The 57478-nt window shown below is 34.8% G+C and carries 63 protein-coding genes and 1 pseudogene (2 of these 64 cut by a window edge); 11 read left to right on the forward strand and 53 right to left on the reverse strand.

Annotation, left to right across the window (positions count from 1 at the left end; all coding sequences use genetic code 11):
- Positions 1–192, reverse strand: partial view of a glycoside hydrolase family 31 protein gene (locus BQ7474_RS08960; RefSeq protein ID WP_073998508.1) — the 5' portion only. 1893 nt of this gene lie to the left of the window's left edge; the window shows 192 of its 2085 coding nt (coding positions 1–192); its start codon is at positions 190–192; its stop codon lies off the left edge, out of view.
- 196 nt (positions 193–388) lie between these two features.
- Between BQ7474_RS08960 and BQ7474_RS08965 the strand changes: the two genes are divergently transcribed.
- A complete protein-coding gene (locus BQ7474_RS08965) occupies positions 389–1501 on the forward strand; it encodes an ROK family protein (RefSeq protein WP_073998509.1) in 1113 nt (370 codons plus the stop codon).
- Positions 1502–1559: 58 nt separating this feature from the next.
- Here the strand turns inward: BQ7474_RS08965 and BQ7474_RS08970 are convergent, their stop codons facing one another.
- From BQ7474_RS08970 to BQ7474_RS09030, 14 genes and pseudogenes are all read right to left on the reverse strand, one after another.
- Positions 1560–2546, reverse strand: a complete 987-nt coding sequence (locus BQ7474_RS08970; RefSeq protein ID WP_073998510.1) for a tagatose 1,6-diphosphate aldolase — start codon at positions 2544–2546, stop codon at positions 1560–1562.
- On the reverse strand, positions 2546–3472 hold the full coding sequence (locus BQ7474_RS08975; protein ID WP_073998511.1) for a hexose kinase: 927 nt from the start codon (positions 3470–3472) through the stop codon (positions 2546–2548). The genes BQ7474_RS08970 and BQ7474_RS08975 overlap by 1 nt, the downstream gene beginning before the upstream one ends.
- Positions 3469–4596 (reverse strand): N-acetylglucosamine-6-phosphate deacetylase, encoded by a 1128-nt coding sequence (nagA, locus tag BQ7474_RS08980; RefSeq protein WP_073998512.1) that lies wholly within the window; start codon positions 4594–4596, stop codon positions 3469–3471. The genes BQ7474_RS08975 and nagA overlap by 4 nt, the downstream gene beginning before the upstream one ends.
- 20 nt (positions 4597–4616) lie before the next feature.
- Complete coding sequence (agaS, locus tag BQ7474_RS08985) at positions 4617–5750, reverse strand: AgaS family sugar isomerase (protein ID WP_073998515.1); 1134 nt, start codon at positions 5748–5750, stop codon at positions 4617–4619.
- Positions 5751–5850: 100 nt separating this feature from the next.
- On the reverse strand, positions 5851–6735 hold the full coding sequence (locus BQ7474_RS08990; RefSeq protein ID WP_268873871.1) for a Gfo/Idh/MocA family oxidoreductase: 885 nt from the start codon (positions 6733–6735) through the stop codon (positions 5851–5853).
- A gap of 6 nt (positions 6736–6741) precedes the next feature.
- A pseudogene (locus BQ7474_RS11020) lies at positions 6742–6981 on the reverse strand (Gfo/Idh/MocA family oxidoreductase); the annotation flags it as partial.
- 154 nt (positions 6982–7135) lie between these two features.
- Positions 7136–7885, reverse strand: a complete 750-nt coding sequence (locus tag BQ7474_RS08995; RefSeq protein WP_073998516.1) for a DeoR/GlpR family DNA-binding transcription regulator — start codon at positions 7883–7885, stop codon at positions 7136–7138.
- A gap of 67 nt (positions 7886–7952) precedes the next feature.
- Complete coding sequence (gene lacB, locus BQ7474_RS09000) at positions 7953–8483, reverse strand: galactose-6-phosphate isomerase subunit LacB (protein WP_073998517.1); 531 nt, start codon at positions 8481–8483, stop codon at positions 7953–7955.
- A gap of 11 nt (positions 8484–8494) precedes the next feature.
- Positions 8495–8947 carry a galactose-6-phosphate isomerase subunit LacA gene (gene lacA / locus BQ7474_RS09005; RefSeq protein WP_073998519.1) on the reverse strand — a complete coding sequence of 151 codons (453 nt, stop codon included), beginning with the start codon at positions 8945–8947 and terminating at the stop codon, positions 8495–8497.
- A 157-nt stretch (positions 8948–9104) separates the two neighbouring features.
- On the reverse strand, positions 9105–10028 hold the full coding sequence (locus BQ7474_RS09010; RefSeq protein ID WP_073998521.1) for an N-acetylglucosamine kinase: 924 nt from the start codon (positions 10026–10028) through the stop codon (positions 9105–9107).
- A 16-nt stretch (positions 10029–10044) separates the two neighbouring features.
- Positions 10045–11367 (reverse strand): alpha-L-fucosidase, encoded by a 1323-nt coding sequence (locus tag BQ7474_RS09015; protein WP_073998523.1) that lies wholly within the window; start codon positions 11365–11367, stop codon positions 10045–10047.
- A 71-nt stretch (positions 11368–11438) separates the two neighbouring features.
- Positions 11439–12470 (reverse strand): galactose/methyl galactoside ABC transporter permease MglC, encoded by a 1032-nt coding sequence (gene mglC / locus BQ7474_RS09020; protein ID WP_073998524.1) that lies wholly within the window; start codon positions 12468–12470, stop codon positions 11439–11441.
- Positions 12471–12478: 8 nt separating this feature from the next.
- Positions 12479–13975 carry a sugar ABC transporter ATP-binding protein gene (locus tag BQ7474_RS09025; protein WP_073998525.1) on the reverse strand — a complete coding sequence of 499 codons (1497 nt, stop codon included), beginning with the start codon at positions 13973–13975 and terminating at the stop codon, positions 12479–12481.
- Between the two features lie 63 nt (positions 13976–14038).
- Positions 14039–15175, reverse strand: coding sequence for a galactose ABC transporter substrate-binding protein (locus tag BQ7474_RS09030; RefSeq protein ID WP_073998526.1), 1137 nt, complete (start codon positions 15173–15175; stop codon positions 14039–14041).
- A 189-nt stretch (positions 15176–15364) separates the two neighbouring features.
- Here BQ7474_RS09030 and BQ7474_RS09035 point away from each other — a divergent pair, with 189 nt between their 5' ends.
- Genes BQ7474_RS09035 through BQ7474_RS09045 form a run of 3 tightly spaced genes read left to right on the forward strand, consistent with a single transcriptional unit; the run spans position 15365 to position 16609 of the window.
- On the forward strand, positions 15365–15844 hold the full coding sequence (locus BQ7474_RS09035) for a dihydrofolate reductase (RefSeq protein ID WP_073998527.1): 480 nt from the start codon (positions 15365–15367) through the stop codon (positions 15842–15844).
- Entirely contained in the window at positions 15844–16329 is a 486-nt protein-coding gene (locus BQ7474_RS09040; RefSeq protein WP_073998528.1) for a prolyl-tRNA synthetase associated domain-containing protein, read from the forward strand. The genes BQ7474_RS09035 and BQ7474_RS09040 overlap by 1 nt, the downstream gene beginning before the upstream one ends.
- A gap of 10 nt (positions 16330–16339) precedes the next feature.
- Positions 16340–16609 carry a hypothetical protein gene (locus BQ7474_RS09045; protein ID WP_073998529.1) on the forward strand — a complete coding sequence of 90 codons (270 nt, stop codon included), beginning with the start codon at positions 16340–16342 and terminating at the stop codon, positions 16607–16609.
- Between the two features lie 592 nt (positions 16610–17201).
- Here BQ7474_RS09045 and BQ7474_RS09050 read toward each other — a convergent pair.
- From BQ7474_RS09050 to BQ7474_RS09090, 9 genes are all read right to left on the reverse strand, one after another.
- Positions 17202–17387 carry a hypothetical protein gene (locus BQ7474_RS09050; RefSeq protein WP_073998530.1) on the reverse strand — a complete coding sequence of 62 codons (186 nt, stop codon included), beginning with the start codon at positions 17385–17387 and terminating at the stop codon, positions 17202–17204.
- A 1-nt stretch (position 17388) separates the two neighbouring features.
- Complete coding sequence (sufU, locus tag BQ7474_RS09055; RefSeq protein ID WP_073998532.1) at positions 17389–17808, reverse strand: Fe-S cluster assembly sulfur transfer protein SufU; 420 nt, start codon at positions 17806–17808, stop codon at positions 17389–17391.
- 1 nt (position 17809) lies between these two features.
- Positions 17810–19030 carry an aminotransferase class V-fold PLP-dependent enzyme gene (locus BQ7474_RS09060; RefSeq protein WP_073998533.1) on the reverse strand — a complete coding sequence of 407 codons (1221 nt, stop codon included), beginning with the start codon at positions 19028–19030 and terminating at the stop codon, positions 17810–17812.
- A 1-nt stretch (position 19031) separates the two neighbouring features.
- Entirely contained in the window at positions 19032–20072 is a 1041-nt protein-coding gene (locus BQ7474_RS09065) for a SufD family Fe-S cluster assembly protein (protein WP_073998534.1), read from the reverse strand.
- Entirely contained in the window at positions 20072–21484 is a 1413-nt protein-coding gene (gene sufB / locus BQ7474_RS09070) for a Fe-S cluster assembly protein SufB (protein WP_073998535.1), read from the reverse strand. Before sufB ends, BQ7474_RS09065 begins: the two co-directional genes overlap by 1 nt.
- Before the next feature lie 3 nt (positions 21485–21487).
- Positions 21488–22219, reverse strand: a complete 732-nt coding sequence (gene sufC, locus BQ7474_RS09075; RefSeq protein WP_073998536.1) for a Fe-S cluster assembly ATPase SufC — start codon at positions 22217–22219, stop codon at positions 21488–21490.
- A 139-nt stretch (positions 22220–22358) separates the two neighbouring features.
- Entirely contained in the window at positions 22359–22628 is a 270-nt protein-coding gene (locus tag BQ7474_RS09080; RefSeq protein WP_073998537.1) for an HPr family phosphocarrier protein, read from the reverse strand.
- A 121-nt stretch (positions 22629–22749) separates the two neighbouring features.
- A complete protein-coding gene (locus tag BQ7474_RS09085) occupies positions 22750–24162 on the reverse strand; it encodes an aminoacyl-histidine dipeptidase (RefSeq protein ID WP_073998538.1) in 1413 nt (470 codons plus the stop codon).
- A 33-nt stretch (positions 24163–24195) separates the two neighbouring features.
- Positions 24196–25119, reverse strand: coding sequence for a glycosyltransferase family 2 protein (locus BQ7474_RS09090; RefSeq protein WP_073998540.1), 924 nt, complete (start codon positions 25117–25119; stop codon positions 24196–24198).
- Between the two features lie 172 nt (positions 25120–25291).
- Here BQ7474_RS09090 and BQ7474_RS09095 point away from each other — a divergent pair, with 172 nt between their 5' ends.
- Entirely contained in the window at positions 25292–26155 is an 864-nt protein-coding gene (locus BQ7474_RS09095) for a C39 family peptidase (protein WP_073998541.1), read from the forward strand.
- Between the two features lie 30 nt (positions 26156–26185).
- Here the strand turns inward: BQ7474_RS09095 and hemZ are convergent, their stop codons facing one another.
- The gene (gene hemZ, locus BQ7474_RS09100; protein WP_073998542.1) at positions 26186–27490 is read right to left on the reverse strand and encodes a coproporphyrinogen dehydrogenase HemZ; all 1305 of its coding nucleotides are present in this window, start codon (positions 27488–27490) and stop codon (positions 26186–26188) included.
- A gap of 98 nt (positions 27491–27588) precedes the next feature.
- Between hemZ and BQ7474_RS09105 the strand changes: the two genes are divergently transcribed.
- Together BQ7474_RS09105 and BQ7474_RS09110 are read left to right on the forward strand one after the other, a co-directional pair.
- A complete protein-coding gene (locus tag BQ7474_RS09105) occupies positions 27589–28029 on the forward strand; it encodes a LytTR family DNA-binding domain-containing protein (RefSeq protein ID WP_073998543.1) in 441 nt (146 codons plus the stop codon).
- An 8-nt stretch (positions 28030–28037) separates the two neighbouring features.
- A complete protein-coding gene (locus BQ7474_RS09110) occupies positions 28038–28541 on the forward strand; it encodes a hypothetical protein (protein WP_073998545.1) in 504 nt (167 codons plus the stop codon).
- A 134-nt stretch (positions 28542–28675) separates the two neighbouring features.
- On the opposite strand, the gene BQ7474_RS09115 is transcribed toward BQ7474_RS09110, so the two are convergent.
- Genes BQ7474_RS09115 through BQ7474_RS09125 form a run of 3 tightly spaced genes read right to left on the reverse strand, consistent with a single transcriptional unit; the run spans position 28676 to position 30328 of the window.
- The gene (locus BQ7474_RS09115; RefSeq protein ID WP_073998546.1) at positions 28676–29311 is read right to left on the reverse strand and encodes a CpXC domain-containing protein; all 636 of its coding nucleotides are present in this window, start codon (positions 29309–29311) and stop codon (positions 28676–28678) included.
- A 10-nt stretch (positions 29312–29321) separates the two neighbouring features.
- Positions 29322–29741 carry a PPC domain-containing DNA-binding protein gene (locus tag BQ7474_RS09120; protein WP_073998547.1) on the reverse strand — a complete coding sequence of 140 codons (420 nt, stop codon included), beginning with the start codon at positions 29739–29741 and terminating at the stop codon, positions 29322–29324.
- 41 nt (positions 29742–29782) lie between these two features.
- The gene (locus tag BQ7474_RS09125; protein WP_073998548.1) at positions 29783–30328 is read right to left on the reverse strand and encodes an ECF transporter S component; all 546 of its coding nucleotides are present in this window, start codon (positions 30326–30328) and stop codon (positions 29783–29785) included.
- A 67-nt stretch (positions 30329–30395) separates the two neighbouring features.
- On the opposite strand from BQ7474_RS09125, the gene BQ7474_RS09130 reads away from it, so the two are divergent.
- Positions 30396–31067: a hypothetical protein gene (locus tag BQ7474_RS09130; RefSeq protein ID WP_073998549.1), complete on the forward strand. Its 672-nt coding sequence runs from the start codon at positions 30396–30398 to the stop codon at positions 31065–31067.
- A gap of 203 nt (positions 31068–31270) precedes the next feature.
- Here the strand turns inward: BQ7474_RS09130 and BQ7474_RS09135 are convergent, their stop codons facing one another.
- The 4 genes from BQ7474_RS09135 to BQ7474_RS09150 all read right to left on the reverse strand — a co-directional run bounded on the left by BQ7474_RS09135 (position 31271) and on the right by BQ7474_RS09150 (position 35534).
- Positions 31271–31924: a hypothetical protein gene (locus tag BQ7474_RS09135; protein ID WP_073998551.1), complete on the reverse strand. Its 654-nt coding sequence runs from the start codon at positions 31922–31924 to the stop codon at positions 31271–31273.
- A gap of 172 nt (positions 31925–32096) precedes the next feature.
- Positions 32097–33092, reverse strand: a complete 996-nt coding sequence (locus tag BQ7474_RS09140) for a hypothetical protein (protein WP_073998552.1) — start codon at positions 33090–33092, stop codon at positions 32097–32099.
- A gap of 80 nt (positions 33093–33172) precedes the next feature.
- Positions 33173–34819, reverse strand: a complete 1647-nt coding sequence (locus tag BQ7474_RS09145; RefSeq protein WP_073998553.1) for a hypothetical protein — start codon at positions 34817–34819, stop codon at positions 33173–33175.
- On the reverse strand, positions 34812–35534 hold the full coding sequence (locus BQ7474_RS09150; RefSeq protein WP_073998555.1) for an ABC transporter ATP-binding protein: 723 nt from the start codon (positions 35532–35534) through the stop codon (positions 34812–34814). Before BQ7474_RS09150 ends, BQ7474_RS09145 begins: the two co-directional genes overlap by 8 nt.
- Before the next feature lie 131 nt (positions 35535–35665).
- Between BQ7474_RS09150 and BQ7474_RS09155 the strand changes: the two genes are divergently transcribed.
- A complete protein-coding gene (locus BQ7474_RS09155) occupies positions 35666–37192 on the forward strand; it encodes a chloride channel protein (protein WP_073998556.1) in 1527 nt (508 codons plus the stop codon).
- A 55-nt stretch (positions 37193–37247) separates the two neighbouring features.
- Here the strand turns inward: BQ7474_RS09155 and BQ7474_RS09160 are convergent, their stop codons facing one another.
- From BQ7474_RS09160 to pepF, 13 genes are all read right to left on the reverse strand, one after another.
- A complete protein-coding gene (locus BQ7474_RS09160) occupies positions 37248–37751 on the reverse strand; it encodes an FUSC family protein (protein ID WP_073998557.1) in 504 nt (167 codons plus the stop codon).
- A complete protein-coding gene (locus BQ7474_RS09165; RefSeq protein ID WP_073998559.1) occupies positions 37748–38578 on the reverse strand; it encodes a nucleoside hydrolase in 831 nt (276 codons plus the stop codon). The genes BQ7474_RS09160 and BQ7474_RS09165 overlap by 4 nt, the downstream gene beginning before the upstream one ends.
- 93 nt (positions 38579–38671) lie before the next feature.
- The gene (locus tag BQ7474_RS09170) at positions 38672–38935 is read right to left on the reverse strand and encodes a type II toxin-antitoxin system RelE family toxin (protein ID WP_218188987.1); all 264 of its coding nucleotides are present in this window, start codon (positions 38933–38935) and stop codon (positions 38672–38674) included.
- On the reverse strand, positions 38928–39155 hold the full coding sequence (relB, locus tag BQ7474_RS09175) for a type II toxin-antitoxin system RelB family antitoxin (protein ID WP_073998562.1): 228 nt from the start codon (positions 39153–39155) through the stop codon (positions 38928–38930). The genes BQ7474_RS09170 and relB overlap by 8 nt, the downstream gene beginning before the upstream one ends.
- Before the next feature lie 72 nt (positions 39156–39227).
- The gene (locus tag BQ7474_RS09180; RefSeq protein ID WP_073998563.1) at positions 39228–39857 is read right to left on the reverse strand and encodes an ABC-2 transporter permease; all 630 of its coding nucleotides are present in this window, start codon (positions 39855–39857) and stop codon (positions 39228–39230) included.
- On the reverse strand, positions 39838–40704 hold the full coding sequence (locus BQ7474_RS09185; protein WP_082187916.1) for an ABC transporter ATP-binding protein: 867 nt from the start codon (positions 40702–40704) through the stop codon (positions 39838–39840). The genes BQ7474_RS09180 and BQ7474_RS09185 overlap by 20 nt, the downstream gene beginning before the upstream one ends.
- A complete protein-coding gene (locus BQ7474_RS09190; protein ID WP_073998565.1) occupies positions 40697–41074 on the reverse strand; it encodes a GntR family transcriptional regulator in 378 nt (125 codons plus the stop codon). The genes BQ7474_RS09185 and BQ7474_RS09190 overlap by 8 nt, the downstream gene beginning before the upstream one ends.
- Before the next feature lie 97 nt (positions 41075–41171).
- Positions 41172–42245: a sigma-70 family RNA polymerase sigma factor gene (locus tag BQ7474_RS09195; RefSeq protein ID WP_073998566.1), complete on the reverse strand. Its 1074-nt coding sequence runs from the start codon at positions 42243–42245 to the stop codon at positions 41172–41174.
- Positions 42246–42282: 37 nt separating this feature from the next.
- Positions 42283–42810: an NYN domain-containing protein gene (locus BQ7474_RS09200; RefSeq protein ID WP_073998567.1), complete on the reverse strand. Its 528-nt coding sequence runs from the start codon at positions 42808–42810 to the stop codon at positions 42283–42285.
- Entirely contained in the window at positions 42797–43501 is a 705-nt protein-coding gene (rlmB, locus tag BQ7474_RS09205) for a 23S rRNA (guanosine(2251)-2'-O)-methyltransferase RlmB (protein WP_073998568.1), read from the reverse strand. Before rlmB ends, BQ7474_RS09200 begins: the two co-directional genes overlap by 14 nt.
- A complete protein-coding gene (gene cysS / locus BQ7474_RS09210) occupies positions 43501–44922 on the reverse strand; it encodes a cysteine--tRNA ligase (RefSeq protein ID WP_073998569.1) in 1422 nt (473 codons plus the stop codon). Before cysS ends, rlmB begins: the two co-directional genes overlap by 1 nt.
- A gap of 2 nt (positions 44923–44924) precedes the next feature.
- A complete protein-coding gene (gene gltX, locus BQ7474_RS09215; RefSeq protein ID WP_073998570.1) occupies positions 44925–46406 on the reverse strand; it encodes a glutamate--tRNA ligase in 1482 nt (493 codons plus the stop codon).
- Between the two features lie 244 nt (positions 46407–46650).
- Positions 46651–48450 carry an oligoendopeptidase F gene (gene pepF, locus BQ7474_RS09220; RefSeq protein WP_073998571.1) on the reverse strand — a complete coding sequence of 600 codons (1800 nt, stop codon included), beginning with the start codon at positions 48448–48450 and terminating at the stop codon, positions 46651–46653.
- 195 nt (positions 48451–48645) lie between these two features.
- On the opposite strand from pepF, the gene BQ7474_RS09225 reads away from it, so the two are divergent.
- Positions 48646–49878, forward strand: coding sequence for an aminopeptidase (locus tag BQ7474_RS09225; RefSeq protein ID WP_073998572.1), 1233 nt, complete (start codon positions 48646–48648; stop codon positions 49876–49878).
- Positions 49879–49986: 108 nt separating this feature from the next.
- Here the strand turns inward: BQ7474_RS09225 and BQ7474_RS09230 are convergent, their stop codons facing one another.
- From BQ7474_RS09230 to BQ7474_RS09240, 3 genes are all read right to left on the reverse strand, one after another.
- Entirely contained in the window at positions 49987–50685 is a 699-nt protein-coding gene (locus BQ7474_RS09230; protein ID WP_073998573.1) for a DUF3169 family protein, read from the reverse strand.
- The gene (locus BQ7474_RS09235; RefSeq protein WP_073998574.1) at positions 50678–50887 is read right to left on the reverse strand and encodes a helix-turn-helix transcriptional regulator; all 210 of its coding nucleotides are present in this window, start codon (positions 50885–50887) and stop codon (positions 50678–50680) included. Before BQ7474_RS09235 ends, BQ7474_RS09230 begins: the two co-directional genes overlap by 8 nt.
- A gap of 117 nt (positions 50888–51004) precedes the next feature.
- Complete coding sequence (locus tag BQ7474_RS09240; RefSeq protein WP_073998575.1) at positions 51005–51727, reverse strand: glucosamine-6-phosphate deaminase; 723 nt, start codon at positions 51725–51727, stop codon at positions 51005–51007.
- Between the two features lie 363 nt (positions 51728–52090).
- Between BQ7474_RS09240 and BQ7474_RS11145 the strand changes: the two genes are divergently transcribed.
- Positions 52091–52354 (forward strand): helix-turn-helix domain-containing protein, encoded by a 264-nt coding sequence (locus tag BQ7474_RS11145; RefSeq protein ID WP_456236385.1) that lies wholly within the window; start codon positions 52091–52093, stop codon positions 52352–52354.
- On the opposite strand, the gene rbr is transcribed toward BQ7474_RS11145, so the two are convergent.
- The 5 genes from rbr to BQ7474_RS09270 form a co-directional block, all read right to left on the reverse strand.
- On the reverse strand, positions 52268–52858 hold the full coding sequence (gene rbr / locus BQ7474_RS09250; protein WP_073998576.1) for a rubrerythrin: 591 nt from the start codon (positions 52856–52858) through the stop codon (positions 52268–52270). The genes BQ7474_RS11145 and rbr overlap by 87 nt on opposite strands.
- Positions 52859–53074: 216 nt before the next feature.
- Positions 53075–54445 carry an AbgT family transporter gene (locus BQ7474_RS09255; RefSeq protein WP_073998577.1) on the reverse strand — a complete coding sequence of 457 codons (1371 nt, stop codon included), beginning with the start codon at positions 54443–54445 and terminating at the stop codon, positions 53075–53077.
- A gap of 51 nt (positions 54446–54496) precedes the next feature.
- Positions 54497–55690: an amidohydrolase gene (locus BQ7474_RS09260; protein WP_073998578.1), complete on the reverse strand. Its 1194-nt coding sequence runs from the start codon at positions 55688–55690 to the stop codon at positions 54497–54499.
- A gap of 32 nt (positions 55691–55722) precedes the next feature.
- Positions 55723–56952, reverse strand: coding sequence for a MalY/PatB family protein (locus BQ7474_RS09265; RefSeq protein WP_073998579.1), 1230 nt, complete (start codon positions 56950–56952; stop codon positions 55723–55725).
- A gap of 128 nt (positions 56953–57080) precedes the next feature.
- Positions 57081–57478: the 3' portion of a MarR family transcriptional regulator gene (locus BQ7474_RS09270; protein ID WP_073998580.1), read on the reverse strand. It continues 136 nt past the right edge of the window; the window shows 398 of its 534 coding nt (coding positions 137–534); the start codon falls outside the window, past its right edge; the stop codon is at positions 57081–57083.

Genomic DNA, 57478 nt, shown 5'->3' on the forward strand with positions numbered 1-57478 from the left:
GGATCCATTTTTTAAATCCTTAACCTCTACATCTAAAATGTCATTAGATTTTTCTAATAAAGCATAATTTTCGTTATTGCATTTTCTATCTGGAAATGCTCTAACTCTAATTGAATCTTTTGACCATGCTTCTATTATTAGAAGCTCTTTGTCAAACTTCTTCTCTATCCTATCCTTGTATAATCCAATCATTTTTGCTCCTATAAATATATCAATTTCTAAAATAATATAACTTATTAAAAATAACCACTAAAAAACATACATCTCGGTTGTTTGTTAGTAAATTTATTTACTAACTAAACTATATCATATATAATAGTATCTGTAAAGTGTTTTTTGCTTTATTTTGAAAAATTTGTTTAATATAATTATAAGAAACGGAGACATTATGAGAAATGAATATCAAGTTCTAATATTAAATGAACTATTAAATAATATAAAAAAATCAAGAGTTGATCTATCTAAAGATTTAAAAATAAATAAAACCTCTATTTCATCAAGTGTCAGTAGTCTTATTAATGAGAATTTGATTACTGAGGTTAGTGTTGGTGAGGCTTCTTCTAAAGGTGGTAGGAGGCCTATAGAGTTAACTTTAAATCATGAGTACGCCTATTTCATCGCTATTGATTTATCTAGAGATTATATATCATATTGCATTTGTAATATGAATTTTGATATTAAAAGTTACGATATTAAGAGAATTAATATTAGTAGTGAAAATGTCACTGATGAAATTGGAGAAATCATTAGCCAGACTCAAGAAGATTATATAATTGCTGGGGACAATAAGTTAAAGGGAGTTTCTATAGCTATTCATGGAATAGTCAGGGATAATAGAGTAATATTTACTCCTAACTATGATATAGATCAAATAGATTTGGTTGCTGAACTGAAAGAGGTCTTCCCTGATATTGATTTTAATTTAATTAATGAGTCCAATGCTGCTGCCCTATGCGAATATTATATTACGCAAATTGATAATTTGACTACTATAAATGTTGGTAGTGGTGTTGGCTCTGGCATTATAATAGATGGAAAGCTTCACAAGGGCAATAGAGGTTATGGTGGTGAGATTGGTCATATGATTATCGTACCAGATGGCGAAAGTTGCCATTGTGGTAATAATGGGTGTTTTGAAAGATATTGTTCGACTTCTGCAGATATTGATTATTATAATACTTTGTCAGATGATAAAATTTCAACATCTAGTGAACTTATAGATAGATATTTTGCTAATGATGAATTTGCCATAAATACTGTTGAAAGAAATATAAAGTATATGAGTATAGGCATTAATAACATTGTTAAAACTATCGATCCTGCCTGTGTATATATTAATAGTGACTTGGCTTATAATATTCCTTTTTACCTAAAGAAGGTATCAGAGAATGTAATATCAACTTTTGGCCAACCTATAGCTATTGAAGTATCAAAGTTTAATGATAAATCCACTCTCATTGGTTGTATTTATCATTCTATAATTAATTTTTTTGAAAAATAGGGTTATAAATGCTGCAGCATGTAAGATTATCTTACATCTGCAGCTTTTTTCTTTAGTCTTATTCTTCTTCAATCTTATCAAATACTGATGTTGCGGTTTCTTTTATTACTTCGTTTAGGGTTACTATGTTGTCTTTGCCTTCTGTGTTTAGCCATTCTTTTGCGTCTTCTGCTGATTTGCCGAATACGTCTACTGCGCCTCTCCATGTTGCTCTGCCGCATAGGACGCCGTTGAATGTTGATCCGGCTTCTTTGGCGAATTTTAGGGTTTCTTTGAATAAGTCTGCGCTTACTCCACCGCTTAGGAAGATGAATGGGATGTTTGTTGCGTCTGATTGGTCTTTGAAATATTTAAGGGCTTCATCTCTTGTGTGGAGGATTTCGCCTTCTCCGTAGCCTTCTACAAAGTTCATATTTACTGGTGCTTCTACTTTTAGTACGTCTACCTTGTATCTTGGATCATCGAATACTTTCATTGATTCGATTACCTTTTTTGGACGTAATTTTGAGTATTCAATTCCTTTGGCATCGTCGATATTGGCATCGTAGTTTACGATTTCTAGGAAGTATGGAAGTCCAAGCGCTTCGCATTCATAACCTACTCTTTCTACCCAAGCTTTTTTGATGTCGTTGATTTCTTCACTTTCGTCTATGTCGTAGTATAGTAGGACTTTTACTGCGTTTGCGCCCATTTCTTTGATTCTTAGTCCTGATACGAAGTTTATTAGTCTTGGTAGTCTGCCTTCTTCATATTCGTCATAGCCTGTTTGTTCATATGACATGATTAGGCCAGCATTTTTATCTTTTGCTTCTACTCCCTTCATGCCATAGATTGGGTCTAGCAATATTGATGATGAGTACTTTGTAAGTTCGCTTGATACTAATTCTTTGAATTTGCCGATTCCTTCGACATTGTTTAATTCTGGGTTTGCTTTTCCCATCATTTTTTCCATTGATCCACGTTGGTCAATGGCAAGGGCAGCTATTGCTCCTTCTTCGTTTACTAGTTGTTTGAGATTTTCGTATTTTTCGTGAGATACTTTCATTATATTTCCTCCACTTTTATTTGATCAAAGTACTTTACAAAGTCGTCCATATTTATTGTTGCTGTTTGTGGATTTAGGACATTTAGCAGACCACAAGTCATGCTTGTTTTTATGACATCTACATCAGACATTTGTTTTTCAATAGCATACAAAGCCCCAGCTACAGATGAGTCCCCACTTCCTACTGGGTTAATGGCTTCTACTACTGGAACTGATGCTTTGTAAAGTTTATCTTTAATTTTTACAACAGCCCCATCTTTGCCAAGGGAAACTATTATAGTGTTGATTGATTTAAAAGGTTCATCAAACAATACTTCATTTAGATTATCTTTGTTGACTTCAAATCCAAGTACATCACTTAATTCTGTTTCATTAGGCTTGATCAAATCAGGTTTTATGTCAGATTTGATTACTGATTCAAGAGTCTTGCCAGATGTATCAACGGATATAAATTTATTATTATCTTTTGCGTATTTTATAATTGTTTGATAAAAATCTACATCAAGACCCTTTGGAAGTGATCCCGAAATATTTAAAATGTCACATCCATCTGTAATTTTATCAAGGCTTGCTATAAATTTATCTTTTTCTTCTTGTGTAATCTCTGGCCCTTTTTCTAGGATTTCTGTTTGCTTTCCTTCATGTAGGATTGCAATACAATTTCTTGTGGCACCTTCAATTTCAACAAATCTAGCTTCTTGGCCTTTTTCTGCAAGAGTTTCTTTGATAAACTCTCCTAAAGCACCACCGATAAAGCCAGAATGAGCTACATCTGCTCCAAGAGTTTGTAAGACATTTCCGACATTTAAACCTTTGCCACCTGCAGTTTTTAAAACTTTTTCAGTCCTGCTAACTCCATCGATATTCAGTTGATCTAGTTGGTAAGAAATATCTACCGATGGATTTGCTGTGATTGTTAAAATCATGCCCACGCCTTATTTCCGTCGATGTATGTTGCTTTTAGTTCCAAATCTTCGTCTAAAACTATAAAGTCAGCAGTATATCCTATTTTTAGTTTGCCACAAACATCATCTATGCCAACAGATTTGGCAGGGATCAGGCTTGCCATTTGGATGGCTTCAAATACATCGGCAATGTCCCAATCAACAACATTTTTAACTGCATCTTTAAGTTTTAGAATTGATCCAGCAAGAGATCCGCCCTCTTTTAGTCTTGCAGTACCATCTTTAACAATTACATCGTATTCGCCAAGTTTGTAGTCGCCTTCAGCCATACCACCTGCTGCCATACAATCTGTGATAAGGGCAATGTGATCACGACCTTTGACATTCATCAATATATTGGCAGAAACTGGATTTACGTGGTGGCCATCGCAAATAAGCTCGCTTATGGCTTCTGAATTCATAGCAGCTCCAACCATTCCAGGATTTCTGTGGTGAAGACCACTCATGCCATTATAGGTGTGGACAAAAATATTTGCTCCAGCATCAACCGCATCAATAGCCACATCATAGGAAGCATCAGAGTGGCCAAGGGCAACGTATACGCCCATAGCATTTGCCTTTTTGATGAAGTCAGTTACTCCTTCTCTTTCTGGAGCAATGGCGATTTTATTAACCAAACCATTTGATAAATCTTTCCATTTTTTAAGTTTTTCTATATCTGGATCTGACATATATTTGTCATTTTGGGCACCCTTATATTTCTCTGTGAAAAATGGGCCTTCAAGGAAGACTCCTCTTATTTTGGCACCCTCGGCTTCTTTGTATTCCTCGCCAATTACCCTACAAGCTTCATTAAGTCTATCTGTAGAATCTGTAAGGGTAGTTGGTAAAAAGCTTGTAACTCCAGTTTCAAGTAGACCCTTAGAAATAATATTTAAGGCACCAGGCTTAGCATTCATAATATCTTCGCCATGGTAGCCATGAATGTGAGTATCTACAAGACCAGGAGCAATGATTTCTCCCAGGTCTTCGTACTCTTCTGGTTCATTTTTAGAAAATGACTTAATAACGCCATCTTCAACTTCCATAAAATAGTCTTTCAAGACTTCATCTTCTAAAATAATATATTTAGCTTTATAAAACATATTTCCTCCAAAGCTTTTTCTTAAGCATTATAAGGGTGGATTATTACGCCCTTTACAACCCTGTTAACTGTTCCAGATTTTGATGGATTGTCTGGTGTGTTTCCAATTCTGAGACTAGTAATAAGACTTATAAGTTGGCCAACAATAATATATGGTAAAGCAAGGTATGCATCATTATAAACATTATTTTCGTAAACTAATTTTTCAAAATCACCTTCTATATCTGTATTGGCAAGTGCAATAATCTTTTTAGCTATTTTATCAGCAGCTGTTTCATTTAATATATCAAGGTCATAATCTTTTGTATAATCATTTGATGAAATAAATGAAACTATTAATGTTTTATCATTTACAAATGATTTTGGACCATGTCTAAAGCCCATTGATGATTCATATAAACTTGCAACTTCTCCAGCTGTAAGTTCTAAGACCTTTAGTCTTGCTTCATTTGTTAGTTTGTAAAGAGGACCAGAACCTAAATAGATTATTCTATCAAAATCAAAATCTATCAATTCTTCAATTTTACCTGCATCATCCAAGATTTCTCTTGCTGTATTAGAAAGTTCTCCTACAAGTTCCTTCTTATCATTTCTATCGTCAAAGATTAAAAGAGCAGATAAAAGCATGCATGTAAATGAACTTGTCATAGCAAATCCCTTGTCATTTGTGCCTTCTGGTTCTATAAATACAAATGATTTTTCATCATCGGCAAGCTTTAGTGCAAGTTTTCCATCAGGAGCACAAGTTAGGGCAAGATTATAAAAATCATCTACAAGCTGATCTCCAAGTTCAACTGCTGCAAGGGATTCTGGAGAGTTTCCACTTCTTGCAAAAGAAACTAAAAGAGTCTTTTGGTTTTTATTAAAGTGTAGGTATGGAGCGGAAACAAGATCAGTTGTTGCTATACTTTCAAACTGGTATTTGCCGTTATTTTTCAAATATTCACTAGCAACATTGCCCACATATTCACTTGTACCGGCACCTGTAAAAATAACTCTTACATCATCACCTAGTTTAGCTAAAAACTCATCTATTTTCGCTTTTCTTTCTTCATATAAATCATAAACTTTGAGCCATTTTTCCCCTTGAGAGAAAATTTCGCTATAAGTATTAATCGCATCGTTAGCTTTTATATATTCTGAATCTAAATACATTATTCCTCCTCATAAATTAGAAAGATTTATTTTACCTCTATTTTAATCTTACCAATTTTCATAAATCATTAAAGATTACTTTTGCATCAACTAATCAAATTCAATTATCCAAGCCACTTATAAATTCATCCATATTTATAAGTTTCTTCTTTTTTCTGCTTTGTTCAGCAGCAAAGCACATCAAATGGCTCATAACTGATTCGCTGGCACCTGTTTTTATCTTGTCCTTATCCCCTGATATGTCTTCCATGAAAGCTTTGATTATTGCTGCATCGCCTCCACCATGGCCACCATTCATCTCTTGAACTTTGATAACTCTTTCTTCGCTTGATCCGAATGTTTTGATGATAATTTCTTTTTCATGGTCATCTGCAATTATTTCGCCTTTAGTACCTTGAATTTTGATATTTCTATGAACGTTTTTAGCAAAGGCAGAAAGGTTAAATACAGCAGTCACATCATCTTCAAATTCGATTGTAGTTGCTTGGTGGTCGCAAACAGTATTATCACATACCCATACACATCTACCATAAGGACCATTTTCTAAGGCTTCTATTAGACCCTCTTCTGTAAGACTTGGATCTACAAGGTTTCTCCAGCCATAGCCTCTATAACCCTGTCTATAGAAGTTTTTAGTTGAATAGATACATTCATCTTGGTATTTACAAGATAGGCATCTATCACTTGCTCCTTCTGGTTGGTTTTCGTGAACAAAATATGTTAAATTTCCAACAGATGATATACTCTTTGGCTTAAGTCCTAAGAAATAAAGTAAAATATCCATGTCATGACATGATTTTTGAAGAATTAAAGGAGAAGATTCTTCTTCATTTCTCCAATTACCTCTTACAAAGGAATGAGCAAAGTGGAAATATCCAATATTTTCATTGTGGTTGATATTTATAACTTTGCCGATTGCTCCACTGTCAAGGACTTCTTTTATCTTAGTATAAAATGGTGCATATCTAAGCACGTGGCAGATCATAAATACATTGTCTTTTGCCTCAGCTTTTTTGGCTATATTAAATACCTCATCAGCATTTGGACTTATAGGTTTTTCTAGCAATATATCAACATCATAATCCAATGCTTTCATAGTAATGTCATAGTGTTGTCTATCATATGTAGCTATAACCAAGGCATCCACAAATTTTTCTTGATCCATTTTCTTGAAGAAATCATCTGCATTATCAAAAAGATACTCTGGATCAATTCCAAATTCTTCGCCAGTAAGTTCTAGTTTCTTTTGATTCCACTATACTGCAGCTACTATCTCAACTTCTGCGTATTTATCAAGTTCTCTAGCGTATGCGATCCTTCCTCTCTCGCCCGCTCCTATAATTCCAACTTTCATGATTAGTGTCCTCTGCTAAATATGGTTTTACTCATTTTATGACCCTAGTATATTTGGAAAGAAATTTGAAATCATTTTTAGAAATCCTATCATCAGTGATGACGCTTACATCTTCTAGCTTGTAAAATGCATAGAAGTCCTCGATGCCGATTTTGCTTGAGTCTGCTACTATGAATTTTTCTGATGCATTGTCCAAAATTATTTTTTGCAAGAAACCCTCGTCTTCGTTGTAGGCAAAGGCGTTGTTTTGGCTTATGCCGTTAACACCTATGAAGGCTTTTTGGAAGCGCAAATCTTTTATCATATCTATGGCAAGGGGACCTACGAAGGCTCCTGTGATTTTTCGATACTTTCCTCCTATTAGCCTAACATTCAGGGAGTCTATCTTGATGAGCTCATTGAATAAGTATAGGGAGTTGGTAAATATGGTTAGGTGTTTGCTTATGATATATTCTGAGACATATTCCATGGTTGTCCCAGGTCCCATAAAAATTATTTCGTCATCTTCTAGAATTTCTGAAATTTTTTTGGAGATGTATTTTTTTTGATTGATATTTTTTTGTTTCTTTTCAGTGTTTGAGTACTCGATATTTGATAGGTTTCTAACTTTCTTTGCCCCTCCATGAATACGTTTTAATAGACCTTTTTCTTCAAGCTCCTTAAGATCTCTACGTATGGTCATTTCAGTAACATTTAATGCTTTAGTAAGTCCTGAAACTTCTATTATATTTTCATCATTTACAAGCTCAATAATTAGATCTTGTCTTTCATCTTTTAACATTTGTCATCCTAAGAGTATATTGTTTTTTATATTTTTAAATAGCGCCAATATTTATTGACGCTATCTTTTAATCGTGGTATTCGCCTCTATCCCATTTTTCTATGAATTCGTCAAAGAATTCCTTGTTACAGAATTGAGTTTCTTTGTCTTCGCCTTGCTCTTCTTCTATGGCCATTAGCTTTTCGATTAGCTTTTTGTTTGTTTCTGTTTGTTTGTATTCAGCTGCTATAAATCTATCCACTATTTCGCAAGCTAAGTCTCTTCCTACTATCATGCCACCTATGCCTATGACATTGGCGTTTAGTTCTTCTTTGGCATAGACTGCTGTTGCGCAATCTCTTACTAGGGCACATCTTGTTCCAAAGGCCTTGTTTACTGCTGTTGTGATTCCTACGCCTGTACCGCAAAGTACTACTCCTAGGTCACATTCGCCGCTTGCTACTAATTCTCCAACTCTTTTGCCGAAAATTGGATAGTGGGTTCTAGTGTTATCGTATGTTCCTACATCTACCACCTCATGACCATTTGCTTTTAGGTGGTCTGATATTTGCATTTTTAAGTGTGTTACTATGTGGTCACATCCTAAGGCTATTTTCATATTTTCCCCTCCTATAGCATTTTGTTAAGCATGTCTATTCTGATTTGGTGGCGTCCACCATCATAGCCATGGCTTAAGAAATCTCTGATACATGATTTTGCAAGCTCTTCACCTACGATTCCTGATCCTAGGCATAATACTCTTGCTCCATTGTGGCGTTTGGTCATAAGTGAGCTTCTCTCGTCGCTTACTTCTGCGGCAATCATTCCCTTGTGTTTGGTTGCCGCCATATATGAGCCTGCACCGTATTTGTCGATTAGGATTCCTACTGATGCATCATCTGATCCGCTTGTTAGCATGCCATCTACTTCTAGGAGTTTTTGGCAAACAGCCTTGGCGCTGTCAACAAAATCAAAGCCTTCTTGGGTTAAATCTTCGATTTCATATCCAAGATTTTTTACTTCTTCGATTAAGCTTTCTTTTAGCATTAATCCATCTTTGTCTGAAGAAATATATACTTTCAAATTTTCCTCCCTTTTGTTTATAAATGTTTGTTTATTTTCTTATTTGTTTATATTGTATTAGCCTACCTTCCTAAAGTCAATCGATTTTGCTAAAGATATTAAAAAAACTAGCTGAGAAGGTATTAGCTTCTAAGCTAGTTAATTTTTTGATAAAATATTATTCAAATTTCAAGTTTCCAGCATAAATTTCTTTTGCCAAAATCACAGATCCGTCTACTGGACTTGTGTATGGTTTTACTATACTTACATTGGATTTAATCTTTGTCTTTATCTCTTCGTAGAGTGGATCGCCTATGTTTGTGACTCCTCCAGAAAATGATACGTCAACCACTCCATCAAAGTTTAGATTCTTTGTTATGGCGTCTATGACCATAGCAATTTCATCTGTTACTTGGTCTAGGATATCGAGGGCGTATGGATCATTTTCATTTAATGCTTGGTGGAGGATGCGAGCAAGTGCTGCTATCTCATCACGTCTCATATTGTCTGTGATATCAAATATTTCAAAGTCATCTTCCATGGATAGTTTTTCTTTTACCATGTCGTAGATTTTAGTTTTTTCTATTCTGCCATCGCTCATTTTTGTAAACAAGTTTAGTAATTTTAGGCCAATCCAATATCCGCTTGCTTCATCTCCTAGGAATGGTCCCCAGCCAGAGCATCTCATTGAGTTGCCTTCTTGGTCACGACCATATCCTATTGCTCCTGTACCTATTACTATGTTTATGCCAGGCTTAGCATCAAGTGATCCTGCCCAACCATTGACGCAATCATTTTCTACTGTGAACTTGTCGTTGCCAAGGACTCTTCTGATTCCCTCGTGGATGTACTCTTCTGTGTCTGGGTATTGGCCATAGCCTGGAGCTGCCACAAAGGTATAGTCAATCTCTGATGGATTGATGCCTGCTTGCTTACAAACGTCACCTATACCAAGTTCTATTATGTCAAAATATTCTTGTTTGCTTACTTGTTTTGGGTGGATGGTTATTTGTTTGTCTTCGAACTTTTCTCCATTTACATCTAGTAAAAAGGCTGTTTTTGTTCCACCACCATCTATACCTAAAAATATTCCTTCAGTCATAATTTTCCTTTCTATATCAATTATTATTTTTTAAGACTATCTTAATTACTGTGTCTGTATCATCAGGCAATTGGCATGTGCTGGAGCCTGGATATATTTGGGCAAAGGTCAGTTTGTCATATGCTTTTATTACCCAAGAATCTGAAACAGTCACTTCAGACCCATCGTAAAGGTAGGTCATATAATCTATTTCATCCTTATCTAGGCCAATTAGTGGCAAAGGTCCAATTGGCGCCTCAAAGATATGGGCATAGATCACATTATCTTTTTTGGTGTAATAGCCCCAGTCAGGTTTTGGCAAGTCTTTTGCCCTGCCACAGCCGTAAATCGATTCAGAGTTCTTGTCAAACCACCTGCCAAAGTCTTCCAAAGTTTCTAAGCTTTGTCTAGGCATATAGCCTCTTGCAGTTGGTCCAACATTTACAAGCATATTGCCATTTTTGCTGACACATTCTACAAGTTTTCTGATTAGTAGTTTGGATGATTTAAATTCTTTGTCATTGGCATTGTAGCCCCAATTGTTGTTCATAGTTAGGCAAAGTTCCCAAGGAACGTCCTCGCCATTGACGTTTTTGATGCCCTCATAAGGAAGTATTTGCTCAGGGCTTACAAAATCTCCAGAATATGGACTAGGATTTTTTGTCACTATAGAGCCAAAACCTTCACCAGAAGTTTCTAGCCTATTATCCATTATCACGTCTGGCTGATATTTTCTAACCATTTCCACAATTTCCTTAGCACCCCACTTGTCTCCGTACATATCTTCGTAGGAGAAGTCAAACCAGAGTATATCTAGCTTGCCATAGTTTGTGACTATCTCTTTGATTTGATTATGGAGAAATTTCTTATAGTTGTCCCAATCAATTTTCTCATCCTTGAATCTTTCGTCCTTGTAGTGGGGACTGTGGATGTCATTATATTTGGGAAAGTCCTTGTGGCTCCAGTCAATCAAGGAAAAGTATAGGCCGACCCCAAGACCTTCAGCTCTTACTGCCTCTACATATTCTTTTACTAGATCTCTACAAGCTTTTGTATTTGTAGCCTTGTAGTCTGTGTACCTGCTGTCAAAAAGACAAAATCCATCGTGGTGTTTGGCTGTAAGAACCATATATTTCATACCAGCCTTTTTGGCAGCCTTGGCCCAAGCCTTCGGATCATAGTCTATTGGATCAAATTGGTCCATATATTTTAGGTAATCATCTAATTCTATTTTTTCAAAACTTCTAACCCATTCTCCCCTGGCTGGGATGGCATAGATCCCCCAATGAATAAACATACCAAAACGGGCATCTCTAAACCATTGAGTTCTCTTGTTTATTTGTTCAAGTGAATTGGTCATATCTCCTCCTTTTAAGAATTTACCCTTATTTCCAAGAAAAAAGGCAGCCTGTGCACTGCCATTTTCTACTTTTATTTTTTCTTGATTCTCTTTCTTGTATCAAGTGCTACTGTTAGTATAATCAAAATTCCTTTGATGATGATTTGTACATAGGAGTTTAGGCCGATGTATAGCAAACCGTAGTTTATAACCTGAAGGATTATAGAGCCTAAGACTATACCAGGTATTGTTCCTATACCCCCGGAGAATGATACTCCACCTATTAGGCAGGCTTCGATGGCATCTAGGTCATAGCCCTCACCTGTAGTTGTTGTAACAGATCCTAGTCTAGGACCTTCCAAGAATCCTGATAAGCCATACATAATACCAGATATTATGAAGACTATCATGATTGTTTTTGTAACGTTGATACCAGAAACTTCTGCAGCTTCTGGGTTGCCACCTACAGCAAACATATTTTTACCTAAGACTGTCTTGTTCCAAATAAACCACATGATGATAGATGCTATTGCAGCATAGATTATCAAATATGGGAACATGAGGTCAGTTCCTGGAATCTTAAATCCACCTCTTACAAGGTTGGCATATTTTTCGTCAAAACCACCAATTGGTTGTGGTCCATAAGGGTTGGCTGCTATAAATAATTGCAAAATACCAAAGATTGCAAGTTGGACACCAAGGGATGCTATAAAGGCGTGTAGTTTAAGATAAGCTACACCAAAACCGTTTAGGGCACCACATATAGCGCCGATAACTATAGCTGCAAGCAAGCCAAAGATTATATTAGCCCCTTGGATATTTGGGAAAAACTTTTGTGGGAAGTCAGATGATTGTAGCAAGGCTCCTGCAATAGCTGCTGTGAAACCTACTATTCTACCAGCTGAAAGGTCAGTTCCCGCAAGGATTAATAGACCACCAGTACCAAGGGCTATAAATAACCTTGTAGCTGTCTGTGATAAGATATTTATTATATTTCTTGGATTTGTTATAAAGGTTGGGTCTACTATGATTATTCCAATAATCAAGGCCAGGATTATGATAATCAAGGCGTTGTTTAAAATAAATTCTTTAAAATCAAATTTTTTCTTTTCTGTAGTTTCCATTTTACCACCTATACATACATGGCTTGTAGGGCCATGATCTTCTCTTGATTCAAGTCTTTGTTGTTTTCTTCAATTCCTGCAACTTTTCCATTGCTCATTACCATGATTCTATTACAAATCATCTGCAATTCTGCCATCTCTGATGATATGAAGATTACTGATTTGCCAGTTGTTGCAAGATCTTGGATTAGCTTATAAATCTCATACTTTGCGCCGACATCTATACCACGTGTTGGCTCATCTAGTAAGAGTATATCAGGATCTGTCAAAAGCCAGCGACCAATGATTACTTTTTGTTGGTTACCACCAGATAAGTTCATGATTTTGGTATGTTGACTTGGAGTTTTTACACTCATTGAGTCTATAACTTTGGTAGTACTGTCCTTTAAGGCTTTTTCATTTACAAAGCCTTTTTTGGCATATTCGCGCAAGTTTGCAATAGTTGAGTTAAATCTTATGCTGGCATATGGGAAGATTCCTGTAGCCCTACGCTCTTCTGTAACTAGGGCAAAACCATTTTTGATAGCTTCTTCAGGATTTCTATTTTCTACCTTCTTGCCAGAAACATAGATTTCTCCAGATTCTTTTTGTCTAAGACCAAAAATAGTCTCAACAAGTTCAGTACGCCTAGATCCAACAAGGCCAGCTATACCCAAGACTTCACCTTTTTTTAGGTCAAATGATACATCAGTTACAGTTGGTTTGTATTTACCAGTAAGGTTTTTAACTTCTAATAAGACTTCATCTCTCTCGTATGATTCTGGGTTTAGGTCCTTGGCATCAAGCTTTCTTCCTACCATTAGCCTTATTATCTCGTCTTTGGTCAAATCACTCGCCTTATTTTCCGCTATGAATTGGCCATCACGCATGACTGTAACATAATCTGAAATCGCAAGGATTTCTTCCATCTTGTGGGATATGTAAATAATCCCTACACCCTCTGATCTCAATCTGTTAATAATTTCAAATAATTTTTCAACTTCAGATTCTGTCAGAGAACTTGTAGGCTCATCCAATACTAAAATCTTGGCATCGTAGGAAACAGCCTTGGCTATTTCTATCAATTGCCTTTCTGCAACTGAGTATTTGCCTATGATTTTCTTAGGATCAAAATCTAGGCCAAGCTTATCAAATAGTGCCTTGGTCTCATCGTTCATCTTTTTGCTATCAATAATACCACGCTTGTTTGGAAATCTTCCTAGCATAATATTTTCTGCTACAGAACGCATAGATACTTGGTTTAGCTCCTGGTGAACCATAGCAACACCAGAGTCTAGAGCATCTTTTGGGCCCTTGTAAGAAACTTTTTTTCCATCTATGTAAATATCCCCACTATCTGGAGTATAGATTCCAAACAAACATTTCATAAGGGTAGATTTGCCAGCTCCATTTTCGCCCATAAGGGCATGAACTGTGCCTTTCTGTAAGGTCAGTTGTGCATTATCTAAGGCCTTTACCCCGGGAAATGTTTTGTTTATTGATTTCATTTCTAATAAATTGGTCATAAACACCTCTATACAATATAAGGGGCTGGCGCTAATAAGCCACCGCCCCTTAATACCAGTTAACTATTTAGTATATTTTTGATATTTAATTCTGAAAGATTTGCCATCTTCACCTAGATCGTATCCTTCAGTATCTTTGAAGTTTCCACCATTAAATTTATTTTTAATAGTATCTACTAGAGCTTTTGCCATACCTTCAGCGTCTTGTTTAACAGTACCTGTCATTGTTCCTTTATCGATTTCTGCTACTGCTGGGTCTGTTGCATCAACACCTACTACTACGACGTTATCATCAGAAGAACCTGTGTTCATACCTACAGCTTGTAGAGCTGATATAGCACCTATAGCCATTCCATCGTTATTTGCTATAACTGCATCTATGTCGTCTTTGCTTGTTTGTAGCCATGTATCCATAGCTGTTTTTGCTTGGTTTGTATCCCATTTTGCATCCTGGAAAGCAACTTCGTTTACTTCAACGCCGTTTTCTTCAAGAGTTTTTACAGAGAATTCTGTACGAGCTTTAGCTTCTGGGTTATCAAGACCACCATTTAACATAACATAATCAAGTTTGCCATTGCCATTTCTGTCCATGTCGCCAGCATTCCACAATTCTGTAAGTATTTCACCTTGCATAACACCTGCTTCTGGAGCATTTGTTCCTACAAAGAAGAAATTGTCTAGGTCTTCATCTGTTAGAGACTCTGTCATATCTCTGTTAAAGAAGATTGTTGGTATACCTGCTGCTTTGATAGTTTCCATAGCTGTTGGTGCAGCAGAAATGTCTACTATGTTTAGCAAAATACCATCAACGCCTTGAGCTACTACGTTGTTGATTTGGTCAGTTTGTGTACCTTGGTTGTTTTGACCATCTTGGAAAACAAATTCTATAGAATCGTCAGCTTCATCAAGTTTTTCTAATTGTTGACGAACTGATGCGATGTATGTATCAGAACCATTGTAGAGTAAAACTGCGATTTTCTTAGTTTCGCCGTTTGTAGTTTCTTCTTTATTTTCTTCTTCTGCTGGCGATTCAGCTTCTTTTGAATCTTCTTTAGATTCTTCTGCTTTTTCTTCTGCTGGAGCTTCTGTAGCTGCCTTGTTATCTTCTGCTGGTGCTTGGTTTGAATTACCACCACAAGCAGTTAGACCTAATGATAAAGCCATAACTAAGGCAAAGTTTGCAAATTTTTTAATATTCATAAAACCCTCCTGTTGAATATTAATATAAGCACTAAAATATAGGATAGTACTTTATTTGAAGCATAAATAATGAAAACATTTGCTTCTTTAGTACATATGATATAACTTTATTAAATTATTGTCAATATAAAGATGATAAGCTTTAGCTAAAATGGTTTAATGTATGTATGTAAAACTTTGGAGGTAATCATGAAAATAATACTAGCCGTTGACCAAAATTGGGGAATCGGCAAAGATAACGAAATGCTTTTTCATCTAAAAAAAGACCTAAAGCATTTTAAGGACCTCACTATTGGAAATATTGTAGTAATGGGTAGAAGTACTTATGTGTCTATAGGAAAAGCTTTGGAAGGTAGAGAAAATCTGGTTTTGACTAGAAATAGCAATTACAAATTGGAGGACGCCTTGGTTTTTCATAATATCGATGAAATCTTAGCTTACGTGAAGGAAAAGAAAGAAGAAGTATTTGTGATAGGTGGTTCTCAGATAGTCGACCTGTTTTTGCCTTATTGTGATGAGGCTATCATAACTAAAATATTAGAACATAGACCGGCGGATACCTACCTTCACAATTTTGATTGTGATGATAATTTTGAAATCAAAAACGAATCCGAAATTTTTGAAGAAAATAAAATCAAATTCAAATATGTAATATATAGGAGGAAATAATGGACTTATATAAACTAGCAATGGATAAGATTAATGATCTTGGCATTGAATATGAGTTGGTAGAACATCCACCAGCACTGACAACAGAACAAGCAGATGAATTCATCGAGGGAATCGAGGGTGTTCGTACCAAGACCATGTTTTTGACCGATAGGAAGAAAAGAGAATTTTATTTGGTCATCATGGATGATGTAAAACGCATGGATATGGACTTGTTCAAAGAAATAGTAGGCAAAAAAGTAAAGATGGCATCAGAAAACTCTTTGATGGAAAAGATGGGACTGCCAGCAGGAGTTGTATCTCCATTCGGGCTTATAAACAACGAAGACCACGACATAACAGTTTACTTTGATAAGGAAATTATGGATGAAGAAAGAATGAGCTTTCATCCAAATACCAACGAAAAGACAATATTCATAAGCACTAAAGACTTATTAAGATACCTAGATGATATAGGGTATGAATATCATATAGAAGAATTATAAAGGAGAATACATGGAAAAAGTTAAAACAACAGAAATATTTGTAAGTGACAAATGTCCATTTTGCGCACCACTAATCGAAGATTATGAGAATAATCCAGAAAAATACGAGGGACAAGAACTAATAAACATCAATGAATCTATGGCAAACCTAAAAAGATTTTTAAAATACCGTGACGATTTGAAAGGTTATGAACAAGCTAAAGCAGAAGGCAAAGTAGGAGTTCCATCAAAGGTGCTTGACGGTGTCGAGGTAGTATTTATCAAACAAGAAGATATATAAATATTAAGAGGGCCGAGGTTCTCTTTTTTTGTTGTAATTACCCTTTCGAGATCCTTCGGCCTGCGGCCTCAAGGATGACAAGGGATTCAGTGCTTTACAAGTACAGGACAGCCCTTCTGCATTTCTAAAAAATCTCCTAAGTAATTTGTTTTTTGAAGAACCTTCATGCTGTATGCATATTGTAAATAAGGATAATTACGTCCCACGCCACGCTGTCATTCTGAGCTTTAGCGAAGAATCTCGTGAGGAATAGGCCTATGGGATCCTTCTTTCGCTTACGCTCAATCAGGATGACAGGCGGAGAAATGGGGATTCTTTTTTCTCTATTGGTAAATCAAAATTATAAGACAGGGATCGGGAATTATTCGGGTAGTAAACTTAGCTTAGTATAAGTGGAATAGAAATCCTTACACCGTTTCGGTTATTAGAACCCTGTCATTCTGAGCTTTAGCGAAGAATCTCGTGAGAGACGTATGCCTATGGGATCCTTCTTTCGCTTGCGCTCAATCAGGATGACAGGCGGTAAATTGCGGACTATTCGTGTATTTCGTCAATTATATTTTTATACAAAAAAACTGAAACCAGTACGGTCTCAGTTTTTTTCTTTTATATTCTTGTATTTTACATAAGCATTTGCCGTCATAAGTATTGATACTATCAGTATAAACCACCAGTAAGACCTTCCCTTGCTGTATTGGAGGTAGGTTAGCAAATACAACAAAAAAGCTGTAAATGCGCTTGTTAGAAACTCCAAATTTTCTAGGTTTTTCTTGTTCATCTTATATTATTTCGTCCAAGGTCTTCCATGATAGGAGGGCGCATTTTACCCTTTGCGGCATATTTTGGATGTTGATAAAGGCAACTGCATCGCCTAGTTTGTCTAGCTCTTCGTCAGATATTTCTTCTCTTTTTATCATGCGAATATAAATATCGGCGAGTTCTTTGGCTTCTTCTTTGCTTTTGCCAATGATTGTATCACACATAACACTAGTTGCTGCTTGGCTTATGGCACAGCCGTCTCCTGTAAAGGCCGCATCGACTATTTTATCTCCATCGTATTTTAGTTCCAAGACAATCTCATCTCCGCAGGATGGATTGTGGCCCGGTTCTTTGACATCGGCATCTGCTAGTTCGTGTTTGTTTGCTTGGTTTCTCGAATGATCTAGGATTATTTGAGAATAAATTTCTTCCATATTCATTTTATAAGCCCATCACCTTTCTTACATCTAAGAGTTCTTTGGCAAATATTTCTGCTTCTTCTTTTGTATTATAAAACGCAAAGCTTGCCCTTGCTGTTGAACTTACATTTAGGTACTTGTGAAGTGGCATAGCACAGTGGTGGCCACTTCTTACAGCGACACCCTTGCTATCAAGGACTGATGCAATGTCATGTGGGTGGATGTCATCAAAAGTAAAGGATAGGACAGCCCCTGTTTTGGCATTTGCTGGATAGAAGGTCTTGATATGAGGGTAATCTTTGATTAGCTCATAGGCGTATCTTGTAAGATCTGATTCGTATGAGTAAATCTCATCAAGGCCTATATTTTCCATGTATTTGATGGCTGCTGCAAGACCTACTACTCCACCTACATCTTGGGTGCCAGCTTCAAATTTGTATGGCAATTCTGCAAAGGTCACTTCTTGCTCATAGACATATTCTATCATATCTCCACCAGTTAAGAATGGATCCATATTCTCTAGCAAGTCTTTTTTCCCATAAAGGACACCAATTCCCATAGGTGCTAGTAGTTTATGGCCAGAGAAAACTAAAAAGTCACAGTTTAGGTCCGCCACATCTGTTTTTAAATGTGGGATTAACTGAGCACCGTCAACTATGGAAATGGCACCAGCATCGTGGGCCCAATCAACAATTTTTTTGACATCAATAATCTCACCTGTAACATTGGATGCTCCAGTGAAAGATACAATTTTTGTCTTTTCATTGATCTTATTTTTTAAATCATCATAGTCTAGGGAATGATCATCATTGAGGTAAGCATAGACTAATTTTGCTCCCGTTTTCCTTGCTACTATTTGCCATGGGACAAGGTTGGCATGGTGTTCTAATATGGTAATTAGAATCTCATCGCCTTCTTTTATATTTTCCATAGCATAGGAATAAGCCACTAAGTTTAGAGCTTCTGTAGCATTTCTAGTAAATATTACTTCTTCTCTGTGTTTTGCCCCTATGTATTTTTGTATATAGTCCCTACTTTCTTCATAAGCGGTTGTTGCCACATATGATAGGTAGTGGGCTCCCCTGTGAGGGTTGGCATTTTGATATTTGTAATAATTGTCGACAGCATCTATTACCTCTTTTGGTTTTTGACTAGTTGCTGCTGTGTCAAGGTAGATGACTTCCTTACCTACATTTTTGCTATCTAGGTAAGGAAAGTCAGCTCTAATTTTTTCTATATCCATCTTAATTCCTTGTGTTCATTTGACGAACTTCTTCTTTGAGTTCTTCTCTTAAACTTTCGTCTTCGATTTTATCAAGGGTTTTTGCAAAAGTTGCTTCTAGCATCATTGATTCTGCTTGTTTCTTGTCAAAACCACGACTCATAATGTAAAATAACATATCTTTGTTTAGTCTACCAACGCTTGCTGCGTGGTTTCCCGCTACTTCTTTTTCTGCACAAAGTAGGATTGGAGCTGTTTTGTTCTTGACATCATCTGAGAACATCATTGAGTAATCACCAATCTTACCATCAGCACTCACGCAACCTGGTCTTAGATCAACTACACCCTTCCAGTTCTTGTGGGCTCTGTCTTTCAAAGCACCGTTGAACATAGCATCAGAATCTGTTTCATTGCCCAAGTGTTCGTTTGTAGCAAGGATGTCTAGGAATTCGTCTCCTTCTTTGAAATAAACTCCATCTTCTATGACCATCGCCCTGTCGCCTTCTAGGATGTTTTTGATGTTTACTAGTGAATGGCTTGCTCCTATTTCAATGTATGAAATATCAAGCATAGCTTCTTCATCTAAGAGTGTTGCGACTGATTGTATGTTGGTAGATTCTGTTGGCAAGTTGGTTACTATTACTAATTTTACCTTGGCTCTTTTTTCTAGATTTACTCTGATTAGTGAGTTTAGGTAAAGCTTAGCGCCATCGCCATTTACATTTACCAAAAATGATGAAACAGAATCTTCTGCCGCGTTGATATCTATATTTGAAACTAGGATATTATTTTCTGCATTAAGTTTTAGATCAATAGCTTCAAAGTCACTTTTTCCCTTGATGTCTCTATATATGCTAAAGTTTCTAAAGTTTTTGTTCTCGTTTAAAACTTCTTCTGAAACTCCATAATTTTTACCAGCAAAGGCTTGGTTCAAAGATATGATTTCATCCTTATCACTTTCTTTGAAATATGGCTTCTTATCTGGTGTTTCTAGGCCCTCTTCTATGAAGTTTAGCCCTGTTGAGTTCCAGGTGTACATTCTCATTTCATTTAATTTGCTCATCAGCCATTTGCTCCTTCTAGTTCCATATCAATTAAACGGTTCATTTCAACTGCATACTCTAGTGGAAGCTCTCTACTTACTGGCTCTGCAAATCCACGAACTATCATTGATTTAGTCTCATCCTCTGGGATTCCTCGGCTCATTAGATAAAAGATTTGTGATTGGTCAAGGGAACCAATTTTGGCCTCGTGACCACAGTCCACATCGTCATTTCTAATATCAAGAACTGGGATTGTATCTGATTGAGCATTCTCACTTAGCATCAAGTTTTCACAGTCTACTGTAGAACGGCTTCCAGCTGAGTTTCTCTTCATTTGTACAAGAGATCTAGTCATTGATTTACCGCTTCCTGCTGTAATTGATTTTGTAAGAGCTGTTGAATATGTGTTAGGGGCAAGGTGGATCATAGAGCAACCATTGTCTATATATTGGCCATCAGATGCAAATGTGATTCCTGTGTATTCTGCACTTGCGTATTCTCCTGCAAGCACTGATGTTGGATAAAGCATAGAAACTTTTGATCCAAATGATCCAGATACCCAAATTACCTTGCCACCTTCGTCAACTATGGCACGTTTGGTGTTTAGGTTGTACATATTTCTTGACCAGTTTTCTATAGTTGAAAATCTTACTTCGGCGTTTTTTCCAACAAAAATTTCTACAGATCCTGCATGAAGGTTAACGACGTTATACTTAGGTGCTGAGCATCCTTCAATAAAGTGTACCTTTGCATTATCCTCTGCAATTATCATTGTATGTTCAAATTGGCCAGCTCCTGGAGCATTTAGCCTATAGTATGATTGGAGAGGGATATCTACCTTTACTCCTTCTGGAACATAAATTAGACTGCCACCACTCCATACAGCACCATGTAGGGCCGCATACTTGTGAAGTGTTGGTGGGATAGCTCTTTGGAAGTACTCTTTTACTAAATCTTCATGTTCCTTAAGGGCTGTTGCAAAGTCCATAAAGATAACCCCTTGGTCTTCAAGGTGTTTTTGGATAGAAAAATACACTTCCTCAGAGTCGTATTGGGCACCAACACCAGCTAGAGACTCTTGCTCAGCCTTTGGAATACCAAGTCTATCAAAGGTCGCCTTGATTTCTTCTGGCAAGGCATCCCAAGTTGACTTTTTGTCTGTTTTTGGCTTAACATAGGCAGTAATATCAGCCACATTAAGTTCTGATAGGTCTGGTCCCCAAGTTGGATTTTCCATTTGTTCAAATAATTCTAAGGATTTTAGTCGTCTAATCCTCATCCAGTCAGGTTCACCTTTTTCGCGGGAAATCTCGTTTACAATATCCGCATTGATGCCCTTTTCGGTTATTTTCTCATAAGTAAACTCGTCGATAAAATCGTAAAATCCACGATCGAGAGTTTTTAATTTTTCTTCTATATTGTTACTTGGCATAGTCTACACCCATTCATATCCACGTTTTTCAATCTCATCCATTAGTGATGCATCACCTTCGTGGGCAATCTTACCATCTTTGATGACATGAACGTAGTCAGCATCTATACTTTCTAAAAGTTCTCTGTGGTGGGTGATGATGATAACTGCATTGTCTTCGCTTAGGAAGTCTTTTATACCTGCTGATACAATTCTTACAGCATCCACATCAAGACCAGAGTCTGTTTCATCAAGCATAGCTAGTTTTGGATTTAACATTTTTAGTTGGAGGATCTCGCTTTTCTTGCGTTCACCACCAGAAAAACCAACATTTACATATCTACTTGCATAGTCTTCAGAAAGATTTAAGTTTTCCATTTCCTTGGCAAGTTTTTTGCTAAATGATAACATTTGCGGTTTCGTACCTGTGATTTGTTCTTCAGATATTCTCAAGAAATCATTTAGTTTTACCCCAGGAATCTCATCTGGGTGTTGGAAAGACATAAAGATACCGCGGCGAGCACGTTTGTCTACAGATTCTTCTGTGATATCTTCGCCTTCAAAATAAATCTTACCTTCTGTCACCTCGTAAACAGGATTTGCCATAATTGTATTCATAAGTGTTGACTTACCAGAACCATTTTGGCCCATTACAACATGAACTTCTCCTGCATTTACTCTTAGATCTATACCTTTTAAAATCTCTGTATCCTCAACTGATACATGAAGATTTTCTACTTTTAATAATTCAGACATATTTACCTCTTTTATTTCTAAAATAAATTCGTATAAAGTATACTACTTTACTAGGAATTATCAAACATTGTTCTTTACTCATTTTACCTCTTTTTTTCCAATAAAAAAACGAGCTTTTGCCCGTTAATTATTTCAAATTTTAATTATTTTGATTTATTTTATTATCTATAACATCAACTAAAGCTTTTACGGCATCTTCTTCATCATCACCACTTGCTTTAATGGTGAGCTCGTCGCCGTTAGAAGCACTCATGCTAAGAACTGACATGATAGACTTTGCATTGTAACTTCTACCATTCTTCTCTACAGTAATATCGCACGGAAATTTTACAGCAGCTCTGATGAAAATCGATGCAGGTCTGGCATGCAAGCCAATCTCATTAGTTAGTGTGACTTTTTGCTCGTACATAGCAGCTCCTTTCCTGATCTTCTTATAGAACTATAGTACAATATTTTTTTATAAAATGCAAACATTTTCCACGTTACCACTATAAAGAAAAAACTCACCATATTTCAGGCGAGTCTATAAGTTATATTCTTTTTAGTAATTCAACTAAGAATTTGTAGTTGTTTTCAACTGATTTGATGTGGACTTTTTCTGCTGGAGAGTGAGCTCCGTGGATTTCTGGTCCAAATGAAATCATTTCTACATCTTTTAGTGTTCCCTTTAGCAAACCACATTCTAGTCCGCCGTGGGTTGTGGCAATTATCATATCATCACCGTGTAGGTCTTTCCAAATATCATTTGAAAGATCTATTAGTGGAGTATCTTCTCTTTGCCAACCTGGATATTCGCTCTTAATTTCAGCAGATCCACCATAATTTTCTACTATCTTCATAACTTGGTCTGCTATAGAATGTTTGGCAGAATCAAATTGAGATCTTACCATGCAAGAAAGTCTTATTTCCTTGTCATCTTCTTCTAGGATTCCAATGTTTGATGAAGTTATAGTTTCACCCTCATGTCTCTTTACTAGACCATTTGGTAGGGTAAATAGGCAGTCGATAAATCTTTTTGATAAATCTTTGGTGAGAACTTCCCCATCAAAACTTGCTTCTTCCACTGCGATTGTACCCTTTGGATCTGTATCTTTAGATTCGTTTAGGATGTCATCTTTTCTTTGATTTATAATATCAATCGCTTCTGTCTTATCAGCAACAGAAACTATTGCATAGGCATTTGAAGCTATAGCATTTCTCTTTACTCCACCAGCAAGCTCAGCAATTTGAAGTCCATCTATGTCAAGAAGTAGACGAGATAAGGCTTTGATTGCATTTAGGCGGGCCTTGTGGATTTCCATACCTGAATGGCCACCTTCAAATCCTTGTAGGCTTACTTTTATGAAATCACCATTAGCTTTTTCGTATTCTTTGTCAAAGGAAATTGGCAGGTCAAGACCACCAGCACAGCCAATTGTGATATATCCCTCTTCTTCGGAGTCAATGTTTAAAAGATATTTGGCCTTAATATCTGATGTGTCGAGAGCTTGAGCACCAAGCATAGAAGTTTCTTCTTCTGTTGTGATGATCGCTTCAAGACCTGGATGATCGAGATTTTCATCATCTAGGATAGCTAGGATATAGGCAACTCCCATACCATCGTCAGCTCCTAGAGTTGTACCATCAGCTCTTACCCAATCACCATCAATTAATAATTTGATAGGGTCTGTGTCAAAATTGTGCTTAGAATCATCATCTTTTACACAAACCATATCCATGTGAGCTTGAAGGGCCACAATTGGCTTATCTTCAAAACCTTTTGATGCTTCTTTTCTAATAACTACATTATTTGCCTCATCTTGGCGCACATCTAAATTTCTTTCCTTGGCAAAATTTACCAAATAATTTGAAATAGCTTCTTCATCACCTGAACATCTAGGAATCTCACTTATTTCACTGAAAAATTTCCATACTTCTTTAGGGTTTAATTCTTTAATTTCCATTTACTTCTCCTTTTTTTACTTGGTCCTAGATAACTAATACCCAATTTTATTCCTTAGTTTATTAATTGTTAAGAAAAGTTTGATTGACCTTAGGCCAAAAGCATTTGTCCTGTTGTCAATAATGGCCCTGTTTTTCTCATAAATATCTCTAATTTCTTTCTTGTCATAGCCGAGGTCAAGACCTATAAGCAATTTACTTACAATATTTGCCACAAGTTTGTGATTTACAGCAGCCTTTTCTCTTGGACTTAAATTTAGCTTTTGATCATTTATTAGCCTATTAGAAAAATCTATGTCGGATTTAATTTTATCCAAAGAAAAGCTCGACAAGGTCGGTCTAGTCGAATCAATCCTATAGTAGGTCAAATATTCTGGGACTATTTCAATTTTTCTTGAATATTTTATGACACGTGTCATAAACTCTATATCTTCACCATAGGAAGAAGATTCATCAAAACGGATATTATTATCAAAAATCACTTCTCTTTTTATTAGAAAACTGCTAATATGAAGTTTATTTTTGCTGATTAGGTAATTTACCAGAAAATCTTTTTTGCTAAAGGCACTTTTCATAGGCCTAGTTTCTTGTCCAATCAACTTATAATATCCACATGTGCAAGTATCAGCATTTGTAGATTTAATTCGCCCATACATTTTTTGCAAAAAATCTTTATGATAAAGATCATCCGCATCCAAAAAACATATATAAGGGCTGGTAGATTTTTCTATAGCAAAATTTCTAGAGGAAGACACTCCAGCATTTTCTTTTTTATAATATGAAATGTTGTCATATTTTCTCATTAACGTAGAAATTACCAATTCCGTCCCGTCAATAGAGCCATCATCAACAATTATAATATTAATATCGGCAAAATTATTATCTTCTATCGATTTTATAGTTTGACCTATAAAATCCTCCCCATTGTAAACAGGAATTACAATATCTATCTTGGCCATAGCCTTACCCCTTATGAATTTTATATTTATTATTTTATATTCAAGATAAGTTTTGTCAATTTAAGATTAATTGATTTTATTTCTAACTAATATTCAAATAAATAAAAATCTTTTTACAATTATTAAATATATGATATAATATGTTTTAACATAAGCAATACAGGGGTTAATAATGAGAAAACGAGGAAAAAAGAAACTTAGTTTTTTTAGAACTTTAATTATCTTAGTTTTTATAGTTGTAATTTATAATTTTCTAAGAACTAGATACAATGAAACTAAATACTACGTCGATTCTCCCTTAGATTCCATTGGCAATATTTTTAGCCAAGTTTTTACAAGCGGTGATTACAAGACTGATAACAAGAGAACTTTAAAAAGAAATTTACAAAAAGAAGCTGATGGAGGAAATTACAAAGCGAGATGGATAGTAGATAATTTTGATTACTTGAATGATAGCTTGATATATCTAGCAGGCAATGATTCTGATGCCATTGACTTTGTCTATAATTATTCAAATGAGATTACAGATTTTGAGTATTATCCAGGAGAATCTGTAGATCTTGAAAGAAGTACCCCATATTTTCTCCAATGGGACAACAGGTGGGCCTATGACTACCTAGGAGATTCCGTAATTGGTCTTGCTGGCTGTGGCCCAACATCTATGGCCATGGTTCTAGCAAGATTAGAGGGAGATACTTCCATAGATCCAGCAAAAATCGCCATTGATGCCCAAAATTATATGACTGACGAAGGTATAGGATGGAAGTTTTTTAATGACGAAGCAAATATGTATGGATACACTACTTATGATATTGCCAATGATGAAAGTTCGATGATAGAGGCCTTGGAAAATGGTCCACTTATAGTTTCTGTAAACAAGGGAATATTTACTCTCTTTGGCCATATTCTTGTGATTGATTCCTATCAGGACGGCAAATTTGTCATAAACGATCCCAATAGTATGAAAAAAAGTGAAAAATCTTGGTCTTACGATGAAATCAAAGATCAAATAGCCCATATTTGGCTGGTTAATTGATTTTTTAAACAAAACACTAGAAAGCTACAGTCAGCTCTTTCTAGTGTTTTTATAATTCCTTTTAATTAAATTTTTTTCTTCAACAATCCTATCAATATTCTCCATATAATCCCTCAAGTTTCTGGGATTTCTGTATTTTTTTCCATCCATTAGCTTGGAATTGGCATTCATGCCAAGTCCTATAATATTCTCTAGCTCTTCATTAATTGCTATATTGTAGTGTTGGGCTGTATTATTTTTTTGGTATCCCACGTTTTCAAGATTAGAGATGATATTTTTTTGGCGGTATAGATAGTAGGGCTTGTAAGAATTATTTTCTGTGAATTTTTTTATGGCATCACTTATGATCAGAGCATCTTTAATAGATCCCATTTTATTATTTTCCCTGTATTTGCTGCCAACCTTGCTGGCTAGAGCATGGAAGGTAATATTATCTGGCTGGAGCTTTTCTAGGATTTCAAAATTTTTGGCAAAAGTTTCTGCATTCTCACCTACAAGACCAATAATAAAGTCCATATTTATTACAAAGCCTAATTCCCTAGCTACTTTATATATCTTAAGAAAGTGATTAAAGTCATAGGCCCTGCAAACTGATTTTATGACTCTTTCATTAAAGGTTTGTGGATTTAATGATATACCTGTTACACCATAATTGCTAAGTAATTTAAGTTTTTTATCATCAAGGGTATCTTCCCTGCCAGCTTCAAAAATATATTCAAAAGAGAAAAAATGTTCATTTATCTTATCTAAAAGTCTTTCAAGATCATAGTGGGACAAATCTGAGGGAGTCCCTCCCCCTACATAAATTGAAACCAAGTCACCTGTCTTATCAATATTATCAATTTCATAGCAAAGAGCATCTATATAGGCAGACCTATCATGATTCGGCCCAATTAGGGTTGGATAGGAGCAGTATGAACACCTGGATGGGCAAAATGGAATATTTATATAAAGATTATAGTTATTTTCGTCAAAAGATAATTTATCTTGCTCATTTTTTACATCTATAAGCAGATCCAGCTTCTCATCTGATATGAAGTATTTTTCTTTTAATTCATCTGCCTTATATTTTTGTAAGAGTTTAGAAGGCTTAGATCCTGTTAGCATCCCCCATGGCGACTCATATCCTCTTTCTTTTACTAGCATGTTATACAAGGTAGATTTGAGCTGGTAGTTATCTTCGTAATGATAAGACCTATCCTTAAAAACAATCTCGTCATCGAAAATATCGATATCTCCTTCTTCTACGAATTCTATATCACTATGGTCATAGAAAATATTTAGGATATCATATACAATTTTTCTCTTATTTTTATCAAGCAAGTTAATTTTCATGGAAATATTGTACCACTTATCGGCAAAAACCTACCAGTTGTCCTTAAATCATTGACGGATTTTTTATCTATTATAAAATAAAAGCAAGGAGATAGTAGATGAGAGTTGAGATAGTAGTTGATGAAAATTTAAAAGAAAAGGAAGTTATAATCAAAACTCCAAAAATAGACCAGGAAAGCCTTGATATCAAAGAAAAAATCTCGGCTAATGAAATAGAGGTCCTATCGGGCATCTATGACGATAAGCTTGAAATCATAGACCTTGATGACATCATAAGAATCTATGCCAATGACAAGAAAGTATTCACAGTAACTGAAAAAAAGACTTACCTTATGAAGCTTCCCCTTTATAAAATCGAAGACTACTTAAGTGGGAAAAATTTTGTAAGAATATCAAATTCTGAGATTATAAATTTGGATAAGACCAAAAATTTTGATTTTAAGTACCTTGGTACCATAAGCTGTGAAATGGACAATGGGGATATCTGCTTTGTATCTCGCAGGGCTATGAAAAAAGTAAGAGAAATACTTGGAGTCTAGGAGGATATATGTACGATTACGAAAAAGCTCTAGAAGATAAGAAATTTAAATTAAAAGACTATATACTTTTCCCATTTGCTGGACTTGGATTTATATTTTTCCTATCAATTATCTTTCATGATAAAGCTAGCCAAGAATATTCATTCATAACATCAGCTTTTATGGCAGGCAAAAGTCTAAAAGAAGCATATCTACTGCAAGCAAGCATAATATTAGGAACTTTCTTAATTGTTGGTTTATTATATACACATGTAATACTAAGGCTAGAAAAAAACGAAAAAATCCCCCTTGCCCTGGTAGATTTAATATTTCTTATATGCTGTGTTCTTCCTATCCACATAATGGTCTATGCCTTAGGAATAGAGCAAATACTAAGTTCTGACACAAAAAGGAAAGCTATAACGATAATACTAACAATGGTAATTTTAAGAATTAGAGAAATATATAGGCAAGTAAAGATAAACAAAAAAGTTAATCAAAGGCTCAAAAAGGGACCGTTGCAAAATAGATAAATCGTTCCTATATCATTCGAGCACTCTCCCAGAAAGTTTGGCCTCCCTAAGCCGGCGGGCTAATCCTCAAACTTTCTGGGAGTGCACTCCAATGATGGAACGTTAGATATCTATCAATTTGCAACAGCCTCTTCTTATTTTTTCAAAAATTCATAGGCCCAAGCCTTGTCAATCTTTTCTGCCTTGGACTCATCAAATAGGCCTTTGTATTGGTCAACTATTCTGTCATATACAGGTCTTACAAAGCCTAGGGTGTACTCCTGGCCACTTGTAGTCCTTAGCAAAAATGTATCTTGATCTATTAGCCTAAATGACTCTAGATCATCGTGGTTAAATTCTAATTCATCGCTTTCCAATAGCATATATTTTAGAATTTCTACTGCCTTATCAGACAAGTAATTTTCAAAAATTACGATTTTCTCGCGAACTTCTTCTATGTCGGTTGTCATCCTTGTTAAGTATTTTTCCTGCTCATCCTTGTGAAACTTATCAAGCATAGCAAGACTTGATACAAAGGCAAGTCTGTTTTTTACATCGGTAAATTTAGGATCATTTACTATCATAAACTTAGTATCTTCGTCTGTGTAAACAAATCTATAGTTTAAGATAAATTCGTGCCTGCAATTAGGACAAGTTATTTTCCCAAATTCATTTGTAAGTATGGCCTTTCTATCATCTGTTGTTGCAAATGCTGCTGTATTTAGGTCTTTCTCAAAAGAATATCCACATGACGGGCATGTTATTCCAAAAGTCTTTTCTCTAGTTTGCATATTATCCACCTTAAAACTCTATGGTATTAATCTTTAGTTCAGGGTCGTGCTTTTTGACAAGTTCACCATCTAGGATATCTACAAATAGCTCCACTGTCAAAGAACATGTGCCTTCTCCTAGGTGGCCACCGATTATAGAAAAGTCTTCTCTACCACAAGTAATGTGAGCATGAACCATTGGTTCTCCCTCAAATCTTGTGACATTGCCAACTAGGCTTGTGATTTCCATATCTTCACTAAAAGTTTCCCAGTCATACTGACTGTCTCCTGGGTGAAGCAGACCAAGTTTTATCTCATTTGCTGCTCCAATTCCTGCAAAATGACAAGCTTTTATATCTTCTTCTCTTGCCATTTTCTCGATTGATTCTATAATCTTGTCACCTTTTTTTAGTCTAAGTACAATTTTATTTCCAAATTTTTTATAATCCATAATCCACCTCTTAATGGATTTTTACCCAATCTTAAAGCTTATTATTCAAACTTTATGGCTTTTAATAGTGGTATTGTAAGAATTGAGGCAAATATTACAGAAATGACACCATTGGTAAATGAAACCCCAGCTTTTTGTACAATTTCAACCATACTAGCTTGGCGAGTCAATCCTAGGATGTAAACATTCTTTATATAAGATTTGCCAAGATATAGGATAATATATGTAAGTTGACCAAGTATAGATGCTAATACTATGCGAGATTTTTTAATCTCAACTTCCTTACCCTTTTTATAGAAAAACCAACCTGCTACAGCAGCCAATAAAAATTTATTTAAAAATGTTGTCGGTGCTGATGTAAAATAAACTGGATCAAACAAATCAAAAATCGCTGAACCAAGCCCTGCGGCAAGCCCTCCAAACCCTGGTCCTAGGATAAGGCCTGATAAAAGGCAAAATACATTACCCAAGTGAAATCGAGTGTTGCCAAAAGGTGTTACAAATGGAATTTGCAAGTAATTTGATACAAAAACCAAGGCTGTAAACAGTCCTATGTAAGCAAGTTTTTTTGTAGTTAAATTTTTCATAATATCCTCCTCCCTAGCTAATAGTATACCATATAAAAAAACAGTATGATAAAAAGGAGGTGATAAAATGAGTGAAAATTTAGGCCCAATACATTATATGATGTATGACAAAATAAAATTTCAAGATAAAATAACAGCTTACTTGCTAGATAATGACACAAGCGAGCTTGATAAAATAGCTAAAGCTGTTTCAAAAAATCCGCTAGAAGAGTTAATCGACCAGGATAATATACACGGATGGTTGGATTCAAAAATAGATGTAGTAGAAAAAAGATTAAATTATGCCCTAGGCCATAGTGATAATCCAAAGGAAAAAATTTTTGAATTTGGAAAGAAAATTGGTCATGATAAGAACTTTGACAACTTTAATCAAATTTTTTCTGACTTGAATATGTACCTACTTGATGGTATGCCTTGTGACAACGGACTATCTGCCCAAGTAGATGACAATGGTGATTTGTATTTGATTACCAACACCAACCTACATGCAAAATATGAAAATGAAAACATAAACCCAGAAGATTCCCTTGATAATGTCTGCGAAGGGGGCCATGACCACGACCACCACGAAAGTTTTGAAGTAAGTGAAGGTAATGGTATCAATTTGAAAAATGAATCAAAAAACGAAAAATCCACCTACCATGACTTTAGATATGAATTTTTGAAAGGATATTTTTCAGATAGCCCATATGATGTTGAAATGGTAAATGGAATTAATTTTAGGATTTTTGGTAGATAAAAGGGGCTGTTGCAAATCAATAGATATTTATCGTTCCATCATTGGGTTGCACTTTGAGAAAATTTGAGATTTAGCCCGCCGGCTCATGGAGGCACTTAGCCCGTCGGCTGACTGAGACATTTTCTTGGAGGGTGCCAGAATGATTTTGGAACGATTTATCTTTTTTCAACAGCTCCCTTTATCTATGTATTTTTTATTTAAAATTATAAAGTTTCCAGTAATTCTTCTGCTTCTTTGATATATTCATTAGCCTCTGCCATTAATCTGATTAGTTTATCCTTAACTTTTTCAATAGTTTTTGGATAGTTTTCTATGATATCTTCACAAGCGTCGATTTGTATTTTGGCATTTTCTATAGATTTTTCTAGATTAGCCTTTATCTTCGCTATGTTTTCTAACTCTTCAACTTCCTTGAGAATATTTCCATTTTCTTCCTCTTCTGGAATATTTTCCTCCACCACTCCTGGAACGTACTCTTCAACTTCTCCTGTGTTTTCATTTGAAGATCCACTATTATTTCCCTTGAAATAATTCTCTCCAACTTCTCCATTCTTGTTTCTATCGAGCATAAATGGATATTGCCAATCTTTGCTTTCTACAATAGGTAAGCTATATCTATTACTCGCCAAGAGCTCATCAATAGTCAGTGGAGTTCTGTTATCTGTATTCATAGTATCTAATTCTGCTCTCTGACTATCTGTTAGTGCTAAATATGCATCTCTAGTCTTTGATGACCTATAAAAGGCTGAATTTTTATTAATAGATGACGCATATGACCTATCGATGTGTACCATTTGTCCGGCAAAGGCAAAACTTAGAGCAAGTCCTGTCGCTAGAAATTTTTTGTTTATTTTCATTTACCCCCCCAGTAGATAAGGATTTGTTAACGTTATAATTTATCCTTATTCAAGCAATTTATTTATATATATATTATTATAAATAATGTTTTTTATCAAATATTATAAGAAAACATTTAAATTTTTCAATAAAAAAGAGCTGCTAGATAACTAACAGCACCTTTATAATAATTTATTGTCCTATCAAGGCCCTAAGTTCTTTTATAAGCTCTTTACTTTCCTCGATTAGTCCAAGTAGTTTTCCCTTAACATTTTTTATAGTTTCTGGATAATTATTAATCAAATCTTCTGAGGCCTTTATTTGTATTTCAGCTTCTTCGATTGATTTATCAACATTTTTTCTTACTTCTTCTGAAATTTCTTCTTTGTATTTACCAGTGCTTAGGATGTATTCACCCATTATTTTACTTTGTTCTTCATTGTTATTTGCCACATCTTTGGCAAATTCTGCTGTAGCAAATGTTTCTTTTTGCTTTGGATCTTTCACTTCAGCAAATCCAACATACTTATATCCTGGATTTAGAAGATCGTGCATACTAGAATTCCAATCGCCTCTTACACCATTTTCCTTTAATAAAAAGTCATATTGGGACTTATTATCTGCTTTTTCTAATTTTCCATATGACCATTTGCCAATTGGGTCTGTAATTTTAGGGTCAATTGTATCTGCTGTAAGGACTTCTCTGTCTGAATGCCTTCCATTGACTGTGGCAGTGGTAAAATCTGAAAAGTCAGGTCTTTGGCTGCCTAAGCCTGTGTATGTTTGTTCAAAAGATCTTTGGATGGCGATTTTTTCCAAATCATTTGACCATTTTATTGCATTTACATATTCTTCTTTTGTTTCATAACCGAATTCCTTGGCAACATCTCGAATAGTGGTTCCTTTTTCGTTGTTTTCATCTAGGGTATATGGAACATTAGATTCCCATGATTTGTCACGAACTTCACGAATTCCCATTAGGAATTGTTCATAAACAATGTCATTAGGATTTACTATAACTGTTTTTTCTTTGTAAGTTCCACCAGCCTTTGCAACGCCTAGGTCTAAGTTTTTGTCTTTAGCTTCGCTTGTTGCAAGGCTAGTTGAAGGATTTGCAAGGCTATTTAAACCTAAAAATGAAAACGACAAAGCAAGTGTTGCTGCTGTCAATTTTTTAATCTTTTTCATAATTCTCTCCTTAAAAGCTTAGTAGCTTTACTAATTGTTTTGAAATCCTTACGTTATAAAAATACCCGCTGAGTTTGATTTTAATCATTTACATCATGAAATCCTTTTTTGTAAGATTTTATTGAAATATTAGCCAAAAATACTGTCAAAAGAATAATCATTAATAAATCTACTGCGCCTGCCAGATAGAAATTTCCCGATACATTTAATACAAATATAAATGCACCAATCAAAATCCCCGTAATAACCAGGGAAAGGAAGTAATATAGTATATTTTTTACATTACCCTTGCTGATTTCTTCTGGTCTTGTCCAATTAATTTTAATGTTTTTACTACCTACATATAGACCTTCAAAAGATGCTGTAAGACTTGCAAGCATCATTCCTAAAAATAAAAATATGCTGTTTACTAGTCCAAAATTAAAGACAAGTCCATATATTATGCAGAGTATGAGATTAAATGCCCCAGTTACTAGAAGGCCAGAAAACATCCTAGCCTTAAAATGGCTTACTGGATCTATTGGGAGAGTTTGGAATAGGTAAAAACTCTTGTGTTCCCTTGAAAGGGACGTGCTTGTAAGACCTCCATTTACCCACATTAATAGACCCAAGGCAAAGCCAATAAGAAATATTGCTAATTTTATCTCTCCTCCACCAAAATCTAGTGTTTGCAAATCTACTACTAATTTCTTACCTGTAGTGAATCCCAATATTCCAAAGATCATAATCATACTTGCAGCTGGATATATAAATATTACATTTGAAAATAAATTTTTGATATCCCTTCTAAAGATAGCCGCAAATTGAGACGAACTTTTGAAATCTTTATCAGATAGGCTATGTTCCTTTTTCTTACCCGCTGATCCTTCTTTTTCACTCAGACTATCATAGTAGAATTTATCTGCTAATTTGTAAGTTACAAACAAAAACAATGCTGATATACCAATTAAGATTATTGTGTAGATTAGCTTTTGCTTTATATCTCCACCAAGGCTTTGACCAAAGATTTTGGCATTAAAAAATACATTTGATATTCCACTTAGCTTATCAATAGTTCTATTTATAGTTCCTGAATCCACCTGTTCTATACTACTTCCACCATAAGCGTAAAAGTAAATAATGCCTGTGATAATTAGGAGTATAACATATCCAAGATTTTTAAAAAGTTTTCTGTGACTGCCTGCATTTGTAAATCTTATAATAAGTAAGATTATAATAGTTAAAATACAATTTGGAACTATAATCAAGCCAAAGAAATTAATTAATCCAAGGACTAACACTGGTAGAGAAAATCCTTTGTAAGAGAAATAAATTCCCAAGGCTATAAATAAAAATAAAATATAGTCTACAAAAGATCCTATTTCTCCAAGTAGTTTTCCTATAAATAATTCACCTTGTCCAATTGGCAGAGTCTTATATATCTTTATATTTTTATCTGAGAAAAAGCCTGATAAAATCTTTGGTATATAAAAAATCAAAATCATCAGCACTATAGCCATACCAAAAAATGTGAAATACATGGCTTCTCCGTTTTCCTTTACCAAGAACACATTTGCTAATATATTCATGATTGTAAAAAAAATAAAAAATAAAAACAAATAGGTGAATAAGAAAAACAAAATCCTTAAAAAATAATTATTTGGCAAATTTGGGGCTTTTTTGCTTGGAAAATATGGGAAAAATGCTTCTTTAAAATGATATTTTGCAACTGTCCATAAATTATTCATCTGTAAGCTCCAAGAATACTGATTCTAGATTTTCCTTATGAGTAGAAGAATTTCTAATCTCATCAAAAGTACCAATCGCAATAATTTTCCCCTTGTTTATTATTGCAATCCTATCACATAGTTCTTGAGCTACGCTCATTACGTGTGTTGAGAAAAACACGGATTTTCCCTTTGCAGTGCGGTCTCTTAGGATTTCTTTAAGGTTATAAGCACTTTTTGCATCAAGTCCTACCATTGGTTCATCTAGAATCAATACATCAGGGTCATTTATCAATGCTCCAATTAGTGCAAGTCTTTGGGCCATACCGTGAGAATATGTTTCTATTTGATCTGCCATGGCCATCCTTATATCAAAAAATTCCAAATAATAATCAAGTCTCTCTTTGCGAGTCTGCTCGTCTATGCCGTATATATCAGCCAGAAAATTTATGTATTCATAGCCAGAATAGTTTTCAAAAAGTTCTGGGTTATCAGGTACGTATGAGAATTGTTTCTTATAGGCTATTTGGTCTTCATCCATAGTGATTCCACCCATGGTAATACTTCCATTAGTGATGGAATTGATGCCAACAATAGACTTTATAGTAGTAGATTTACCTGCTCCATTTGGTCCTAGAAAACCAAATATTTCACCATTTCTTACATCAAAAGATATATCATCAACAGCAATTTTGCCGTTGGAATAAGCCTTTGTAAAATTTTTTACTTCAATCATATTCGCCTCCTCTAGCTAAATTGTATCATAGGGGCGAATATATTTAAAATATGAATCATAGTTTTAAAAATACAAGATTTAATTTCTTTCCAGTATAATAAATTTATCTAGTAAATTTAAGGATGGTAAAAATGAAAAATCATTTTGATGATAAAAGAAAACTAATATTTAGAATATTGGTTGATTCGATAATAGTTGGCATAATCGCAGGCTTATTTTCAGTCCTCTATAGATTTATTATTTCAAAGATGGATATCTACAGGGGATATTTGTATGCTGATTTTAACCTAAAATCTATACTAATACTATTAACTATTGCAATTATTTCTTCTTATGCAATATATAAGCTATTAAAATGGGCGCCTCTTTCTGGTGGAAGTGGTATTCCCCAAATCAGAGCGGAGATACTTGGTAAGTTTCAAATGGAGGAAGTTCCTACTATTGCTTCAAAAATCATAGGTGGAGGCCTGGGTAATCTCATGGGATTTTCACTAGGCCGTGAGGGCCCATCAATCCAAATAGGTGGGGCAAGTGCCAAACTTGTTGGCAAGTTTCTTAAAAGAGAACCTGACGAAATAAAATATTTAATCACTGCAGGAGCTGCCGCAGGCCTTGCTGCAGCCTTCAATGCCCCTCTAGCTGGTTGTATATTCGCTATTGAGGAGTTGCACAAATCTTATTCCAAATATGTGCTTTTGCCAGCACTTATTGCATCAATTACAGCAAATTTCATATCCTTTGTCTTGATGGGACCTGAAACTGCCTTTTCTTTTGCAGTAGCCGAGTCTTTGCCAATGAAACTAATCTGGGTTGCAATACTTATAGGAATTCTCACAGGAGTTATTGGAGTTTTTTATAATACTTTAATTGTAAAATTTCAAGATATGTTCAAGAAATTAAGCTCACCTATAGCAAAATATGGCCTATTGATGGCTGTTACAACATTTATTGGCTTTACATTTTTTAAGGCTACTGGCGGTGGCCACGGACTTTTGGAAGAAATGTCTTTGAACAAATTTTCTGTAGCTTACATACTGATAATCCTATTAGCTAAACTTTTTTATACAACTTTTTGTTATGGATCTGGAGTCCAAGGTGGTATTTTCTTGCCAGTCCTTGTCATAGGAGGTTGTTGTGGATCACTGATATTTTTGATGCTTAGAAATGCTGTACCTATAGAACAATTTTATATAAACTTCCTAATACTAGGCATGAGTGGCATACTTGCTTCTGTTGTAAGAAGTCCTATCCTTTCAATAATCCTAGTGTCAGAAATGACAAAGACCTTTGAACATCTCATAGCCTTATCAATTGTTGTAATGGTCTCATATTATATAGCAGAAGCCTTCAAGATAGCTCCAATCTATGACACACTTTTAGAAAGACAATTAAAAGATAAGAATTTGCTAAGTCCTGTCGAAAGAGAACTTGGAAATTATTCTATTTTTGAATACACCATGGCAGAAAATCTTGAAGTTGTTGGCAAAAGACTAAGAGAAATCGACTTTCCAAAACATGTCATCGTCCTAACCATAGAAAGAGACGGCCATGAATTTATTCCAAATGCTGACGACTATATCTTAGCAGCTGACAAATTGACAGTCCTTGAGGATGCTACAGATGCCCTAGATATAGACAAATTTTTGAAATATGAATAGCAAAAAACTCCTTGCCCTTAGCATTATCAAAGCTAAGGTAAGGAGTTTTCTTTTATTAATGTTTATGATTATAGTTTTCCCTTATTTCAAAATCCGTCCAGTTAACAACAATGGCAGAAATTACTCCAACCATAGTATCAAAGGTCCTATTAAAGGCAAAGAGAAAGGGCAAGTTCCCCTCGTTGCCGTGGTTTATGGTAATTGACAAAAATACAATTGCCATAATAGATACAGCCTTAGGTTTGCCAGCCATAGCCATTACCCAAATTATAATTGACGCTATTAAACTGATCAAAATAAGCTCTACTTCTTTAGGCAGATAATTTGCAGGCACTATCAAAAGAAAGATCAAACCACACAAACCACCAAGTATAGTACCAATTACTCTATTTATACCAATCTCACGAGAACCTTCCACGTCCGATTTCAGGCAAATTATGGCGGCAATGGCACTATAAAAAGGCAAGCCCTCTCCTGGTCTGAAAGATGAAATCAGCATAGCAAGACTTACAGCAATGAAAGTTTTAACTATTCTAAGGCCAGGTTTCTTAAATTTCACTTTAGACTCCCCATAAGAAAGTCGTAGAAAGTTTCCTCATTTACCCTAGTCGCCCTGTAGTTTTTCTTCCTTGTATCAGTCCTATAAAGACTTCCTAGCTCACCATCAGAATCGTCAACATGAATGCCAAAACCTGATTCCTCAAAGATAAAAGCCTCTGGCATAAGCATTAGATACATCAAAAGATTGGCCTTAAGAAGTCTATAATTATCTTTCTTAAATTCATCTAAAATTATATCCAAATTTTTATCATGGCCTGACAATTTGTCAATCATTTCATCTGAAAGATTGACTTGATTAGCAATGCCTATTGGCAACAAAAATAAATCAATACTAGAATTTAAAATCTTATCAACAGATCTTGGGTCTTCTATAAAAGTCTCAGAAACTTCGCCATCACTTTCCCCTCCAAGGATAAAAATATGGGATATATAATCCTCTATCTCTGGGGCTTCCTCTAACGCCCTGGCAATATTTGTAAGACCAGCTGTAGCAATTATATCAAGTTTGCCACAATCACTAGCCTTATCAATTATATTTTCATAGGCAGGCATTTCTTCTATGTAATCTTTTGTAGTAGTAAAAATTTCCTTGTCCAAATGGTTGTATTCTGAGAAATTCTCTCCAGCTGCCACTGATAAGTATAGGCCATCATCAGCCATAAGGCCTACAATATTTTCTGCCGCAAGCTTTGTATTCATCATTCCTGATCCAGTAGACAAGCCCACAAGCTCAAAATCATAAGACTTTGTAGCCATATAAGCCATCAACGCCTCATCTGGCGCAAAATTTGTATCTATATATAAAAATGGTTTTTCGTAATCCATAATACCTCACTTTTTTCTACTATACTAAGATAAGGCATTTTTACCATAAAAAAGGACAGCTTAGCTGCCCTGTGATTGTACAGTTACAAATCCTCATCTATAGATTTCTCTCCTGTGGCCTAGGCTTAAAGCTAGGATTAGAAGCTTATCATCCTCTATTTTGCAAATAAGTCTATAATCACCAATCCTATATCTCCAAAGCCCTTGTTTATCTCCAACAAGAGCTTTGCCCCTAAGCCTTGGATTTTCCAAAGTAATTATATTATTTTTAATATATTTTAGGATTAACCTAGCATTTGACTTATCCATCTTGCGTAACTGTTTATCAAATCTATCAGTTGTTTCAAAACTATACATCAAATTCCTCAAATAATTCTTCTATTGGATGAGAAACTGGATCTTTTAAATATTCTTCGTAAGCCTCTTCGCCAACTTTTATGTCGTAATCATCTTCCAGCTTATCAAGTATAGCGGATTTCACTACATCAGAAAAACTCCTATTGGCAAAATCAGCGTATTCATTAATAGCTCTCTCTTCTTCCCTAGTAAATCTAATTGATTTTACAACTGTATCCATAAAATCCCCCCCTTGTTTCGTAATACAATTGTACTACTAATCCATGATTTTTCAATAAAGCTATTAATTAAACTAAAGTTCTTTATTCTCATATATTTTAATAGAAATAACTAAGGATATAATATTTAAAGCAAGAGCTAGAAATAAAATTACTAATCCAGCATGACTTTTGCCAATTATTATATTTTCTTGTAAAAAGTTAATTACTAAGTCTTCATTTTCCCACAAATAATTCACTATCATAAAGATAAAAATATATATAAATATAAAAAATGTTCTAGCTTTTTGACTTCCAAATTTATACATTAGAGGCATTTGGATTAGTGGTATTAAGCTTGACGATAAGATTATAATTGGTATTAGAAGATTTATCGAAAATAAGTTAGGATTGTTTACCTTTAATCTTCCCAGAAGTCCTATTAATACTGCTAATCCAGCAAATATCCATATAATAAGGTATCTAGAAAAAACAATTTTCCTTTTATTTATCCCCATACCTACTATATATTTATCTGCATTTGATTTTATATCTACATCAAATAAAGCATTTAAAAGAGCTATTGGTATTAATATAAAAAATCCTGATGATAACATTAGCTGACCTTCTCTGTATTCATATCCTGCTATTAATACAATCAACATGGCTATAAACAAAAAGTATTTTTTTATCGAAATCAAATCTTTATATATCAAGGCTTTCATTGTAGGCCTCCTTTATCATATATACCATAATGTCTTCGATACTAGGATTTTCTAGCTCTATTCCTTCTGGCATTTCTTCTCTTATCACCAAACATTCATGGCCAAATTTGTGTTTCCTGACTGCAATAATTGCATTTTTATCCAAACTTTCATATTCTTCATCATTTAATGAAACTAAGCCATAAATCTCTATTAGTTTATCTTTTTCCTCGTTAAATAATAAATCCCCTTTGTGGATAAAGGCAATATAGTCAGCTATTTTTTCTAAGTCAGACAAAATATGAGAAGATATTAAGACTGTGTGTTTCTCATCTTGGATAAAATCAAGTAGAATATCCAAAAAATCATCTCTTGCAACTGGATCAAGTCCACTTGTTGCCTCATCTAATATTAATAGTTCAGCATTGTGAGATAGGGCCAAAGCAAAAGATAATTTCATTTTCATACCACGAGAAAAAGATTTTATTGCTTGTTTTTCTGGCAAATCGAATCTATTCACCAAACCATAAAATACATCTTCTTGCCAATAGTCCCTATAAAGCTTTTCATGAAATGTTTCAATTTCACCAATATCCATATTATCTGGCAAATACAAGTCATCATAAACAAATCCAATTTTATATTTTTCCTCTTCAGTAAGATTATTTATATCTTTGCCAAATACTTCAATTGTTCCTCTATCTTTCTTTAAGGCATTCAACAGTAATTTTAATGTTGTTGATTTGCCCGCCCCATTTTCTCCAATAAGACCTGTTACAGTTCCCTTTTTGATATTAAGGTCTAATGGTCCTAACTTAAAGCCTAAGAATTCTTTTTCAACATTTTTTAGCTTGATTATATCATCCATCATAATCCTCCAATATATCGAATAAGGATACTATTTCCTCTTTTGAGATGTCGGCAATCTTGGCTAAATCATTAATTTCTTTTACATATTCCTCTATCTTAATCATAAGTTTTTCCCTAACAATCTTGGGATCTTGGCTTTTGATAAAAGAACCCTTGCCAGCAACAGTGTTAATTAGTCCTTCTTTTTCAAGCTCGTCATAGGCTCTTTTTGTAGTAATAACACTGACCTTAAGCTCTTTTGCCAAAAATCTTATAGAGGGTAAAGGTTCGTTAATGTCTAATTCATCATTTAAAATAGCATCTCTTATCTGGTTTTTGATTTGTAAATATATCGGATCTTTACTCGAGTACTTTATTTTTATATCCATATATCCTCCATCTGTATATAGTGTATATTAACAGTTATAATCTGTCAATGCCTATTATAAAATACCACACAAAAAAAGATGCGATTTCTCGCATCTTTTAGTTTTCGCTATCAGAAAACTCTTTTAATTTTCCTAAGGCTTGGTTTTCTATTTGTCTGATTCTCTCTCTTGATAGGTCGTAGATTGTGCCTATTTCTTCTAGAGTTTTTGGTTTTTCGTTGTCTAGACCATAACGGTAGATTATGATTTGTTTTTCTCTATCTGTAAGTTGGTCTAGGGCTTTCATTAGGAAGTTTTCCATGTCACGTTCTAGTATTAGCATGTCAACTGGGGTTGACTCGTCTCCTACCATGTCCATCAGCTCATCACCTGTGGAGTCCTCAGAGTCCAGATTGATGTTTAGGGATGTTGAGTTTACTTGGTTACGGTTGATTAAAAATAGGTCATCAGCTTGTTTTTTGTCTATGCCCTCTTTTTCCAAGATTTTGTATAATTCTTCATCGCTAGCTTCTGGATTTGCCTTTAGGATTTGCTTTAGTTTGTTTAGTTTCAAGTACTTGCCAGCAGGTATCCTTATGGTGTGACCTTCTTTGTTGATAGCTTTCCTTATTGCCTTGTCTATCCATTTGTAAGCATAGGTTGTAAATTTGTAGCCTAGACTTAGGTCAAATTTTTCTGCTGCTCTTATCATACCAAGCATACCTGATTGGACTAGGTCTTCAAGATCAAGGTCATTACCGTGCGATCTATAGAAGTATGATGCACGACTTCTTACAAGACCTTGGTTTTTTTCTACTAGGGCTGCTAGGGCATTTTGGTTGCCTGCCTGGAATTGTTCTACTATCTCTTCATTGGTCATGTCGGATAGTTTCATCATATCTTTTCTAGAAAGTGGAGTGATGGCTGTGGATTCGCTCCTTTTTATAGGGGCGTCGTCCTCTTCATCATCGACTTCATCTATTGCTTCATCTTCGATGTCGCTATCTTCGTCGATTTCCTCTACCTCTACTATTATTTCTTCTTCTAGTAGATATTCTTCTAGTTCTTCTTTTTCTTCATCTGATAATTCTTCTAGGACACTTGAGATTTCTTCTTCGCTCATATCTTCGGAGTTGAAGAATGAACGAATTTTCTCAAGTGTCACATCTTCTTTTAAATTTATTTTATCCATATCTTACCTTTTAGTGAATTTATTTTACCTTGTATCGCTAATTAGATTCCAAGTCTTTTTTCATTTGGTCAATTTTTTCTATCAATTCATTTGATAGAGGAAATGACTTAAAATTACGGTTGAAATCCGCTTTTCTTTTACGTTTTATCTTTGAATTATTGTTAAAAATATCAGCTTTTAGCTCAGTTGAAGTCATCCTGCTTGCTCCCTTGCTTGTGGCAAGGATTTGTATTTGCCCATCATCTGTGACCACCTTTAGATTGTGCCTACGACCTATATCTAAAATTTGTTTTTCTATGTAGGTGTCGGCCGTTTGAAATCTTTTTGTGTAGACAATTTCCATACCATATTTTTCTTCGATTGTCTCTTTGGGTCTATCAAGATTGTAGGCATCAAAGACTATTATGACTTCCTCCCCACTCATGGACATATATTCTGCTAATTCTTCTACGAGAGCAAGCCTTGCATCTTCTAAATTTTGCTTGGCTAGTTCTTTTAGTTCTGGCCAAGCATTTATCACATTATATCCATCTATAATGGTGATATTTCTTTTAGTTAAAGCCATTTTGCCTTACAACCTCGTACATAGAAATAGCACTTGCAACTGACGCATTTAGGCTATTGACCAAACCTTGCATAGGAATTTTGACTAGCATGTCACAGTGCTCTCTTACCATCCTGCTAAGGCCATCGCCCTCGTTGCCAACAACAAGAGCAACTTTTCCCTTAAGGTCAGTTTGGTCGATAGAACTTTCTGCTTCGCCTGCTAGGCCATAGATCCAAAAGCCTCGCTCTTTCAATTCTTCCATAGTACGGTTGAGGTTTTTTACCATGACAATCTTGATATTATTTATTGCTCCAGCACTTGTCTTATATACTGTTGGTGTGACCTTGGCTGAGCGGCGTTCTGGTATGATTACTCCATCAAAACCAAAGCTTTCAGCAGATCTAATGATGGCTCCAAGGTTGTGGGGGTCTTCTATTTTGTCAAGCAATATAAGTTTTTCTGAGTCTGATAAGTCATCCAAGGATCCATATTTGAATGATTCAACTTCGATCATCACACCTTGGTGATTGCCTTCTACATCTTTAAAAAAGTTTTTGTCTACAAATTTGATCTCTACCTTTGCTCTAGTAAGCTTATCTATGATTTTTCCTACTATGGGTGTTTTTTGATCTATGATATAGGCCTTATTGATTGCAACTCCTGCATCAATAGTTTCAAGAACTGGCTTTCTGCCATAAATCTTATCCATTACTTAAGCTCCCATTTGACGCCCTCGCGCGTATCTTTTATGGCTACACCCATTTGGTCAAGTTCATCGCGAATAGCATCTGCTCTTTGGTAGTCTTTGCTTTTCTTTGCAGCAGTTCTTTCTTCTATTAGAGCTAGGATCTTGTCCTCATCAATTCCTTCGTGAGATTTTTTGATATTTTTGATACCCAAGACTTCTTCAAGTTCTAAGAATTTGTCCAATACTGTTTTGATTAATGCCTTTGTATTATCACCACTTACTTTTGTATTGGCAAATTTTACCAAATCAAAAATCACTGTTATACCATCAGCTGTGTTTAGGTCATTGTCCATAACTTGGATAAATTTATTTTCAAAGTCATAAAGTTCATCTAATAGAACTTTTTCACCTTCTGCTATTTCATCTCCGCTTGCCCCTGCTAGTAAATCCTCAAGTCTAAATACAGCATTGTTTATCCTATCTAGGGACTTTGATGCACCTTCTATAATCTCACGTGTGAAGTTGATTGGTTGACGGTAATTGGTTGTTAATAGCCAAAAGCGGATTACCATAAGATCATATTCTTTTTTGATATCGTGAAGGGTGAAGAAGTTGCCTAAAGACTTACTCATCTTTGTTCCGTCTACTTGGATCATTCCATTGTGCATCCAGTAGTTGGCAAAGGTCTTTTCATTTAATGTTTCTGACTGGGCAATCTCGTTTTCGTGGTGAGGGAATTCCAAATCTTCCCCACCAGCGTGTATATCTATGGTTTCTCCAAGGATTTTCTTGCTCATAGTTGAGCATTCTATATGCCAACCTGGACGGCCCTTACCCCATGGAGAGTCCCAAGCAACTTCGCCTTCTTTTTTGGTCTTCTTCCAAAGGGCAAAGTCTAGTGGGCTTTCTTTCTTGCTTGTGTCAGTATCTTCAAGCCTATTGCTTGCTCCGTGGAGCAAGTCCTCTACATTTTTGCCAGAAAGTTTGCCGTAGTCCTTAGCTTTTGCTACTCTAAAGTAAACATCTCCATCAGATTCGTAGGCTGCACCTTTTTCTACTAGGTCAGCTACAAAGTCTATGATATCATCCATTACCTCAGTCGCTCTTGGGTGGATGGTATCTTCTTCGTCGATGTTTAGGTCATTAGTATCTTCCATGTAGGCCTTAATATATCTATCAGTTACTTCTTTTGTAGTAATCCCTTCTTCGATAGATTTATTGATAATCTTATCGTCAACATCTGTGAAGTTTACTACATAAGTCACATCGTAACCCCTGTATTTTAAATACCTTCTAAAGGTATCAAATACTACCAAAGGCCTTGCATTTCCTATGTGCATATAGTCATAAACAGTAGGCCCACAGACATACATTCTTACTTTGTTTTCTTCTATTGGTATAAATTCTTCTGTCTTTCTTGTGAGCGTGTTATGAATTTTCATTTCTATAAGTTTTCCTTTACGTAGTTTAATCTCTTGGCAATTTTTTCCTTGCCCATTATTAGCATTACACTTGTAAGATCTGGTCCGTGAACTGATCCTGTGATGGCTGCCCTAATTGGGAACCACAAGTTTTTGCCTTTGATACCTGTTTCTTTTTGTAGGGTTTTCATAATTGTTGATGCAAATTCTTGGTCTAATTCGTCAACTTCAGCAAGTTTTGCTAAGAAAGCATCAACTAATTTTCTTGAGTCTTCTTCTTTTAGTACTTCTTTTGCTTCTTCATCAAAGTCAACTTCGCTATCTTCTATATAATAATTTTTTGATAAGTTTGGAGCATCTGAGAATTTATCAATGGCTGATTGCCAGGTGCTTGCAAGTAGGTTCATCTTTTCATCAGAATAATCTTCACTAATTAGACCAGCTTTTACCATGAATGGTTTGATTGCTTTTGCCAAATCTTCTACGCTCATTTCACGAACATAGTGGCCATTTACCCAGTCTAGTTTTCTCTTATCAAATACAGCTCCAGTTTTGTTTACTCTATCAAAGTCGAATTGCCTAGCAAGTTCTTCCATAGAGAAGATTTCTTCTTCACTATCTGGTGACCAACCTAGAAGTGCTAGGAAGTTGATCAAACCTTCTGCTGTGTAGCCTTCTTCTATGAAGTCTTCTACCATTCCATCGCCATTACGTTTTGAATATTTTTTGTGGTTTTCATTTAGTACGGTTGGTAGGTGGATATATTCTGGTGCTTCCCAGCCAAAGGCTTCGTATAGGTAAACGTGTTTTGGTGTTGATGATATCCACTCATCTCCACGAACAACGTGGGTAATCTTCATCAAGTGGTCGTCTACTACTACTGCAAAGTGGTAGGTTGGGTAGCCATCACGTTTGATAAGAACTTGGTCGTCCATATCATTTGTATTGAAAGTAATCTTTCCCTTGATTCTATCCTCAAAAGAAATCTCACGATCATGTGGAAGTTTTAGTCTAACTGTATATTCTTCACCATTTGCTACTCTTTGTTTAGCTTCTTCCTTTGGTATAGAACGGCACAAACCGTCGTATTTTGGTGTAAGACCATCGGCTTTTTGTTGGTCACGAACTGCATCAACTCTCTCTTGTGAGCAGAAGCAATAGTAAGCCTTGTCTTCATCAATTAATTTTTCTATATATTTATCATAGATACCAGCTTTTACTCTGTCAGATTGGATGTATGGGCCGTATTCACCTTTTTCTGTAACTTGACCATTTTCATCAAGCACAACCCCTTCATCAATCTCAACACCAGACCAAGCCAAAGCTTTCAATAAGTTTTCCAAAGCTCCTTCTACAAATCTGGTTCTGTCGGTATCTTCTATTCTTAATATCATTGTTCCATCTGTATGTCTTGCATAAAGATAGTTAAACAATGCTGTCCTAAGTCCACCGATGTGTAGGTAACCGGTTGGAGATGGGGCAAATCTTACTCTAACGTCACTCATCATTACTCCTTTGTTACTAACTTCAATTATTATTACTTTATTATCACTGTTATTTATTAATTATAATATATTTTGTCGTTTTTGATAATAAATTTTTGATACTTTAAAGATAATGAAAGGGAGTGCATAACACTCCCTCCACATCTTAACTTATTTAAGTATAACATTGTATACTCCAAAAATCAACTTTGTCAATAAGTTTTTTAATATTTAATTATATTTTGTCCTACAAAGTCTCTAAGTATTATTTATACATGCCTAGTTTTTCGCAAAGTTCATCAATTTGATCTATGATTGAACCAATGAATGCAACAGTTTCTGAAATTGGTTTTGTACTTGTCATGTCAACTCCAGCTTTTTCAGCTAGTTCGATTGGTCCCATTGATCCACCAGATTTTAGTACTTCTAACCATCTATCTCTGTCTTCTTCTGTGCCATTTACGATTTTGTCAGAAATAACTGTGCCTACAGATAATCCTGCAGAATATGTGTATGGATATAAGCCCATATAATAGTGAGGTTGTCTCATCCATGTTAGCTCTGCACCTTCAGTTAATACAACTGCATCACCCCAGAATTCTTCCAATTTTTCTTTAAAAATTCGGTCCAAATCTGCTGCTGTTAAACTTTCATTATCTTCAACTTTTCTATAAACTTCCCTTTGGAAAGCAGCTTCGATAAAGTGAGTTACAAAGTTGTGGTAGTAGGTTTTTGAAATCATAGTTGATAGAACCCAAAGTTTCTCTCTGTCATCTTCTGCTTTGTTTAGCAAAAATCTTTCCATGGTGATTTCATTTGCAGTAGATGGTGATTCCACAAAGTACATGGACATATCAGAATTTATGGCGTTTTGATTGTTGTTTGTATAGTAGAATTGTCCAGCGTGGCCCAATTCATGAGCAAGAGTCATAACTTGGCTCATCTTGTTGTTGTAAGTTGTCATGATAAATGGATGTGAACCATAAGGGCCAGAAGCAAAGGCACCTGTTCTCTTGCCAATATTTTGTGCATAGTCAATCCATCTCTCATCAAAAGCTCGTTTTAAAACAGTAGAGTATTCTTCACCAAGATTTGAAAGGCCTTCGACAATGTAATCACGAGCTTGGTCTATTGTTACTTCAGGTTCAAAATCTGGATTAATATCTAGTTTTAGATCAGCATAGGTCATTTGGTCAAGACCGTAAACTTTCTTGATAATTCCTGCATATTTTCTCATATGAGGAGCAAGTTCTTTCATAATAGTGTCTATATGATTTTCATAAATATCAAAATCTACATCTTGCATACTCAAAAGATAATGAAATACTGATTCGTAGCCACGGATATCAGAAATTCTCTTTTCATTTTCTACATGAGTCATATAAACAGAAGCATCTGCATTTTCATATTTTCTCAAAACATCGTGGTATCTCTTGAAAGCATCTCTACGCAAATCATCGCGTGGATCAGATTCCAAAAATTCCTCAAAAGTATTGTGATTTAGAACAATTTTTTCTCCATCGTATTCAAAATCTTCAAAGTCCATATCCCCATAACGCATATCGTTGTAGTTTTTGTAAGGGGCGTCAAATGTTGGCATGAGATTTGCCAAAACTTTTTCTGTTTCATCAGATAATAAATACTTGGAATTTTTGATAATTTGATCCAAGTAATATGTGTATTCCGGATATTTTTCCTTAGTCTCTTCCAAAAGTTTATTATCAGTTTTAGCAAGCATTGATGTGAAAAAGCTCAAAGAAGCATCAACCTTACTCATTTCATTGGCAAAATTCGCATATCTCTTTGCCATGGATGCATCGGTAGTATCAGTTTCCATAGTAATTCCAGCAAAAGTTCCAAGCCTATCAGCAAGGGCATGGATATTAGAATATTCATTCAATGCATTGTAGATATCCTCAGAGCTTGTAAAAGACTGGTGATTTTTAGCAAAATCAGCCGCCATATTTTTAATCTCTTCGATACTAGCTAGAAAAACCTCATCACTTTCAAAAAGGTCTTCAATAGCCCAAGTTTCCTTAACATCAACTTCATTTCTTTTTTTCATATATTCCTCCATTCATATTTCTATAAAAACCTTTATTAATATCTATTTTACCCTAATGAGTATAGAAGTTAATGCTAATAAACTTTAATAAATAAATCAAATCATTAAGGAAATCATATTGATTAAAATTTGTGAAAATATTTTTTTAAAATACAATCTATATAAAAGAACTTTTAATTAAGGAAAGAGGAATTTATGGACAAAAGAATTGAAAATTTTGCCAAACTTGCTGTTGAGTTTGGTGTTAATGTTAAAGATGGTGAAGATGTTTTAATCACTTCTCCTGTTGAAAACCCAGATCTTGCTAGGCTTATTACAAGGGCCGCTTATGAAAAAGGTGCTAGGAATGTTTCTATTGATTGGAGAGATGATGCTATTACAAGACTCACTTACGAAAACCAAGATCAAGAAACGCTAAATGAAGTTCCTGCTTGGAAGATTGAAAAGTTAAAATATCAAATAGCTGACAAAAAATCAAACAGAATTTCAATCTATGCCGAAGACCCAGATCTATTAAACGGTCTTGATGAAGCTAAGATTTCCGAAGCAGTTCGTGAAAATTCAAAAGCTACCAAAGAATTTGTAAAATATACTATGAATGATATTGTAAGCTGGCTTGTAATATCAGTTCCAACCAAAAAATGGGCAAAAAAAGTATTCCCAGACCTTAGCGAGGATGAAGCTTATGACAAACTTTGGGAGACAATTCTTACAGTATCAAGAGTCGAAGAATCTTGGGAAGATACAAAAGCAAATTGGTCAAAACACATTGAAACACTCGAAGAAAAGGCAACATACCTAAACGACCACCAATTTGACAAGGTTCACTACGAATCATCAAATGGAACAGACCTTTGGGTCAAACTTCCAAAAGATCATATTTGGATGTCAGCTGGCTCAAAAAATGCCAAAGGCGACCTATTCATACCAAATATGCCAACAGAAGAAGTTTTCACAGCTCCACAATATGATGGAGTAGACGGCAGACTAGTTGCTTCAAAGCCACTTGTTTACAATGGTGTCGTAATCAACGACTTTGAATTTACCTTTGAAGGTGGAAAAGTAGTAGATTTTGATGCAAAAGAAGGTAAAGAAACTTTAGAAAAAATGTTAGATTCTGATGAAGGTAGCAAATACCTAGGAGAAATAGCCCTAGTTCCTTACGACAGCCCTATCTCAAAGTCAAACATTCTATTTTACAACACCCTATTTGACGAAAACGCATCATGCCACTTCGCCCTTGGCAAAGCATATCCAACATGTGTAGTAGGCGGAGCAGACCTAGATGACAGTGAGCTTAACGGCAGAGGAATAAACGACTCCTTAATCCACGAAGACTTCATGGTAGGAACAAGCGATCTAAAAATAACTGGCTACAAAAACGAAGAAGAATATCCAATATTTGTTGATGGTAACTGGGCAATTTAATTGATACTAGAAAAGGGATATCTTGTATAATAGACAAATCTATCTTACAAGGTCTCCCTTTTTTCTAATTACTATTGCTATCTAGTTATTTATAAATCCAGAGGATTGTTATCTGCTTGCAATTATTCCTATTATAGAAGAAATAGCTATAAGAATTGGAGCTAGGATTCCTACGTCTGTATAATAAGAAAGACCAGCCAAGACTACTAGCATTATGAAATTTGTAAGTATTATAGCCTGGTATCCCTTGTAGCCTTTTTCGTAATACTCGCTTTTTTTCATTTCGTCAGATTCTTCTATAAATTTTTTATTAAATTTTAAATCAAGGGTATCTGTTTTTCTATTTGGCTCTATCTTTTGTATAAACTCATAATTTTTTTGAAAAATCACTGATATTAGGATTATGTAAACTATAAGAGAAGCTATGAGAATCACCATTTCTCTTAGATTAATCCAAGATTCTGGAGAATAGACACCCATTGACATGCCCCACATAGACCCTAGACCAAAGATTATAAATATACTTATATCCCTTACCATCAAGCTTATATTAGTATACTTAGTAGGTATTGGATCTTCGCCCTCAAGTCCTTTTTCTATCTCTATCTTAGATTTTCTATAGAAAACATATGAAATTAAAATACTAACTATCATAACTGAAATAACTATAGCAAATACATTTTTGATTAGGAAAAATTTAATACTTTTTCCCAATTCTGTTAGACCTACATTTTCAAATAGCATTCCAGAAAATGCACCCACTAAAAGTCCAGCTATTAATAATAACACAAATTTTTTCTTATTCATTATCTTCCTCCAAAGTAAAAATATCCTCAACACTCACATCAAAAACTTTAGCAAGACTTAGAGCAACCATTACAGAAGGATTGTAATCTCCTCTTTCTATAAGGCTTATGGTCTGCCTAGACACTCCTACCAGCCTTCCTAAATCTGTTTGATTAATTCCTTTTTCCTTTCTCAAAAAGGAAAGATTATTAATTAGTTTCAACTAACCCTCCTATTTTTGACAAGTATCTTTGTCATTATTATATATTTGACAACTTTATTTGTCAAATCAAAATAAAAAAATCGACATGAATATATCATGCCGAAATTTATTTATATCTTAGCCTTGGTAAGCATCTTCATCTACAAACAAATATACATTTGGGTGTAGGTGTAAGAAGCTTGCTGGGAATTCTGGATAAATGGTGTCTTCTTCTATGATTCTTTTTACAACTTCATGTTTATTTTTGCCACTTGCAAGAACAACTAACATTTTTGCATTGAAAACATCTGCCATACCCATTGATATAGCATATTTTGGCACATCATCTTCGCTTTCAAAGAATCTTGAGTTTGCCTTTATTGTTTCATCTGATAGCTTGATGATTGATGTTCTTTGATTTAGTTTTTCTGCTGGTTCGTTAAATGCTAAGTGACCGTTTGGTCCAAGGCCTAGGATTTGTACATCTCTTTGACCGAATTCATCTAAGAGTTTGTCATATTCCTTGGCATATTTTTCGTCTGCTTCTGGTGCATATGGCAAGTGAGTTGCACCTTCCTTGAAACTTACTTTGTTAAATAAGTTTTCGTTCATAAAGTATTGGTAAGATTGGTCGTTTTCCTTGTCAATGCCAATATATTCGTCTAGGTTTACGCTTTTTGAATATTTGAAGGAAATCTCACCCTCTTTTTCAGCCTTAGCTAAGTTCTCATATAAACCGATTGGTGTTGATCCAGTAGCAAAACCAAATTTTGCTTGAGGTTTGTCAATCAACATATTGACGATAAGATCAGCAGCTTTTTTGCTCATTTCGTCATAATCTTTTGATACTATTACTTTCATTTCTTATCCTTTCATCACTTTTTGCTTATATTATACTTCATCGACCAAACAATTAATATGAAAGTACTTTTACTTTCTATCTTTCTAATAAATAGGCACAAAAATAGAGCAAGGATTTTGATATGTACCCTCTTTACTGGACAAACCAGTAAGGAGGGTATTTTTATGAAATATAGTTATGAATTCAAAAAAGAATGCGTACAATTGTATAGAGAAGGTAAATGGCCTGATACACCTGAAGGAGCTAAAGAAAAAAACTTTCATGATTCAATTAGAACATGGTTTAAGTTAGAAGAACTTCATGGACCAGAAATTTTAAAACACGGAAATAATATTAATTGGACTGCTGATGAGAAATTAGAAATGATATCTAAAGTGTTAGCTGGAAATTCCATAAAATCTATAGCAATCGAAAATGGAATCAATGATGGACAACTTTATTCATGGGTTAACAAGTATAAAAATTATGGATATAATGGTCTTGTGAATAAAAAGAAAGGCCGTAAATCTAAAAATACNTTTCTCCCTGCTCTTTTGTTATTAATAGTTAAATCTAGCTACTTCAAAGTATTCTTGACCGTGAGCACATGCTGGACAAATCTTTGGAGCTTCGTATGCTTCGATTAGATAACCACAGTTACCGCACATCCAAACAACTTTTTCATCTTTTTTGAATACTTTACCTTCATCAATATTGTCTTTTAATTTTTGATATCTATTTCTGTGAGCTTCTTCAGCTTTTGCAATGTGTCTATATGCTCTAGCTATTTCTGGGAAGCCTTCTTCTTCAGCAACGTCTGCAAATGATGGATACATATTTTCTGCTTCGTCGTTTTCTCCATCGATAGCACCTTGTAGGTTTGTTGATGTATCATGCCAAACTACTGGCCATTTTGTGTAGTTTTCATTTAGTTCGATATCTTCAAGTTTGTATTCTTCTTTTAGGAATTTGTAGAATCTAGCTGCGTGTTCTCTTTCGTTCATAGCTGTTTCTTCAAATATACGAGAAATTTGAACATATCCTTCTTTTTTAGCAGTTTTTGCTGCATAAGTATATCTCATGTTTGCTTGGCATTCACCAACAAAAGAAGTAATTAAGTTTTGTGCAGTTTTTGTACCTTTTAATGTCATATGTAAACTCCTTTTTTTATTATTTTATGTATATTAATATTATAAGAGTTATTCTAGTATTTGTCAAATTATAAACTAATTTCTTTATTACGATATATAATGATTATCAAAATCAATTACTTTAGATTAAAAAAGCAAGATCTAATGAGCTTCACTCTTCAATCTTTGCTCAAGATTTAGGAGTGCAGCTCATAATTATTCCACCATATTTTATATCTACATTCCCGTCCAACCAATAGAATTTAGTACGTAAACTACAATACACGAAAGTAATATAAAGACTAATACGGGTTTTACAACCCACTTAACCCATTTACTATATGGTACTCCTGCAATTGCCAACGCACCCATAGTCCAACCTAAAGCAGGAGATATTATATTTGTAAAACTATCCCCAAATAGAAATGCTTGAAGTGCTACTTGATTATGTATATCTAGGGCGCTGGCAATAGGGCTTACAATAGGTATTAGTGCAGCTGCTTTTGCCATAGCTGATGGGATTATTGGATTCAATATTGTAATTATAATCGTTATACCTACTGCAGAAAGTGATCTATTCAATCCCATCAATGGTCTAGTCACATTGTACACAATTGAATCAATAATATTACCTTGCACCATTATAGTTTGCATTGAAGTTGCAAAACCTATTATTAAACCAACAAGTGCCATTTTCGATATCCCTTTGGTCATGGAAACTGCAATTTCATTGAGTTTCATTCCTCCTACTAAACCCAAGATAAAAGTATAGACTAAGAAAAATGATAGCATAAAGTCCATAGGTCTATCACCAACTTTTAATATATAAACTACTAATAAAAGATATTGGATGATAAGTAAAGCTAATACTACGAAACTTCTAACTGGAGCTTCTACATTTACGTTTACTTCCTCTTCAATAATTTCTTCTGATTCAGGACTCCATCCTGTATCGTACATCAATGATTTAGTAGGATCTTTAGTAATTTTATTTACATATGATCTTGTAAATAAATATCCAACAATACCAAATATTAATAATATTACAAATCTCATTCCAAATCCGGATAACATTGGCAAATCAAATAATGCTTGAACTGGAATTACTCTTATTGTTATTCCTAATCCAAAACCAATTACAGATGGAAAAAATGATACAGATAGAGCAGCTATTGGATCTAACTTTAATTTCTTTGCAAATAATACTCCTATAGGGACAACAGCTATTAATGCATCAGTCGAGGCAAATGATGCTAAAATTAATATTAAAAAATATAATGCTGGGATTAAAACTTTTGTGGATTTATCTCTTAATTTTATCGTTGCATAGTTAAGCGTATTATCTATTGCACCAGTATCTAATACTACCTCCATATTAGCCCCCGATATCATTACCACCCAAATAGTAGCCGAAGCAGCAGCTAGCCCTCCTGCCAACATAAAGAATAAATCCTTAAAGCTTACTGGTGTTTGATGCCCTAAATAGTTGAAGTTACTTGCATCTATATTTCCGTTTCCATCAACTGCAAAATTACCTGCTGGTATTACATATGTCAATAAACTCATAAGTATTAACAGACCAAGAACGATATAAATTATGTGTGGCATGTTAAATTTCGTTTTTTTTCTTCTCTACAACCATTTTTTTCTCCTAAGTTCTTATTTTGTTAAATAGTCTATTGTAAACTTAACCATAGTTGTGACACCGACTCCAAGAGATGCCTCATCTAAGTCAAAATACTCATTATGATGCTCAGCACCTGACCCCAATTCCTCATTTCTTGTACCGATAAAAGCAAATAAGATATCAGCAATTGATCTGTATTTCGCAAAAGACTCTGAAGCAAACCATGTAACATCGGAAACTAAATTTTCGGGCATTACTTCATTAATAGATGATTTTGCGATTTCAGATAGTCTATCATCGTTTATTAAAGGATAAGTAACTAAAGAAATCGTATTCTCAATAAATTCACATTCGTGCGCTTGAGCTGTTAATTTACCAACTTTTTTAACTTGATCAACTGCTTTTTTACCTTCTTCTGTGTCAAAATATCTCAACGTACCAGTGATCCTTACTTCATCAGGTATAACATTAGCGATTGTACCGCCATTAATAGTTCCTAAACCTAAAGTTACTGTTTTAGTCACATCTATTCTATTTGCCCATGCCGAAGTTAGTCCATTTAAAATATTAGAAGCTGCAAAAATTGGATTTATAGATAAATCTGGTCTTGATCCATGACCGCCCTTACCTCTTATAGTAAAATCTACTAATGCAGCGCCCGCCATAACCGGTCCACTATCTACTGATACTTTTTTTGAATCTAAAAACGACGCAAGATGATTTCCATAAATAGCATCTATTTTTTCCAATTTTAAGGCCTCAATCATGCTATCAATTCCGGAACCAGTCTCTTCCCCCTCTTCAAAAATAAAAATAATTCTCCCTGTTAGCTCATCTTTTAGATCAGATAATATTTTCGCTGCACCTAATGATATTGCCATGTGTCCATCGTGACCGCAAGCATGAAATACTCCTTCAGATTTAGATCGACATACTCTATCGATAGCTAAGTTTCTTTCATTTTCTAATACTGGCAATGCATCTATATCTGTTCTAAGAGCGATTGTTTTTCCTTTTCTTCCTGTATCAAGTACCGCGTAGAATCCTGTACCTTTTACTTCTACAATATCAAGGCCTAATTTTTGAACTTCATTCTTTAAAAATTTACTAGTCTCAAATTCTTTCCCTGATAATTCTGGGTTTTCATGCAAATACCTTCTAGTTTCTATTAAGTAATTTTCTATATCATTAACTTTAGTTAGCAATTCTTTAGTTTTTATAGCCATAACATTTAATCCCCTTAATTATATAATATTTATTATAAAGCTTTTAAGAATGGCTCATCGTGTTTATTTTTAATTGCATCCACCATTCTTTCTAGACCTTCTTTTAAATAGTCTCTAGGGCAAGCAAGGTTAATTCTAACCATCCTATTAGCGTTGTCTACAAATGCTTTGTCCGCTTCTATGAGAACCCCTGATTTTTCTGCAAAGAATAATTCTACATCTTCGTTTTCTTCAAAATAATTTGTAAAATCAACCCATGCTAGATATGTGGTTTGAGCTGGTGTCATAATTATTTTAGGTAGCTCTTTTCTTAGATATCTATATAAATACGAAAAATTACCATCTAAGTAATCATTACATTCTTTTAACCAATCTCCACCCTTTGTATAAGCAGCTATTGTTCCCTCGTGGCTTAATGGATTTACGAGACCATCACTATCAAATAGCCATTGTTTCTTTACTTTTTCATCTCTTATAATAATTGATGACTCAGATAGACCGGCGATATTGAATGATTTACTTGCTGCCATACATGTTATTAATTTATTGTAGTCTGGCATTATTTTTCCTAATGGAATATGTTTTGGAGCATCAGCCCTTCTCAAATCACAATGTATTTCATCTGATATGACCCACATGTCGTGTTTTTCGATTAATTCTGCTATTTTTTCTAGCTCTTCTTTGCTCCACGCTCTACCTGTTGGATTATGAGGATTACAAAGAATAAACAATGGAACATCTGCTTGAGCCATCTTTTTATCCATATCTTCAAAATCAATATAGTAGTTACCATCCTCATCTTTGATTAGATCACTAGTAACATATTCTCTACCGTTTTTGAAGCAAGCGTTTGCAAATTGACCATAAGCTGGTGTGTTGAATAGCACTTTCTCATCTTCTTTTACAATATATCTAATAAGACGGATTATAGCAGGTACTACCCCATTAGATATAACCAGTTCTTCTCTTTTAAACTCGAAATCATATCTTTCCTTACACCATGCACTCAAGGCATCATATAATCTAGTGTCAGTATTTCCTGTGTATCCTAATATTTGCCTATCCAGCCTATCTCTGATTGCATCTAGTATTTCAGGTGCTACTCCAAACTCCATATCTGCGACCCATAGATGAATAAATTCTTCATCTGCAAAAGGTAGTACCATTGAATCATCAGCGTGGAATATATAGCCTTTGTATCCTTCTAATTTCATGGCATTTGTACCAGATCTATCAATTTTTTCGTCAAAATTGTATTTCATAAAACCTCCTAATGAATGTGTTATACCTTAAATAGTTAAGGTCCTTAACTATTTTGCCTACATTATATTACATTTTTAAAAATTTATCAATTCTTTTTTCAAAAAAAATACTAACTGAGTATAATTTCTCAATTAGTATTGTTTCTTAGTATATCAGTGTAGGCTTTGCATACTTTATCGAAGGCTACCAAGTCTTCTAGCGTAAATTCATTCAAAAGTTTTTTTCTTGTTTTTAAAATATCTATATTATCATATTTCTTATGTCTAAAAGCTAGTTCGTTTCCAAAGTCACTTGCGTATAGGTTGAAAATTTTTCCATTTTCTTTAGAATTTTCTCTATAAACTAAATCTTGTTTCATTAGTTTTCTAACTGTTTGCGATATAGCCGATGTTGATCTGTGCCATCTTTTCGCAAGTTCTGTTACAGTTATGCCTGGATTGTCAGAAATTTGGGTTAGTATGTGTACTTCTATCATAGTTAGGTCTGGACCTATACCATAGTTTCTTCTAGTATTATAATAATTTG

This window comes from Anaerococcus urinomassiliensis, assembly GCF_900128425.1.
GTDB lineage: Bacteria > Bacillota > Clostridia > Tissierellales > Peptoniphilaceae > Anaerococcus > Anaerococcus urinomassiliensis.

Coding starts and splice junctions, on each gene's coding strand:
- BQ7474_RS09170 (WP_218188987.1), bottom strand. CDS start 38,935: ATGTATAGTTTTGAAACAACTGATAGATTTGATAAACAGTTACGCAAG.
- pepF (WP_073998571.1), bottom strand. CDS start 48,450: ATGAAAAAAAGAAATGAAGTTGATGTTAAGGAAACTTGGGCTATTGAA.
- BQ7474_RS09080 (WP_073998537.1), bottom strand. CDS start 22,628: ATGTACGAGCAAAAAGTCACACTAACTAATGAGATTGGCTTGCATGCC.
- BQ7474_RS09035 (WP_073998527.1), top strand. CDS start 15,365: ATGAAAATAATACTAGCCGTTGACCAAAATTGGGGAATCGGCAAAGAT.
- BQ7474_RS09115 (WP_073998546.1), bottom strand. CDS start 29,311: ATGCAAACTAGAGAAAAGACTTTTGGAATAACATGCCCGTCATGTGGA.
- BQ7474_RS09230 (WP_073998573.1), bottom strand. CDS start 50,685: ATGAATAAGAAAAAATTTGTGTTATTATTAATAGCTGGACTTTTAGTG.
- BQ7474_RS09030 (WP_073998526.1), bottom strand. CDS start 15,175: ATGAATATTAAAAAATTTGCAAACTTTGCCTTAGTTATGGCTTTATCA.
- BQ7474_RS09265 (WP_073998579.1), bottom strand. CDS start 56,952: ATGAAATACAATTTTGACGAAAAAATTGATAGATCTGGTACAAATGCC.
- BQ7474_RS09190 (WP_073998565.1), bottom strand. CDS start 41,074: ATGGATATAAAAATAAAGTACTCGAGTAAAGATCCGATATATTTACAA.
- BQ7474_RS09125 (WP_073998548.1), bottom strand. CDS start 30,328: ATGAAAAATTTAACTACAAAAAAACTTGCTTACATAGGACTGTTTACA.
- sufC (WP_073998536.1), bottom strand. CDS start 22,219: ATGTCTGAATTATTAAAAGTAGAAAATCTTCATGTATCAGTTGAGGAT.
- BQ7474_RS08975 (WP_073998511.1), bottom strand. CDS start 3,472: ATGATTTTAACAATCACAGCAAATCCATCGGTAGATATTTCTTACCAA.
- rbr (WP_073998576.1), bottom strand. CDS start 52,858: ATGACATTAAAAGGTACAAAAACTGCACAAAACTTAATTACTTCTTTT.
- BQ7474_RS09090 (WP_073998540.1), bottom strand. CDS start 25,119: ATGGCCAAGATAGATATTGTAATTCCTGTTTACAATGGGGAGGATTTT.
- BQ7474_RS09135 (WP_073998551.1), bottom strand. CDS start 31,924: ATGAAAATAAACAAAAAATTTCTAGCGACAGGACTTGCTCTAAGTTTT.
- lacB (WP_073998517.1), bottom strand. CDS start 8,483: ATGAAAATAGCCTTAGGATGTGACCACATAGTAACACACTTAAAAATG.
- relB (WP_073998562.1), bottom strand. CDS start 39,155: ATGGATACAGTTGTAAAATCAATTAGATTTACTAGGGAAGAAGAGAGA.
- BQ7474_RS08990 (WP_268873871.1), bottom strand. CDS start 6,735: ATGATCTGCCACGTGCTTAGATATGCACCATTTTATACTAAGATAAAA.
- BQ7474_RS08995 (WP_073998516.1), bottom strand. CDS start 7,885: ATGTTAAAAGATGAAAGACAAGATCTAATTATTGAGCTTGTAAATGAT.
- BQ7474_RS09050 (WP_073998530.1), bottom strand. CDS start 17,387: ATGAACAAGAAAAACCTAGAAAATTTGGAGTTTCTAACAAGCGCATTT.
- BQ7474_RS09260 (WP_073998578.1), bottom strand. CDS start 55,690: ATGGCTATAAAAACTAAAGAATTGCTAACTAAAGTTAATGATATAGAA.
- BQ7474_RS09040 (WP_073998528.1), top strand. CDS start 15,844: ATGGACTTATATAAACTAGCAATGGATAAGATTAATGATCTTGGCATT.
- cysS (WP_073998569.1), bottom strand. CDS start 44,922: ATGAAAATTCATAACACGCTCACAAGAAAGACAGAAGAATTTATACCA.
- BQ7474_RS09085 (WP_073998538.1), bottom strand. CDS start 24,162: ATGGAAATTAAAGAATTAAACCCTAAAGAAGTATGGAAATTTTTCAGT.
- BQ7474_RS09150 (WP_073998555.1), bottom strand. CDS start 35,534: ATGATTGAAGTAAAAAATTTTACAAAGGCTTATTCCAACGGCAAAATT.
- sufB (WP_073998535.1), bottom strand. CDS start 21,484: ATGCCAAGTAACAATATAGAAGAAAAATTAAAAACTCTCGATCGTGGA.
- BQ7474_RS08965 (WP_073998509.1), top strand. CDS start 389: ATGAGAAATGAATATCAAGTTCTAATATTAAATGAACTATTAAATAAT.
- BQ7474_RS09105 (WP_073998543.1), top strand. CDS start 27,589: ATGAGAGTTGAGATAGTAGTTGATGAAAATTTAAAAGAAAAGGAAGTT.
- hemZ (WP_073998542.1), bottom strand. CDS start 27,490: ATGAAAATTAACTTGCTTGATAAAAATAAGAGAAAAATTGTATATGAT.
- BQ7474_RS09130 (WP_073998549.1), top strand. CDS start 30,396: ATGAGTGAAAATTTAGGCCCAATACATTATATGATGTATGACAAAATA.
- BQ7474_RS09200 (WP_073998567.1), bottom strand. CDS start 42,810: ATGGCTTTAACTAAAAGAAATATCACCATTATAGATGGATATAATGTG.
- nagA (WP_073998512.1), bottom strand. CDS start 4,596: ATGTTTTATAAAGCTAAATATATTATTTTAGAAGATGAAGTCTTGAAA.
- BQ7474_RS09165 (WP_073998559.1), bottom strand. CDS start 38,578: ATGGATTACGAAAAACCATTTTTATATATAGATACAAATTTTGCGCCA.
- BQ7474_RS09140 (WP_073998552.1), bottom strand. CDS start 33,092: ATGAAAAAGATTAAAAAATTGACAGCAGCAACACTTGCTTTGTCGTTT.
- BQ7474_RS09225 (WP_073998572.1), top strand. CDS start 48,646: ATGGACAAAAGAATTGAAAATTTTGCCAAACTTGCTGTTGAGTTTGGT.
- BQ7474_RS08970 (WP_073998510.1), bottom strand. CDS start 2,546: ATGAAAGTATCTCACGAAAAATACGAAAATCTCAAACAACTAGTAAAC.
- sufU (WP_073998532.1), bottom strand. CDS start 17,808: ATGAATATGGAAGAAATTTATTCTCAAATAATCCTAGATCATTCGAGA.
- BQ7474_RS09120 (WP_073998547.1), bottom strand. CDS start 29,741: ATGGATTATAAAAAATTTGGAAATAAAATTGTACTTAGACTAAAAAAA.
- BQ7474_RS09010 (WP_073998521.1), bottom strand. CDS start 10,028: ATGACTGAAGGAATATTTTTAGGTATAGATGGTGGTGGAACAAAAACA.
- gltX (WP_073998570.1), bottom strand. CDS start 46,406: ATGAGTGACGTTAGAGTAAGATTTGCCCCATCTCCAACCGGTTACCTA.
- BQ7474_RS09240 (WP_073998575.1), bottom strand. CDS start 51,727: ATGAAAGTAATAGTATCAAAAGATTATGACGAAATGAGCAAAAAAGCT.
- BQ7474_RS09095 (WP_073998541.1), top strand. CDS start 25,292: ATGAGAAAACGAGGAAAAAAGAAACTTAGTTTTTTTAGAACTTTAATT.
- BQ7474_RS09025 (WP_073998525.1), bottom strand. CDS start 13,975: ATGACCAATTTATTAGAAATGAAATCAATAAACAAAACATTTCCCGGG.
- BQ7474_RS09195 (WP_073998566.1), bottom strand. CDS start 42,245: ATGGATAAAATAAATTTAAAAGAAGATGTGACACTTGAGAAAATTCGT.
- BQ7474_RS09015 (WP_073998523.1), bottom strand. CDS start 11,367: ATGACCAATTCACTTGAACAAATAAACAAGAGAACTCAATGGTTTAGA.
- mglC (WP_073998524.1), bottom strand. CDS start 12,470: ATGGAAACTACAGAAAAGAAAAAATTTGATTTTAAAGAATTTATTTTA.
- rlmB (WP_073998568.1), bottom strand. CDS start 43,501: ATGGATAAGATTTATGGCAGAAAGCCAGTTCTTGAAACTATTGATGCA.
- BQ7474_RS09065 (WP_073998534.1), bottom strand. CDS start 20,072: ATGAGCAAATTAAATGAAATGAGAATGTACACCTGGAACTCAACAGGG.
- BQ7474_RS09185 (WP_082187916.1), bottom strand. CDS start 40,704: ATGGATGATATAATCAAGCTAAAAAATGTTGAAAAAGAATTCTTAGGC.
- BQ7474_RS09145 (WP_073998553.1), bottom strand. CDS start 34,819: ATGAATAATTTATGGACAGTTGCAAAATATCATTTTAAAGAAGCATTT.
- BQ7474_RS09045 (WP_073998529.1), top strand. CDS start 16,340: ATGGAAAAAGTTAAAACAACAGAAATATTTGTAAGTGACAAATGTCCA.
- BQ7474_RS09060 (WP_073998533.1), bottom strand. CDS start 19,030: ATGGATATAGAAAAAATTAGAGCTGACTTTCCTTACCTAGATAGCAAA.
- BQ7474_RS09180 (WP_073998563.1), bottom strand. CDS start 39,857: ATGAAAGCCTTGATATATAAAGATTTGATTTCGATAAAAAAATACTTT.
- agaS (WP_073998515.1), bottom strand. CDS start 5,750: ATGTATTTAGATTCAGAATATATAAAAGCTAACGATGCGATTAATACT.
- BQ7474_RS09255 (WP_073998577.1), bottom strand. CDS start 54,445: ATGCCACACATAATTTATATCGTTCTTGGTCTGTTAATACTTATGAGT.
- BQ7474_RS09155 (WP_073998556.1), top strand. CDS start 35,666: ATGAAAAATCATTTTGATGATAAAAGAAAACTAATATTTAGAATATTG.
- BQ7474_RS09110 (WP_073998545.1), top strand. CDS start 28,038: ATGTACGATTACGAAAAAGCTCTAGAAGATAAGAAATTTAAATTAAAA.